Here is a 57,671-nt window from a genome sequence, read left to right as displayed (position 1 = left end):
TCTTTTTCTTTCCTTATTTACCAAAAGGAAAGCAGCCCATTTTAAAATACGGCTGCTTGCAATGTACATTATTCTTTTGCTTTTTTCTCTTTCTCTGCTCTTACAAATTCATGGAACATTTTCATTAAAGCACGCTTTTCAATTCTTGATACGTAGCTTCTAGAAATACCAAGTGCCTTTGCAATCTCTCGTTGCGTTTTCTCCTTATCAAGCCCCAGTCCAAAACGCTTCACGATTACTTCTTTCTCTCGTTCGTCTAAAATATCGATATACTCTTTAATCTTTTCTAACTCCATACTAAGCTGGATCATATCAATTACATCTTCAGACTCTGATTTTAATATATCAATAAGCGATATCTCATTCCCCTCTTTATCTTGCCCGATCGGATCATGAAGTGAAACGTCCTTTTTCGTTTTCTTTAGTACACGTAAATGCATCAAAATTTCATTTTCAATACAGCGTGCTGCATACGTTGCAAGTTTCGTTCCTTTTCCTGCCGAATAACTCTCGATCGCTTTAATGAGCCCAATTGTACCAATTGAAATTAAATCCTCTGCATCTTCCCCTGTATTTTCAAATTTTTTAACGATATGAGCTACAAGCCGTAAATTATGTTCAATTAACAGATTCCTCGCTTGAGCATCACCTTGCTCCATTAACTCTAAGTACTTTCTCTCATCGTCTGATGATAACGGCTGCGGAAACGCATTGTTCTTCACATAAGAAACAAAAACAAACACTTCTCGAACCATATATCCAATTGCGGCGAATAGACTCAAACCTTTCACCTCCGCCAAAATAGTGGTCTTTACTAAGTGTATGTGGGCATGAGGTTGTTTGTGTCTGTACGATATAAATATGGAATCCTTAGCTTTTTGTCGAACGAAATAAGCCTTTCATGCCTTGCATATTTTTCTAATTAATTACAATGTGTAAGGTTCCAAAATTTTGAAATAGGTGTTTTCATGCGACATGCTACATCACAAATCAGAAACCTTGTAATACTCACATCATCATTTTTCTTACTTTCAGCTTGCGGACAACAAACGTCTCTCACAAAAACTGAAGCTACTAAACAAGATACTGCCGTATCAAAAGACAGTACAAAAACGGAAGACAGTGCAAAAGCTGAGAACAACGTAAAAGCTGAAAACAACGTAAAAGCTGAAAACAACACAACAACTAAAAACAATACAAAAACTAAGAACAACACAAAGTCTGAAAATAATACAAAACCTGAAGCAGAATCTAAAAACACACAAAAAGAGCAACAACCAGCTAACCAACCAAATAAACAAACTGATACTATTACATTCACAAGTGAAGATGCTATAAAAGTTCTAGAAAAAAGAATGGGAGCTCGCTCAAATGAAATTCGTTACAGCTCCAGCGAAGACAAACTAATTGGCACAATAAATGGTATTAAGCTATACGACGTATTATACGGACGCGAATCTGCTGAGAACTCTCGTGCGCTAAATTTTGCAGTGAGATCTGATGGAAACCTATATGATTGGTCAAAAGCTCAAGATGGTATTCTTCAACCACTTAACAGCAATTAATAAAATGATTCTAAAAACATAGTAAAAGCCACTCGACACGTATCGATTGGCTTTTACTAATATGTACTCCAAATTTTCTCCCCAGTATGTGCATCAATATAACGAATTTCTCGACTACGGTCGAAGGATTCTTTATAATTTTTGTCTGTCGTTTGTTTATACAGTAGTTCGTAGTTCGTCTCCTCTACGTCATTTTCTAAAAACCATTCTAAATTAACTCGCATGGCCCCTCTGTATATTTCTAACGCTTTTTCCTTTGTTACTTTTGGTGTTGTTTCATATGTAAGTAATTCTTTTATAATGCTGCTAGACTCTCCCGAGTAATGCATCACAGCTCCATTTTCTGCATTGATATTGACCCTAAATTGGTTATACTCTGCTAGAATACCATTCACATATACGGAAAAAGTAAACCTTTCAATCCCATCTTCTGTTTCTTCACGTTCTTCCCAAAGACGTAAATATTGTGTGACATCTGGAATAACTTGTTCCAAAAATTGAAGTGCTTTTTGTAAACATTCCTCTCTAGGCAATATTTGCTTTACTTCTTTATCGTCTGTCAGTTTTATAAAACCAGTTAATTCATTGGTAGATTTATCAATCATAATGCAAACAAAATTATTATATTTTAACATCGGTAAATGCTTCTTAAAAAATTCATTCATTAAATATGGATTTTTTTCTTCTTTTTGTTTCTGTAATTCCTCTTTCGGAACAAATTTCATCCTTATTTCATCAGTATCTTCCTTCTCAGCTACTTTTGTAAAACTTTCTTTATCCCAGTCAAGCAAATCGAATATAACATCTCGCCGGCAATCTTTTTTCGTTATTTCAACAGCTACAGTTGCAGGCAATTTATAATGATCTGGTCCAAACAAGTCTTTACCTGTACTTGCATCAATAAACGCATGGCTAGGTTCTGGTTCATATACAAGATGATATCCTTTTACTTCTCCTCCATTTTCATCCTCACATGAAGAATGAGTTAAATCTACAAATACAAGTCTCATATCTTGTCTAGCTTTCAAACTTTCTAAAACGACGTTCTCCTCAACAATGTCACTTGGCCATAACGGTTTTTTCTCTATAGCTTTTTGTCCATTATAATGAAAATGCATCACCTCACCTAAAGGATGCACTAGCACAACACACCCCGTATTCGGCAATGGATAGCCATTCACTTCTTGCATATAATTTACTTCTTTCCAACCGCGCCTGTCCCCCTTAACAATTACATATGTATAAAATTCAGAGCCTTCTTTTGTATATTTTTTTAAGAATGTATTTGCAATCTCTCTTGCTTTATTGTCCTCTATCGTTTCCTCACCGCTCGAAAAAGCTTTTTCATCCTCTATCCTAAAGTCAATTAAATTACCAGTATGTCTACTCAACGTAATCTGTATTGTTTTCTCCTCATCCGCTTTATGCTCCCACCATAATAGATGATATGGGTCATCCACACCTTCTTGATCATCTACAACAAGCCTATAATCATCTGGAATGTCAATAATATGAGCCACTTGCTCTTTTCTTTCTTTATCTTTTTGATTCATCATACCGCTCCCTTCATTACAATTTAAGGTAATTATAACAAAAAAAGACTAGAGATATCTCTAGTCTTCTACTTCGTTTCACGATGTAACGTTACTCGCTTTAATCGTGGACAATATTTTTTTAGTTCGATGCGCTCTGGATTGTTTCGTTTATTTTTTTTAGAAATATAATTACGATCACCGCACTCTGTACAAGCTAATGTAATATTTACACGCATATGTAATTCTCCTTTCTTTTAAAGATCGCAAACTAAAACGTAATGATTACGATTTAAATATTATATAACTTCATTCTATTTGTCAATTGCAAAATAAAAAGGTTCTAAATAGAACCCTTTTATGTCTAGTACTTTATACTTTTTATTAAAATGTCTCATATGTAACAAACTCACTAATCGGTTTTCGATATCCTCGTGGGCGAGTTTTAGTAGTATCACTTTTTCCTATCGTAATCATTAAAACAGGTACTACATGCTCTGGCATATTCAATTCACTTTGTACTGCTTTTTCATCAAAACCAATCATTGGACACGTATCATATCCATAATATTTAGCTGCGTACATAAAAGTCATCGCACTTAACGAAGCATTTCTAATCGCTTCCTCTTCCATGAAGCGTTCTCCTTTTCCTTCATATAACCCTTTCGTTTGCCTAATTGTATCTTCATACTCACATTCATCAATCATCTTTAAAACCTTCATACCGAAATAAATATTTTCGACATTTTGGTATGCTCTCTTGTCACCACAAACAAGTATTACCGCAGATGCACTCGATACTTTATATTGCCTAAAAGCTAACTCTTTTAATCTTTCTTTGCGCTCTTGATCACGAATTACAACATAATGTGTATGTTGCAAATTGTAACAAGATGGAGAAAGCTTTGTTAGCTCAAATATTTTTTTAAAATCCTCATCTGGGATTTCTATTCCTTGTACAAATTTCATTGCAGAACGTCTGGCAATTGCTAATTCTTCAAAATTCACCGTATAGCCCCCTAATAACCATAAATTCAAATATACATTAATTTATACAATCGAATAAATCAAATGAAAACACTTTAAATTATGGATAATAATGATGATTTACAAAAAAAAGACAAAAAGCTGAAACAATTAGTTCATACGAAATTCACACGAATCTATTACTATAGGAATTGTACATAGTGAATTTATTAACAATCACGTTTATTCATATAGAATTTTTATTCGAAAGGAGTTGAAAGTATGAAAACTAAATATCGCTTTATGATCTCATCATTTGCTGCTTGCGCTTATATGCTTTGGTATTTAGTATAATAACAACCTCACTTGTAAATAGGAAAAGGTGTGTATATAAATGGAATATAATCAATCAACAGTTAACTACTGGAAAGCTTTTGTACTACCATATACATTTGCTTTAGAAGAGTTAAAAACTAAATTTGAAATTATGAACCGGGAAGCCCAATTTTTAGAGGATTACAACCCGTTTGAACATATAAAAACAAGATTAAAACAACCTGAAAGTATTATTAAAAAGCTTGAACGTAAAAATTTATTACCGACAGTTGAAAATGCCCAAACGCATTTACAAGACATCATCGGCATTCGTATTACATGTTGCTTCGTAGAAGATATCTATCATTTGAAAGAAGTCATTCAAAAGCGTGAAGATATGGAAATCATAGAGGTAAAAGATTATATCGCTAATCCAAAGGGAAACGGCTATAAAAGTTTACACATGATTATTAAATATCCTTTATCACTGAATTCTGGTACAAAAGAAGTCTTTGCAGAAATTCAGTTACGTACGCTGGCTATGGACTTTTGGGCAAGTTTAGAACATAAACTTTATTATAAATATGAAGGGAAAATACCTGAGTATTTAAAAGATGAACTACATGATGCAGCAATGAAAGCTGAAGATCTTGATAATAAAATGGCAACCATTCGCCAAGATATTGATGATATCGAAGCATGCTCAAATCAGATTATGTTACCACTATAAAAAAAGGTTCTCGCCAATGAGAACCTTTTTTGTGCTATTTACGGAAAGTTTCACTTTATTTCTTCTCTATCGTGCGAACCTCTTCAATTTTCCATCCATCCTCTTCTTTTCCAAGTGCATACTGTACTTTCTTCTGAAGAATGACCTCTCCATCTGTTTCCTTTTCTTTTGTTTCAACAACAACATACCCTGCTTTACTAGCTTTTATGTCTATATGTTCCAATTCAATTTTCTTATTTACCTTTCGAAAAGCTGTTTCTTTTTGCGTTTTTAAGTCTTCAGCACTGGGCATCTTCGTTGAAAATAACTCCATATGTTCAACAAGATTTTTTTCATTTGTCGTCCGTACAAATTTCTCCATAACATCTTGAATCGATTTCTCTTCTTCTTTCGTTATTTGTACCTTTTCCTCAGCTTTTGTAGTAGTAGGTTTTTGTTCTATCTGATTCTCTTTGGATTGACATCCAACTAGCAATAATACACCTATTAGAAGGGCTCCTATCCCTCTGAAAATAGCTCTCATCTTTCCATCTCCTAAAAAGAAAAGTGAGGCATTTCGCCTCACTTTCATTTATAATTAGCGTCTTCCTTTATTCGGATCGCCACCGCCAACAATATCAAAGACACGTTTAGCGATATTTGTATTCTCTTGAACACCAGAGAACAAGTATTTACCAGGGCCAAATGCATATACGTTTACATCTTCTCCTGTATGTCCACCTGTTGTCCATCCTGTAACCGAACGCTTATTGAAAATATCTTCAATCGCATTATCAATCTTTGTTACATCTTTTGAAGGAGCAATATCATTTACCGCTTTAATTTCTTCAGGTGTTAATTGTAAATCAATATATTTTTTCAATGTTTCTTCTACATTTGCACCTTTTGCAATCTCATTTGCCATGAAGTCTGGTGTGCGTTTTGCAGCTTTAATTGGATCTACTTTAAAGTTATACTCACCATTTGCACCTAAAGATAATCCACCAGTAGCGTGGTCTGCCGTTGCAACAACTAACGTATTTTTATCTTTTTTCGCAAACTCAATCGCTGCTTTAAATGCTTTTTCAAAGTCTTCCATTTCACTCATTGCGCCAACGATATCATTATCGTGTCCAGCCCAGTCAATTTGACTTCCTTCAACCATTAAGAAGAAACCATTTTTATTTTTGTTCAAACGCTCAATTGCTGCATTTGTCATTTCTTCTAATGAAGGTGTCTTCTCATTGCGGTCAATCATTTTATCTAAACCGCCTGGTGCAAATAAACCAAGGATTTGATCATTTTTATCATTTAACAATTGATCTCGATCTGTTACGTAGCTATAACCAGATTTCTTAAACTCTTCTGTAAGATTGCGATCTTTTCTAACAAAGTTTTTTACGCCGCCGCCAAGCATAACATCTACTTTATGCTTCCCTTTAATTTTCTCATCAAAATAATCATTTGCAATTGCGTCCATATTTTTACGACTAATGTCATGCGCACCGAAAGCAGCTGGTGTTGCATGTGTAATTTCAGAAGTAGCAACTAATCCTGTCGATTTCCCTTTTTCTTTCGCTTGTTCAAGAACAGTTTTCACTTCTGCTTTATCGTTATCAACTGCAATTGCCGCATTATATGTTTTAATTCCTGCTGACATAGCTGTTGCTGCAGATGCAGAGTCTGTGATATTTTCATGTTCATCTTCCGGATATGTTTTTTGTGTTCCTACAAGATGTTTATCAAACTCTGTAGATTCCATCTCAAAAGTTTTTGGATTATCTTTCATATAACGGTGAGCCGTCATATATGAAGGGCCCATACCATCCCCAATTAATACAATGACATTTTTAATCTTTGCATTGCTTCCGCTCTCATCTGCACTCACTTCACTAGAACGTGTAAAATTCCATGTTGCCACCGAAGTAACTGCTAACGACGCTACAACTGCAAATGGCCATGCTTTTTTCACAAACTTTTTCACTGTCTTGTCCCCCTAATTAGGTTATTCATTTCCCACTATCAAATTTAATAGAAGACTGTTAAGAGAAAATTAGTTATATGTAAATTTTTTGTTAACTTATGTAAATATCAGTTATAATTTGTATAACTTTGTCTTTTCATATCAACCATCTTCTCCTTTACAATCAAAATATAAACAAGTTGGATTTCATTTAACGTAAATCTCTTATTTAACATTTTCAATCTACTTTTATGAAAATTAATAGAAATGTGGTGAACATGTATGAAAATAATAAAGCTAGATGAAACTTTTATTTTTGATTTACTCGACCTTTGCAAATCTATTGGATGGTTACAAAATAAAGCATTTATGAAAAAACAATTCGAAATGTACCTTTCTCTCGGTACACTTGTCGGTTATATGCATGAAAATAAACTGATTGCAGCTGGAGGCGTATTTCCTTTTAAAGATAGGTTTTCTACTATCGGTATGTTAATCGTCCATCCTCATTTTCAAGGCCGAGGCATCGGGCGTATTTTGCTTAATCACTGCTTAGAACACACTACTCATACAAAACAACCAATTGCACTTATTGCAACAAAAGCTGGCGAGCCTCTTTATACATCATGCGGATTTCAAACAATAACGACGATTCATCGTTTTGAAAAACAAACTACTAAGACACATATCACTCATACAAAACAAATAAAAGAAAAAGACCTTATATCGCTTATTTCCCTCGATCAAATTACAACTGGTGCCGATCGTTCTTTACTTTATTCATTACTATTACCAAGAACGAGCCACTCTTTTAAAATTGAGAGACATAACTGTATAGAAGCTTTTTCCTTATGCATACAAAAAGATAGTATATTATGTATCAATCCACTTATCGCCAAACGAGAAGAAGATGCTATTCAATTACTACAAAACATATGTGAATGTTGGAATGGTACAGTAAGAATTGATGTCCCACATTCACAATTTTCATTTCGCAAATTTCTTCAAATAGAAAATTTCCAAGAAACGCTCCTTTCACCTCTTATGATAAAAAATGGTAGCGAACTTCCTGGAAATCGTAATATGCTATTTGCTATGATAGATACAGCGTTATGTTAGAAAGGGGACACCTAATTGAAGCGATTTAGCTATTTTATGGTAGGTTGTCTTACTCTTACACTATTAGTAGGATGTAGTGCAGCAGAAAAGCCAGTAGAACAAGTAAAACTAGTTAAAAATACACTTACAGCAAAACTAGCTACCGAGGAAAAAATGGTAGAAATAGATGGTCAAACCATTTACTTCAAAAAGATTGGTAATGAAAAACCACCTTTACTTATGATCCATGGATTTGGAGGATCGTCAGATGGTTTTCAAAAGATTTACTCAGACTTAGCAAAAGATCATACAATTATTTCTGTAGATGCTTTAGGATTCGGGCGCTCATCTAAGCCGATGGATTTTTATTATTCTTTCCCAACTCATGCAAATTTGTATTATAAATTAATGAAAAAACTAGGTTACGATTCGTTTGCAATATTGGGCCACTCAATGGGCGGAGAAATTTCTCTTAATTTAACATATTTATATCCTGAATCCGTTACCCACCTTATTTTAACTGATGCTACAGGCGGCCCTCATACACTCGTTAATAAACAAGGGTCACCAAGACCACAGTTGTCGACTGATTTAAATACCGTTTCTGCCATTGCAGATTATGATGAGAGCAAAGTGAAATTTAAACGTAATGATGAAGAACATTACAATAAAATGAAATTATGGCCTAGACGTCTTCAAATCAACGCAAATGAAATAAAACAACCGACCTTAATTATATGGGGAAGAAATGATAGTAGCGTTTCGTGGAAAGAAGGAGAAACGTATCATCAATTCTTAAAAAATAGTACTTTCCATATTATCGAGAAAGGCTATCACGCCCCATTTCGTCAGGAACCACAGGAGTTTGTAGGGTATGTGAAAGATTTCTTTGGCAAAAACCCTATAATAACTGAAAAATAAACGGGTATCTCATTTTGAGATACCCGTTTTCATATATTAAGCAGCTTGCTTTTGGCGTTTTTGAGTTTTTGATCCTAATACTTTCGGGATAACGAAGCCATCCATTCCAAATTTCCCAGCGTTCATACCGGACACAAGAACAAACATAGATAAGATAACCATTTCAGGGTTCACACCAATTGACCCACTAAACATATAGGAAAAGTTCATTACAAGGCCAAAAAAGACCGCTGTTTTTGTTAAACAGCCTACAATTAAACCAATCCCGACTAAAATTTCTCCCCATGTTACAAGTGTATTAAATAGATCAACGTTTGGAATTGCAAAATCTTGTAAAAATGATGCCCACCAAGATTGAACAGCCGGTTGTGCACCTTTAGATTTTTCAATTGCACCTTGTAAATAACCAGTTGCATCGAATCCTTTTCCTTGTAGTTTACCGATTCCAGCCATTAACCATGTGTAACCAAGATATACTCGAATTACTGCTAATACAAAAGAAACTGCTTTGTTTTCTCTTAAAAATTGAATAACCATATCTTCCTCCTAAAGTTGTAATTAAGTTAGTTACAGATAATATAATAACATTAGTTACTTATTTTTCAAACGTTAATTATGAATAATCCGTGACATGTGTATGAAACATTAAAAACTAATGTTTATATAGTAACTTTTATTACCTGTAAAAACTTGAACATATCATACCACAGATGATAATCATTTTCATTGAAAAAATTGCAAAAAAAATGTGAGTTAAATGTGAAACACGTTTATTCGAATATAGAATAAACGTGTTTCACACTAATTATAGAATCGAAATGTATGTGTCTCCTCATCAATTAAACTCGCTTCTTGAAACGCTTCTTCTAACGTTTTCCCATGGTTAATAACCCCATAAAATAAGCGTATAGTAAACATAAGTGCTGCATTTCCATCTACATAATCAATCGATCCAATATATGATTTCGCACCACTATGTAAAAAAGATTTTGCTAGATTTTGATCCCCTAACGTGCACCCGCTATTTACAATATGTGTATTATGCAATTTTGCATATTCATAAATTTCTTCTGTACCAAAATATCCTCTCGGTTCATCTTGTTCATATACTTCTTCGCCTAACTCTTCCATGACAAACTTCCCTTCTTCACCATGAAAGCAAAAAATAATATAATTCATATCGTTAAATAAGTTCTTTCCAGAAAGAACTTCCACGAAATCTTTCGGTCTACCAATCCAATATGTCACAACCCTTGCACCAAAATATTCAAGAGATGCTCGGATTGATTGCGCCTCTAAATCCGAATTAAAACCAACTACTAATGCAATATTCAACATACACCCCCCACCCTATAATCAGCCCTTATCAATCAGAATTTTATGGGATAAATCCATTTCATATATGCCCGTTTCTTTCAAAAAATCTGATCTAGTTAAAACGACTTTCTGTAAATATTGCCTATATGCTGTAATTGTTCCATCGTGAGATACAATGCAAATTCTTTCAGCGCCTAGCTCAAAACACCAAAGAAGAAATTCATCTACGATTTGCTGAAAACGATTCTCTGAAATAATATTTATCCCTTCCGTCCATAGCTGTTTATTTGTACTTTTCTCTATCGAAAAATGTGGAAATAAATTTGTTATTACCCCCTGATCTACTATATGGTCACATGGTAATGTTTTTGCTCCTTCTCGATAAGGAAAAATACGTGGGGATGCATATGGATGAACGATTTTTTGACAAGCTACTTTCTCACTCCATATCGCCGCCGTTTGTAAAGTTCTAAGTGTAGGGCTAGCGATTAATATATCCGTTTCCTGTAATGGTACATTGTATTGAATCAATCCAGCCTGATCCCTTCCCTCATCCGTTAATGATGGATTCAGCATTTGTAAACTTGCCGGCAAATCTTTTGTATGTTCTCCTTCACCGTGCCGAACAAAGACGAGTTTCATACCCATCCTCCTCTCACTATGAAATCCCCTTACATATTTCTTCCCTATTTGATCCTTTATTCCTGCTATATACAAAACTCATATGTAAAAAAGATTTGACACAACAAATTGGAAAACATTACAATTGTATATGTAAAATACTTTTTACAAGAGAGAGGAGAAGCATACATATGAAATGGATAACCATCTTAATTGGCATGATCATATGGGGATATATAAACGGATTTTTTAGCAGTGATAAAACTGCTAATCCTTGGATTACAGATGATGAGCGTGAAACAAAAATTAAACAGAAAGCAATTATTGCAAGCTGGTCCGGTGTTTTTATGTTTTGTACCATTAACCTCTTAAACAAATGGTTAGGTGTAGAAACAAACAATACATCACCTTACTTACCATCTTCTATCGCAACTATTTTAAAAGAAAATATAGAGTTACAAATTTTATTTATGCTATTTATTACGTATGGCATCTTTTACATATACTACCGAAGAAAATTAAGCGCTTAACTTTTTATCTCATGATTGTCCTCCTAAATGGTTATAGTAATTAGGACGAAATGAAAGGAGCGATAGAAAAATGAGTAACTCGAATGATTTTTTAGATACGCTGCATGAAAAACAAGCAAAAGATGAACAAAATAGAAAACGTCAGGGGAATGGAAACCCAGCGAAAAAGAAGCCAAATAAAACACATAAATAACAATAAAAAACCTGCCTAAAATTATCTTTTAGGCAGGTTTTTTATTCTTCTTTCACCGAGATAACATGTTCCCAATTCCATTTCTCGTAATACCACTCTGGTACATCTATATTTTCAATCCACTTCATTTCATACTTTCCATCTTTATGAGCAAGCCATACATCCGCTTTCTTACGGTCTGAACGTATCCATATTAATTGATTACTCTTATTCATGAAGAGCGGATGATAATCTCCTTGCCTATTAGGTGGATTTGTGATTCGATGTTGTTCGTCGCTTGTACTATCGATCTCATATAAAGATGGTAGTGGTCTTTTTTCTGGTGGAGTTTCTATCCCCACCTCTTTTGCTCGTGAAACGATAATTTCGTTATCGTTCTTCCATGTAAAATCCCAATCGACATATCCTTGCGGTGTAAATGTGTTCTGCTGAAGTGCTGGCAATTCTTTTACTTTTAAATGTTTATTCTCTAACGCAACTCTCCCGCTTCCTTCAATATAGGCCAATATGTTCTTGGCTGGCGCCCATTTGAACCATTGTGTGTTTAATAACATTTGATCTACCTTTTCAAAACGACTACCATCTGCACGAACTAAGCAAAGCGTATTGCTATCAGCTGACCATGAAGCTGTCGGTACTGCTAAAAATGAAATCCACTTTTGATCTGGCGACCACTGAAAGCCACTTGCAACTAATGCTAGGAAATCATCATGTTCATTTGGTAATGCATACAAATGCTTCATTTTGTGAGGATTCATATGTGCATCTTTTTGCACTTCATATAGCTGAGCCCCTGTCCATCCTGTTGGAAGTATATGCGCTTCAGATGATACAAGGAACTTCTTTCCATCAGGATACCATGCATAGTCACCTACACCTGCCGATACATTTTCAAAATCTGTATTCTTTTTTTTGACGTCAAACGTATTTAATGTATTCGCAAATACAAATGCAATTATATTCTCTTTCGGTGACCATTGATAATTCGATACTTCCGATTGAAACGATGCAACTTTTTTTCCATCTTTCAGCCGATACAGTTCAAAACGATTTTGTTTCTTTCCTTTAGCATAGGCAAGCCATTCTCCATCATAAGACCATTTCGGTCCTGTTATGTACTCACCTTTTGTTATTTGTTTTTCTTTTCCATCAATTTTAATCCAAAGATCATGATGACGAATAAAAGCTATTTTCGCTTCATTATTTTCTGCGCTACTATTAATGGTTGAACATAAAAATACGACTAACATTGTACCAACGCTTACTATGAACCGTTTCATAACACCCCTCCATTTCCCTCATAGCATTCCTCAATTTCCACCTACAATATGTAAAAAATACCTATTCGACATAATCAGAAAAAATTTCCCAAGAAATTTTAAATTCATAGAGGATTGGTATGAATTATGTCGAAAATATAGTTTAGTTAACATCCGATTATGTAATTCGAGATAAATTTGTAAGATAATTTTTCGGAATATTAGCACTTTTTATCAGGGGGAGTTTCAATGAAAAAAACTACATCTACACTATTAAGTATGGCGCTCGTCTTTTCCAGTTTCGGAGCTTTAAGCGCACATGCTGAATCGCTGCAAAAGGAGAAACAATTTAGTCCACAGTTAAAAGCGAACATTGAACAATGGGGAGAAAACAAAATCGCACAAAATGTTGAAACAAAAACATCAAAAGAAATTTCTGTCATTGTAGAATTGCAACATGCTCCACTCGCTTCACAAAGTAACATTCAGCATGCTCCAGATTTACAAAATAATAATGCACAGTCTTATCATGCCGAGCTTAAAAAAGCACAAGAAGATACGACTAAGAAAATAAAAGAAAAAGCACCTAGTGCAAAAATTAAAGAGGTTTATAATACGTTATTTTCTGGATTCTCTATTTCAGTTCCTGGAGATCAAATTACCGCTCTCGCTTCTTTACCTGAAGTAAAAGCAGTCTATCCGAACTTAACATATAAACTACATGAAACATCAAAAAGCACTACTAATGAAGACACACCAAATATCGGCGGACCGACAATTGGTGCTCCTGAAGCATGGAATTTAAAAGACCCATCTGGCAAACCGCTTGATGGAAAAGGGATGAAAGTAGCAATTATCGACTCTGGTGTAGACTATACACATCCCGACTTAAAAGCAAATTATATCGGTGGATATGACACAGTTGATGAAGATAACGATCCAATGGATGGTAACGTACATGGTACTCATGTAGCTGGAATTATTGCTGGTAACGGAAAAATTAAAGGCGTTGCTCCAAATGCTTCTATTCTAGCCTATCGTGTAATGAATGATGGTGGAACTGGTACAACAGAAGATATTATTCAAGGGATTGAGCGCGCTATTCAAGATGGTGCTGATGTGTTAAATCTATCACTCGGTCAAGATTTAAATGTCCCTGATCAACCTGTAACAATGACGTTAGAACGTGCAGCAAAACTTGGTGTTACTGCAGTCGTTTCAAATGGAAATGATGGACCAAAGCCTTGGTCTGTTGATGCACCTGGAAATGCAAGCAGCGTTATATCAGTTGGAGCATCTACTGTTTCTATCCCGTTTCCAACGTTCCAAATAGCTGGTTCTAATAAATCTTACCAAGGGTTACCGTTATCAAAAGCAGATTTCCAAGTAGGAAACGATGCTCAGCTTGTCTATGTTGGCTACGGTAATTCAAGCGATTACGCTAAACAAGATGTGAAAGGTAAATTCGCTCTTGTTTTACAAGGCACTTCGAGCACGCTAGTAAAAGCAGAACAAGCGAAACAAGCTGGCGCTCTCGGCGTACTACTAATTTCTAACGAAAAAGAAATTAATATTATGCCCGAATACTTTGGACGTGAAGATGTAGCTCTTCCGGTTATGCAACTATCAAATACAAACGGTGAAGAATTGAAGAGTTTAATTACAAAACGAAAGAAAAATATAAAGATTGGACAACCAAACAAAACCGAACTTATTGGTAACTTCAGTTCCAGAGGACCATCACAAGGTAGTTGGCTCATAAAACCTGATGTTGTTGCACCTGGAGTACAAATTACTAGTACTGTACCAAGAGGCGGCTATGAATCTCATAATGGAACAAGTATGGCTGCTCCACAAGTAGCGGGAGCCGTTGCCTTACTGCGTCAGATGCATCCTGATTGGACGACAGAACAATTGAAATCTGCTCTTGCCAACACCGCAAAAACATTAAAGGATGTCAATGAAAATACATATCCTGTTATGGCACAGGGATCTGGTTTAATTAACATTCCGAAAGCAGCTCAAACAGATGCGTTAGTGAAACCAAACAACGTAAGTTTCGGTCTTATTAAACCGAGTAGCGGCAAAGTAAAACTAACACAAAATATTACGTTACAAAATCTTTCTAGCAAAAAGAAAAACTTTTCAACTCGTGTTGAATTATTAGATACAAAAACAAAAATCCAGACTTCTTTCCCTTCTTCAATTAGTTTAAAAGCAAATAGTAACATTGAAAAACCTTTTACTATTACTGTAGATAGTTCCTTACCACAAGGAGTATATACAGGAAATCTGTATGTAAAAGAACAAGGGAAAACGGAAGAAATGCGTATTCCATTTACATTTAGCATCGATCCAAAAGAATACAAGCGTATTGACGGCCTTGAAATCGTTAATTCTACTTTCAGTCCAAATAATGACAAAATACTAGATGACAACCTAATCAATTACTATTTAGTTACACCAGTTGAGAACATAGCGTTTCATGCTAATTTAATTACGAAGGACCGTGTGACATATCAAGGCATGGTATATCAAGGTAAAAACGAAACACCTGGCTATAAATCTTTCAAATGGAATGGTACAAGAGCAGACGGATCCCAGTTGCCTGATGGCTTATACCAAATCGAAGCTGTTGCTTCTAACTCTGGTGGAGAAACAAAGCAAACAGGAGCTGTATTTATCGATCGAACAGCACCTAAGTTAACTCATGAGATTGATAAAGAAAATCTTATTATTAGAGGAAACGTTGATGATATTCTACTAGATTGGATGACAGAATCTGGTTGGATTGCACCTGGTATTCCAGTGAAAATACAATATGAGATTAACGGAAATGGTGTATGGGAGAGTGCATTCTTAAATACGTGGGAGAAAAACTACGAAATTTATTTCGATCATAATCAATTACAACAAGGAAAAAATACAATTCATATCGTTGCAACAGATGCAGCTGGAAATACATCTAATTTAAATGTTGATTTAGATGTGAAATAAAAAATTATTGTTGACAATTTTTTTAATATAGTTTTATAATACAAAACATAGTTTAGTTGAACGAATTATATATCGGCTTTGAAGGAATACCAGTAGCGACTTATATCCCTGTCTCAGAGAACTGATGGTTGGTGCAAATCAGTACATATACAAGCGTGAATTACAATTCTGGAGCTTCTTTCCCGTAATGCATTTTATGCATGAAGAGAAAGACGGATTTTTCCGTTATCTTAAAGTGAGTGGTAAACAATTACTTGTTTACAAATAGGGTGGTACCGCGATTTTTATCGTCCCTATCGGATTTTCCGATAGGGACTTTTTTGCGTCCATCCTTTTACACAATTTCATAATATACGCGTTGAAAGAATCGCAGTAGTATCTTATATCCCTGTTACAGAGAGCTAATGGTCGGTGGAAATTAGCACATATATAAGTATGAATTACAATTCTGGAGCTTCTTTTTCGTAGTGCTTATGGCATGAAGGAAAAGGCGGAGTTTTTCCGTTATCATTAATTGAGATGTAAGTATATTTTCACTTACAAATAGGGTGGTACCGCGATTCTTTCGCCCCTATCGGATTTTCCGATAGGGGCTTTTTCTATTTCTCACAGAAACAAATGTTAAATAATTCCGAATCTTATGATAAAATTTTATAAGCGCTTACAATTTTGAAAGGGGGTGATACAAGTTATACGAAACCGATACTTAATTTTATTTAAAAAAAGGAGGATGTCTAAATGACAAAGAAAACAGAAATTCCATCGCATTTAAAACCATTCGTATCCACACAGCATTATGATCAATACACACCGGTGAATCACGCTGTGTGGCGTTACATTATGAGACAAAATCATAGTTTCTTAAAAGACGTTGCTCATCCAGCCTATGTGAACGGATTACAATCATCTGGTATTAATATAGATGCAATTCCAAAGGTAGAAGAAATGAATGAGTGTTTAGCACCAAGCGGCTGGGGTGCTGTAACGATTGACGGACTTATTCCTGGCGTAGCCTTCTTCGATTTTCAAGGACACGGATTATTACCAATCGCAACAGATATTCGTAAAGTAGAAAATATCGAGTATACACCTGCTCCAGATATTGTACACGAAGCAGCAGGACACGCACCTATTTTACTTGACCCTACATATGCAAAATATGTGAAACGATTTGGACAAATTGGTGCAAAAGCTTTCTCTACAAAAGAAGAACATGATGCATTCGAAGCTGTTCGTACATTAACAATTGTAAAAGAAAGCCCTACTTCTACTCCTGCTGAAGTTACAGCTGCTGAAAATAATGTACTTGAAAAACAAAAGTTAGTTTCTGGCTTATCAGAAGCAGAACAAATTTCACGTCTTTTCTGGTGGACCGTAGAATATGGATTAATCGGAAGTATAGATGCTCCAAAAATATATGGTGCTGGTCTCCTTTCTTCTGTTGGCGAAAGCAAACATTGCTTAACAGACGCTGTAGAAAAGGTTCCATTCTCTATAAAGGCATGTACAAGTACAACTTATGACGTAACAAAAATGCAACCACAACTATTTGTTTGCGAATCATTTGAAGAATTAACAGAAGCACTTGAGAAATTCTCTGAAACGATGGCCTTTAAAACAGGTGGTAAAGAAGGATTAGAAAAAGCAATTCGCTCTGAAAATCATGCAACTGCTGAATTAAATAGCGGATTACAAATTACAGGCACATTTACCGAGACAATTGAAAACGATGCAGGTGAATTGATTTACATGCGAACGAGTTCGCCAACAGCATTAGCAATTCACAATAAACAACTAGCGAATCATTCTACGTCTGTACACAGTGACGGGTTCGGAACACCAATTGGATTACTCACTGAAAATATTGCACTAGAAAATTGTACAGATGAACAATTACAATCATTAGGAATTACAATCGGAAATAAAGCAGCATTTACTTTTGCAAGTGGTATTCATGTAAAAGGAACAGTAACAGATATTGTAAAAAACGATAAAAAAATTGCGCTTATTTCCTTTGTCAATTGCACAGTTACTTATAACGACCGCGTTTTATTTGATGCTTCATGGGGCGCATTTGATATGGCTGTTGGTTCGACAATTACTTCGGTATTCCCAGGTGCCGCAGATGCTGCAGCATTTTTCCCAATGGATGAAGAAATCCAAGAAATTCCTGCTCCACTTGTACTGAATGAACTTGAACGTATGTATCAAACAGTTCGCGATATCCGAAATGAAGGTATTTTACACGACGCACATATCGAGCAATTAGTAGCAATTCAAGAGGTATTAAATAAATTCTATACGAAAGAATGGTTACTTCGCCTTGAAATATTAGAATTGCTTTTAGAGCATAACAAAGGGCACGAAACATCAGCAGCATTATTACAACAACTTTCTACTTTCACAACGGATGAAGCTGTAACACGTCTTATTAACAATGGTCTTACGCTACTTCCAGTAAAGGATGTGAAAAATGATGCTACGATTAACTGAAGAGGAAGTTCAAGAGGAGTTATTGAGGTTAGATAAATGGGTAGTAAAAGATGAAAAATGGATTGAAAGAAAATATATGTTTTCCGACTATTTAAAAGGAGTCGAATTTGTCTCTGAAGCCGCCAAACTATCAGAAGAACATAATCACCACCCATTTATCCTTATCCAGTATAAAGCAGTCATTATTACTTTGTCATCTTGGAATGCAAAAGGTTTAACGAAACTCGATTTTGAGCTTGCGAAGCAATTTGATGAACTATTTGTCCAAAATGAAAAAGCCATTATAAGAAAGTAAAAAAAGAGAAGCCTTTTTTAGGCTTCTCCTTTTATTTTGAAATGGATACAATGTCCAAATGGATCCTCTACTTGTAATATTCCATCTTTGTACGTAGCAATCTTGCCAATATTTTTTAAGCTTTCACATACTTGCTCTTTTTGTTTTTCATTTGCTAATACAATTGTGAAATATTTCAAGCCAACAGAATTTGGCATTTGCGGTAGTATTCCTTCCCCTTGCCACGTATTTAAACCGATATGGTGATGGTAGCCACCTGCCGATACAAAGAGCGCCCCATTACGGGCTGGGATCGTTACTTCAAAGCCAAGACCATCCACATAGAAACGTTTCGCTTCTTCCAAATCAGCTACATGGAAATGAATGTGCCCCATCACAGTACCAGCTGGAAACCCACTCCATGTACTTCCTTGCTGCAATAATTCTTCACCAGCTAACGGGTTACTAACAAATGGTAGCTCTCCATTCTCATCACGCCAAACTTCTTTTTGACGATCATGATAAATTTCAATCCCGTTTCCATCTGGATCAGCTAAATAAAGGGCCTCACTAAAGTAATGGTCAGCTCCGCCGTGCAGTGGATATACCATTTCTACAAGATGACGAAGGATATTCGCTAAATCCTGTCTACTCGGTAATAAAATTGCGTAATGATATAAACCCGTTCTCCCTCTTTGCTTTGGTAAGGCTTCCTTCTTTTCTTCAATGATAAGGAGTGGTTCGTTATTTTCATTCCCAAATGTAACGACCATTTCATCTTCTTTTAGTACTTTCATACTTAGTATTTCTGTATAAAACTCTAGTGATTTCTTTATATTTGATACATATAAATGAACAACATCAAGTGTTGTATCGGGATGAAGTTGAAAACTCATCTTGTTAGCCTCCCATGTAAATTAGTTCTTCTTTGACATTTTCTCTTTTAAGAAATTATCTACAAAACCATCCGCTTTCGCAACAAATAAGTACGCACCCATCGCTAACAATGCAAGCTCTAATTCGAAGCCAGGATTTTTTCCATCTCCTAACAAACCAGCTGACCATTTTACTTTTACAATTGCTCCAACCATAACTAGTGCAAATAATAATCCAATATATCTTACACCTAAACCTAGAATTAATAATAGACCACCAACTAATTCAACTGTTGCTACACCGTATGCAAGTCCTCCTGGTAAACCAATGCTTGTGAACCACCCTGCAATATTGTCAATCCCCGATTGGAATTTTGTTAAACCGTGCATAAAGAACGTTACCCCTAACACGATACGAATAATTAAGTTACCAATATGTTGATTCATTTCTTTCTCTCCTTTATAGTTTTCTTATACAAAACTTTTATTTACATTACAAAACATACACTAATTTTTTTTATTCGTCAATTCATTTTCACTGGGAAAATATATATTTTTTTTGCTATGATACAAATAGTTGTTTACAAAAAGGAGCTTGATTTTATGAATATTGGTTCTGCAATACGTGAAATTCGTCAGCGTAGAGGCATAACAATCGCGCAAATTTGTGAGGGAACAGGTCTTTCTAAAGGGTTTATGAGTCAGGTTGAAAATAATAAAACATCACCATCTATCTCAACTTTAGAAACGATCTCCAATTTTTTAAACGTTCCTCTTCCCTATTTATTGTTAGAACAAAAAGATCGATTGAAAGTTGTCAAAAAGGTAGAGCGTAAATATAGTGTATACGGAAAAGATGAACAAAGAATTGAACATGTTGCAGAGCAAGGTGGCCTTCGCCTAAATCTCGTAGAAATTCCTGCTGGGTTTCCGAAAGAAAACACACCAAATGCCCATGAAGGGGAAGAATGTCACCTTGTATTACGCGGAAAGCTAGAAGTTCAACATGGAGAAGATGTTGCAATTGTAGAAGAAGGGGATTCTTTCTCTTGGAATGCATGTGTTCCTCATATCGTTCGTAATATAGGAGAAGAAACTGCATTATTACTCATCTCTAGTTATGCAGAAAATCGAAAACGTGTTTATTAAATAAAAAAGAAGCCTGTAAATCAGGCTTCTTTTTTATCCCCTTATAACTCCATAGCTTGTCCCAACTAGTACAGTCTTTTCATGCTGATTGCGATAAACTGACTCGATTGAAACCTTTTTGTATCCTTCCATCTGTTCAATATTTGTTAAAGTTAATTCACAAGTGATCGTATCTCCAGTAAAAACTGGTCTAATAAACTCACTTACTAATTCTCTTGCTATGTAATGTAATTCTTCGCCTACTTTCGTTCCAATACTAGCAGTCAATAAACCATGAACCATTAAACGTCCATTTTCATCATATTCCATATGATGCCTACCTTTATCTCCTGTAATATTTGCAAATTCAAAAACCTCTTCCTCAGTAAATCTTCTCTCATATTTAAATACATCCCCAACTTTTATACTCATTTTTATCCCCCTAAAAATAAACAGAATTTTCTTTCATTTTATCATAAAATGAGTCTCAATTCATTTTCTATTATAAAAAGAATGAAAAATACTTATAGCTGTACTATTTCTTTGCTTTTCGCTCCTTTACCGATGCCCATCTCTTTTTGCGGCTTGGTATCCATAGTACGCACATGTTCCATTTCTCGATAACTCTCTCACCTCAAAACCACAACTTCTATAAAAATCAAAATTACTCGCAGAAGTATGCGCAAACCAGTCACCATGTGGCAATTTTTGCAAACAAAGAGCGACAAGTTTCTTACCTAATCCCTTCCCTCTATATTCACATTTCACAACTAAATTTACTATGTTCGCGATCATGATTCCATCAGAAATGACTCTAACCATCGCAATCATCTCTTCTTCATCCCAAATTGTGAATGCCCATGTTGAATTTTCAAATGCTATCGTGAATTTTTCAATTTGCCAAGAAGGGATATTATCATTGCTCCAACCGGCATCTTCGAATAAAGTCTTAATTGCATATGCAGGTACACCATTCGTTCCCTCACGAATAATAAGTCCATTATGATAAATGTACATGTAATCCCCCCTTTATTTTTATATACCATTCTTCAAAAGATGCAATTCACCTTTTTTCATCCAACGCGCTTAATGGAATAAACGAGAACATCCATCCCATGAAATGAAGTTGTTTTCTCATAACTAAGTCCCGTTTTTCTAGCAACAAAGATGGAGGCGGGGTGATCCGGATTAATAAGAGAAATTAATTTATTCATTCGTAACGCTTGGAAGCCATAATCTCGAAATGCTGCCGCTGCTTCTTTCGCATACCCTTTTCCCCAATACTGAGGTAATAACCAATAACCAATTTCAATTTCCTCTTTTCCATCTATTTGCTGCTTCACTAATCCTGCATGACCAATTCGTGTTCCCGTTTCCTTTTCAATTAATACAAATAAACCGAGACCATTTTTATAGCTAGGAATCACCCACTCCTCCAAACTTTTTTTACACTGCATATATGTTTTTAACGTCCCATTTCCAATATAGCGCATTACCTTCTCATTTCCCCATAGTGAAGCGTAGAACTGTAAATCATCCATTATATATTTGCGAATTTGTAAACGATCTGTATGAAACATTTCTGCACTCCTTCCCACGAATTTGTACTTAATTACACGCTCATGTTTTGTATGCATACTAAATGTTACTATCTATTATAAATGAACTAACATTAAAATACAGAATATTCAATCTCAAAATAATTAAAAAAAGACAGTAGACAAATATTGTCTACTGCATCCATATCATAACTAGCATAAAGAAAACTACAATTGAGGGGGGGTAGGATTTTCAAATACACTAGATACTTATCCCGTTCTAACGGGCGGTAAACTTTCCAATTATATGAAAGTGAAAAGTTTACCGCACATAAGAACTTTGGCGGTCATTAAGAAAGCACCGTTAAGTAGTCAAATACACGCTGTGCTTTTTCTCCACCCATTCGTGCATGTTGAAGAAGAGAAATACCATGTGGACCAGATGCACGTAATGCTTCTGGCTGTGCTACTAAAATAGCTTGTACAACTTCTAATTCCCCAAGCATGGCGGCCGCGAAAATATCCATTCGAGCACCCTTTTCTAGTAAATAGAGAGCAATATCTTTACGACCTACATGCGCCGCTGCTCCTAACGCACTTTCCCAATCTGATCCGCCCCAATTGTAAGAGGCATGAAGCAAGCTTGGCGATTCCGCCAACAATTCTTGTATTTTTTCTAAATCTCCGTGAGCTGCCATAACAAATTCCCTTACTAACTCAGTGGTAATACATTCGTCTGTTCGCATCTTGCTCCTCCTTTTTTAGAAATTCGTTTCGGTGTAAAAAATGGCTTATCGCTTCCTTGAAAAATATCTACATCTATGCCAAATACATGTTGAAACATTTCATGACATAACACTTCTTCTGGCATACCGTCATACTGAAGCTTCCCTCGCTTTAATACAAGTAAACGATCACTATATTGAGCCGCTTGGTTAATATCATGTAAAACCATTATAATTGTCATGCCAAATTCCTCGTTTAATCGTTTCACAAGTTCCATTACTTCCAACTGATGAACGATATCTAAAAAAGTTGTTGGCTCATCCAATAATAAGACATTCGTACGTTGTGCTAGCGTCATTGCAATCCAAGCACGTTGTCTTTCTCCTCCTGATAAAGATTGTAAAAGACGATATTCATACCCTTCAAGATTTGTAACAGACAATGCCCAATCAACAATTTCTTCATCTTCTTTATTTAAACGACCTCTCCATGATTTATGAGGGCCTCTTCCAAATTCGATTAATTCTTTCACTGTTAAATCTAATTGATGATCATGCATTTGTGGTAACATCGCTAATTGCTTCGCTACATCAGCACTTTTCATCGTATGAATACTTTTTCCATCTAAAACGATATCCCCTTCGCTTTGTTTAAGTAGTCTTGCCATTAAACGAAGCAAAGTAGATTTCCCCGATCCATTCGGTCCAATTAAACTAACGACCTCTCCAGCTTTAATATGTACATTCATATTTTGCATTTGAAATCTTTCAGAATGTGCGTAAAACACTTTATTAACGGAAATCACTTCGTTTTCCTCCTCTATGAATTAAATATAAGAAGAACGGACCGCCTAAGAAGGATAATAAAATACCAACAGGCAATTCAATTGGATCAAACCAACTTCGAGCTATCGCATCCGCGAAAACAAGTAATATTCCTCCGCCAAGGCATGATAATGGCAGTAAATATTTATAGTCATTTCCAACTAATAAACGTAACATATGTGGTACGACAAGGCCGACAAATCCAATAAGACCAGAAACACTAACCGCAATTCCAGCTAATAACGTACTTACTACTATTAAATAAAACCGGCTTCTCTCCACGTTATGACCTAATAATTTCGCCATTTCATCTCCAAGCATTAATACTCGAATATGCTTGATACCAAAAAAGGCCAATATAATAGCGAATATTGCATAATATATAATCATGTTTAAATGTGCCCAACTTACCCCACCAATGCCACCCGCTAACCAAGGTAACACGGATTGTACTTTGTCACTATGTAATAACATTAACGCTGACGTTGCTGCACCAATTAATGCATTAATTGACACACCTACTAAGACAATTCTTGAAGGTGGTGCCCCCTTTTGCCATGATAAAGCATAAATGACCATCGCCGTTATGAAAGCTCCTAAAAACGCCCCGAGCGGTAAAAAAGCCATATGCTGAGGGAATAAAATCATAATCACAATTGCTACAAGGCCTGCTCCAGATGAAACTCCAATAATACCGGGGTCTGCAAGAGGGTTTCTCATAACTCCTTGTAATAATGCACCAGATGCAGCTAAACATGTCCCTACTATAAATCCAACGAGCACTCTTGGTATACGAAGGTCCCATACAATTCGATGAACTGTTGAACCTTCATCTTGTATCCCTGTTAGAATATCTCGTAAAGAAAAGGATAAGCTTCCTGCGAAAAGGCCGTAAAAAAGACCTAAAATCGTTAATATAACTAAACTAACTGCTATGATCCATCTTTTTTTCGCAAAAGGATGTTCCTTTTCCCTTACTACTTCACTACTTTCCATACTTATCATTTCCTTACATCTTGTATACTTTTATACATAAAGTCCATCGCTTCTGTAACTTTTGTTCCGGGATTTGATCCAAATAAGTCAGGTGGCAAAATAACTACACGATTTTGTTTTACTGCATCTAAGTTTTTCCACGCTTCATTTTTCATCATTTCGCCTTCAAATGCTTTTTTAACGCTTTTTGGATCTCCATGTGTAATTAAATAAATCACATCTGGATTCGACTCAATAATACGTTCTACGCTTAGCTGCGCATATTGCGGATATTCCTTCATTTCTGGAAAATCAGCAGCAATATTTTTCCCGCCTGTTTTTTCTAAAATATCACCTGATAAAGAGGTTGGTAATGCTGCTAAATAAGTACCTGGTGCTCCATATACTAGCAGTGCTTTCACATCGCTCTTTTTCTCATATTTCTTCATTTGATCATTCACTTTTTGGTTAAGTTCTTTTGCTTTATCTTCTTTCTTCATTATCGTTCCATATAGTTCAATATTCTTTTGAATATCTTGTACCGAATTCGCAGAAGAAATCATTACTTTCGTTCCTTGCCCTTCAACCGTTGGAACATTCTTTTGGAACCCATTATTAGCAATAAGTACATCGGGCTTTAAGCTAGCAATTTGCTCAAAATTCGGCTGATGTGCATTCCCGATTACTTGTACTTTCTTTATATCCTCTGGAAGAGTTATTTTTGCATCTGGACGACCCACTATTTTTCCGCCTAGAGCATGAATAATATTCATGTCTCCCATACTTAATGTTGCAAAACTCTCTGGCACTTTATCCAATGTTACCTTTCTTCCTGAAAGGTCGGTAACTTCTATTTTCTCTTTTCCTTTTTCTGTTTTTGTTGCCGATGCTTTTTCGTCTCCTTTTGCACTGCAACCTATTAATAAGAAAAAAATAGATAAAATCGCTGTGAATAGCGTAATAGATTTTTTCATTCTTCCACCTCTAACTGATAATGATAATCATTAACTACTACTCTACTTTAATTGATAAGGATTATCATTGTCAATATAAAACGCATACATTTTCTAGAAAAAACAAAAAGCGTTACAAAAAAGATTCCTTCTTTTTGTAACGCACTATTTATCAATATTATTCACATTCGTTTCCCTCTAACTCGTCTCGTATCACTTTCACACGCTGAAAGAAAAAGAAAGATAAACTTAAAAATATAACGATGCTCCCCATCATAACAAAAGATTGTATCGTTTCTTTTGCTCCAGTCGGAATCAATAAGCCAACCATTAACAATGTACTTACAGCGAGAAGAATTTGTCCGAACCGAGTATAATCTTCTATCTTTTCTTGTAATTCTTTCATTATATTCTCACTCCTCCATTTCACTGTATCATATTCTATTACACTTAAAGACAAGTAAATACAGCCATTCTGGGAGATGTTTTCCAAAAGAAAAAGAGCCGCTTTATTGCGACTCTTTTATAACCATTACTCACCTTTATATGCTTTCATATAAATTTCTTTCAACTCTGAAATGAGAGGTAATTTTGGATTAGCTGTTGTACATTGATCTTCAAAAGCTCTTTCTGCCAATACTCCAACAACCTCTTCAAATTGGTCTTTAGCAACTCCTTGTCCTGCAATACTCATATTTATATTTAAACTTTTTCCGAGATCAATAATTGCTTTGACGAGTGATTCCACACCTTCTGCCGCCGAACTTGCTGGAAGCCCGAGCATTCTCGCAATATGTGCATAGCGTTCATCAGCTACAAAATGCTCATATTTTGGGAACAATGCGTGTTTTCTTGGCTTAATAGCATTATAGCGAACTACGTGCGGCATAAGAATGGCATTTGCACGCCCATGCGGAATATGGAATTCCGGTCCAATTTTATGTGCTAAACTGTGATTAATACCTAGAAAAGCATTTGCAAATGCCATTCCTGCGATTGCAGAAGCATTATGCATCTTTTCTCGTGCTTCTTCATCATTTCCATCTTTAAATGCTCTTGGTAAATATTTAAATACGAGATCAATGGCCTTTAATGCTAATCCATCTGTATAATCATTTGCTAAAACAGACACATATGCCTCGATTGCATGCGTTAATACGTCCATCCCAGTGTCTGCTGTTACATGTGGTGGTACTGTCATTACAAATTGCGGATCAACAATTGCTACATCTGGCGTTAATTCATAATCCGCGAGTGGATACTTTATATTATTTTTCTTATCTGTAATAACCGCAAATGGTGTCACTTCTGATCCTGTTCCAGATGTTGTTGGAATGGCAACAAACTGCGCTTTACTTCCTAACTCCGGATATTTACATGTACGTTTTCTTATATCTAAAAACTTCTGTTTAATGCCATAGAATGTTGTTTCTGGGTGCTCATAGAATAACCACATCCCTTTTGCTGCATCCATCGCAGAACCACCACCAAGTGCGATAATTACATCCGGCTGAAAACTTCTCATCATTTCCGCACCTTTAAACACAGTTTCATCTGATGGATCTGGCTCAACCTCAAAGAAAACCTCAACTTTCACATCATTTGTATGTTTACGTAAATAATGTGCGACCGTATCTACATATCCGTGCTCAACCATTCCTGGATCCGTTACAATAAATGCACGTGAAATGTTAGGCATATTTGCTAAATATGCTGTCGCATGTTTTTCAAAATAAATTTTTGGTGGTAATTTGAACCACTGCATATTCTTTTTTCTATTTGCCAACCTTTTTATATTTAATAAATGCGTCGCTGTTACGTTTTGAGAAACCGAGTTTTTCCCGTAAGAACCGCAACCAAGCGTAAGTGATGGAATAAATCCATTATATATATCACCGATTCCACCTTGTGATGAAGGGGCATTTACAATAAGGCGGCAAGCTTTCATACGTAATCCAAATTGCTTTTGCACTTCTTTATTTACAGAATGGATAACCGCTGAATGTCCTAAACCACCGAGGTTTAACATTTCTTCACAATATGTAAATCCTTCTTCTAATGAATTTGCTTTTACACAAGCTAATACTGGACTTAACTTCTCACGAGATAGTGGATATGCGGCTCCGATGCCTTGTATTTCAGCTACAAGCATTTTTGTATTTTTAGGTACAGTAATTCCAACTAATTCGGCAATATACTGTGCGGATTTCCCTACAATATCACTATTTACTGCACATGTATTTTCATTAATAACAAGCTTTTCTAATTTACTTCTCTCTTCCTCGGTTACAAAGTAACAATCATTTGCAATCATCTCTGTTTTCACATTATCATAAATTTCCTTGTCTACAATAATTGCTTGTTCTGATGCACAAATCATACCGTTATCAAATGTTTTGGATAAAATTAAATCATTAACTGCTCGTTTTATATGCGCTGATTTCTCTATATAACATGGTACATTACCAGGACCTACACCTAGCGCTGGTTTTCCAGTAGAATAAGCTGATTTCACCATACCAGCCCCTCCAGTCGCCAAAACAAGCGCAACACCTTCATGGTTCATTAATTGTTTCGTTGCTTCGACAGAAGGTTTTTCAATCCACTGAATACAATGTTTTGGTGCCCCCGCCTTCACCGCTGCATCGTATACTGTTTTCGCCGCTGCAATAGAACAGTTTTGTGCGGAAGGATGAAATGCGAAAATAATTGGATTTCTCGTTTTTATCGCGATTAATGCTTTAAACATTGTTGTCGATGTTGGATTCGTTACTGGGGTTACCCCAGCTACTACACCGACGGGCTCCGCAATTTCTATTATTTCTTCATGAGGATCTTCGTGAATAATCCCTACTGTTTTATCTTTCTTTATGCTATGCCAAATATATTCGGTAGCAAAAATATTTTTAATGCATTTATCTTCGTATACACCACGACCTGTTTCTTCAATAGCCAACTTCGCAAGTGGCATATGTTGATCAACACCTGCTAATGCCATTTCATGAACAATGTTGTCAATTTGCTCTTGTGTAAAACTTTCTAATGCTTGTAAAGCCTTCCGACCGTTATTCACTAACGTATCAATCATCTCTATTACTTCCTGCATTTCATTTACAACTTTCTCTTTGACTACCATGTAAATTCCTCCTATTCTGCTATCTTGGACTAAATAAGACCCTATAGGCCATAATCAGTCCCGATTAGCGCAAAAAAAATAGAATTGCTTTCCTACATGAACCTCATTGTTTGTGAAATGTTTCACAAGTTTGTTCGTGAGTAACACTTCATGAATTCAATATACATGAAATCATTTCATTTGTGTATGTCCATTTTGTGAAATGTTTCACAAAATGGATGTAATAAAAATGCACTGCCTATATTAGCAGTGCATTTTTACTATGCTAACGCTTGTGCTAAATCTTCAATTAAATCTTCTCCGTCTTCAATACCGACAGAAATTCGAATTAATGTATCTGTAATTCCTAATTCTTTGCGACGATCTGCTGGGATTGATGCATGTGTCATTTGAGATGGGATAGAAATTAAACTTTCTACTGCTCCTAAACTTTCAGCCAGTGTAAAGTATTGTAATTTCTCAAGTACTCTATTTAATGTTTCTTCGCTATCTACATCAAATGAGATAATAGCACCAAATCCATTTGCTTGTTCTGTTGCTAATTCATGATTTTGATGTGACTCAAGACCTGGATAATATACTTTATTTACTTTTGGATGATTATTTAAAAACTCAGCAATTGCGCGTGAATTCGTTTCATGCTCTTCCATTCGAATTCCTAATGTTTTTAAACCACGAAGTAGTAAGAAGCTATCTTGTGGGCCAAGAATGCCTCCTGTTGAGTTTTGTACAAAGTGAAGGTCTTCTGCTAATTGCGGGCTATTTACAACTACTAAACCTGCAACTACGTCACTATGACCTCCTAAATATTTCGTTGCACTATGAAGCACAATATCTGCTCCTAAAGAAATCGGCGACTGCCAATATGGCGTCATGAATGTGTTATCAATAATTGTTAATAAATCTTTCTCTTTAGCAAGAGTAGATATTTTTTTAATATCAGTAATTTTTAGTAATGGATTCGTTGGTGTTTCTACATAAATCGCTTTCGTATTTGGACGAATCGCTTCTTCAACTTCCTCTAAGTTTGTTGTATCTACAAATGTATGCTCAATACCGAAGCGGTTTAATACTTTCGTAATCACGCGGTACGTTCCACCATACACATCATCTGTTAAAATAACGTGGTCACCTTTTGAGAATAGCATAATTGTAGCTGTAATGGCAGCCATTCCTGAACCAAATGCAAAACCAGCATGACCGTTTTCTAATACAGCGATCATTTCTTCTAAAGCTGCACGTGTTGGGTTGCCTGTACGTGAATATTCATATCCTTGATGCTTACCAACTGCCTCTTGTTTGTACGTACTCGTTTGATAAATCGGTACATTTACAGATCCAGTTGAAGGTTCTCCTATGCGAATACCATGAATTAACTTTGTCTTTGCTCTCATTTTTTATTCCCATCCTTTGTATATGTCTTTACTTAAATAGCGCTCACTACTATCAGGAAAAATCGTTACAATATTTGTACCTGGCGCCGCTTTCTCTGCTTCAAGTAAGCTTGCATGAAATGCTGCTCCTGAAGAGCTTCCAACGAGAAGACCTTCTTTCTGCGCTAATTCTTTCACTCGTAAAAATGCATTTCGATCAGAAATTGTATGAATTTCATCAAAATAAGATGTTTTCAAAAATGGCGGGATGAATTCAAGGCCAATCCCTTCTGTTTCATGTGAGCCAGCTTTACCACCATTTAAAATAGATCCTTCTGGTTCCACAATAACCGTTTTTATATCTACATTTTTTTCTTTCAAATAAGATGCAGTCCCCATGAATGTACCACCAGTTCCTGCTCCTGCAACAAATATGTTAATCTCTCCATTAAGTGCCGACCAAAGTTCAGGACCTAGTGTTTTGAAATAAGCACGAGGGTTTGCTTCATTCGCAAACTGACTTGGAGAGTATGAATTCGGTATGTCATTTACTAACTCTTTCGCTTTTGCTATTGCGCCTGTCATTCCTTGCTCAGTCGGTGTATGCACGACCGTTGCACCTAGTGCTTTCATTAATTCTTGTTTTTCAATACTAAATTTCTCTGGTACACAAACAATAACGCGCAAATCATGTTGTAACGCTGCAAGTGCCAGTCCAATACCAGTATTTCCAGCAGTCGGTTCAATAATTGTTCCGCCCTGGGTAACAAGCCCTTTTTCGAGCGCATCTTCGATTAATTCTCTTCCTAAACGATCCTTAACGCTTCCACCTGGGTTATAAAATTCAAGCTTCGCAAATAAACGGACCCCTTCTGGAAGTGAAAAACGAGTAATCTCTACAATTGGTGTATGACCAATTAACTCATGAACTCCACGATATACATTCATCGTGTTCTCCCCCTTATTTGCCAATAAAGAAAAGGCAACTGTATGTATTTTCTTTATATGAGACAGTTGCCTTTTTGTTACATTACTTTAACTCTTCTAATACTTTTACGATAAAGTTTGTAGAATGAAGAGCTGCTTGATCTAAAAATTGATCAAATGAAACATTTGATTCTTTACCAGCAATATCAGAAAGTGCACGGATGATAACAAACGGAACTTCATATTGGTGGCATACTTGTGCAACAGCTGCTGCTTCCATTTCTACTGCATAAAGATTTTCGAATTTATCACGAATGGCTGCAACGCGGTTCGGATCACTCATAAATGAATCGCCTGTTGCAATCATACCTTTTACAACTTGAATATTTTCTTCTGCCTGCATACATTTCTCAGCTAATGCAACTAATGCTTCATCAGCCTTGAATCCAGGCGGCATTCCTGGTACTTGACCATATTCATAGTTAAATGCTGTTACATCTACGTCATGGTGACGAACTTCTGTTGAAATAACGACATCTCCAACATTTAGAGAATGATGGAATCCACCAGCTGAACCAGTATTGATTACTTTTTCAGGCTTATATCTTTCTAATAAAATTGTCGTTGACATCGCTGCATTTACTTTACCAATACCAGACTTTAACAAGATTACTTCATGTCCTGCTAATTGTCCTTTCGTAAATTCACAACCCGCAACCGTTTCTGTTTCTGCTTGTTCTAATTTGTCACGTAAAATACGTACTTCTTCTTCCATTGCTCCAATTACAGCAATTCTCAATCTAATCCCTCTTTCTATTGCTTAGTTGCCTCCATTACCCACACGAAATGATTTAATCTCGTAAACGTTACATGGAAGCCATTGTTTTCAAAAATAGTCTGCATAACTGGAATACGTGTATAGTATTCCGTTTGCAAATCGTTTGCTAACTGATGAAAACCTCTTTGTTTTGCTGCTTCAACAGTTTTATCATATGCATCTTGATCTGCAAATATCGTATCAGCAAACACTATTTTACCACCTTTGTTTAGCAATTGACTATACTTCGCAATCGCTACATTTTTTTCATCATCTGTTAAATGATGAAATGCATAGGTGCTTACTATGGTATCAATTGAATTTGGGACTTCAAACGAGAGAAAATCACCTTCTGTAATGGAAAACTCTTTTGGTAATTTCTCTTTTGCAATCATGCGCATTTCACGTGACGGTTCTATACCGTAAACTGTGCGGCCAGCAAGTAATAATTTATTTGTTAAATTACCTGTGCCAACACCAAATTCTAATACATTACCAAATGACTTGTTAACTACATCCTCTAGAATGTCCTCATAATGGGCGAAAACTTCTTTATATTGTATATCTTCGCCTTGTACAAATGAGTCATACGTATGAGCCCACTCATCAAATAAACCATTAAATTCTGTACCCATAAAATTCCCCTTTTTCTTATCGGTTTTATCAGTATGATATTCCCTCTTTCTAAAAATGTCAATTGAAATGTACATGGTATTTCCTTCTTTTCTTTGTTACACTATAGTTGATTACATAGGAGAGGGGCCGTCTTCATGTCATTTACCTTTGAAATGTTAGAAGATAAAGTAGAATTTTTTGAAGCGGGAGACTTAGCTTCTTTAGAACGAAAAATTAGTGAACAAATCGATAATAATAAAGCACTTATGCTTGAAGTTCATCACATCTCACATCAAATGATTATGGATCCTGAAAGCAAAAGACCATATTATAGCGCGGTTGTTCATTTTAAATTAAAGAAATTACGCTAATTAAAAAAGAGAAGCTCCTAAGGAGCTTCTCTTTTTTAATTTAGAGTTTGAACAAGTACTGGTTTCCAGCCCTCATTGTCTACCCAATCAATATTTACGTAATATCTTTTCCCACTTTGCTTATCTTGAACATCACCATAAGCTTTGCTCTTTCCAGTCTTATCTCGCCCAACCCAATGAAGCACTAACTGGTTTTCCGGAACTTCAACAGCAGTAGAAATCGCTTTTATCATCTCATTCCAATTTGCTGTTCCTTTTTGAAACTTCCCATCTGGTGTTGCACCTTGCTCTGTACCTACTGGCTTCCAAGAAGATTTCGTATAAGCGTCAGTTGCCTTTGGCTGTGTTTTTTCAGCTGGTACTTTCTCATTAGCTTTCGCTTCTTCTTCAGCTTTTTTCTGTTCTTCTTCAGCCTTTAGCTTCTCTTCCTCTTCTTTCTTAGCCTCTGCCTTCTCTTGTTCATTCTTCTTCGTCTCTTCTTTTCCTTTAGCTTTCTCAGACTTATTCTCTTTCGTTGTTTGCTGAGCTACCTTTTTATCGCTAGAAGACGCTTGCTCTTTCGTGTCAGGAACGAACAATTGATATGCTACAATAGCTACTAATATTAATACAATTGCGATTGCAATATTTAAAACACCGTTTTGACGACGTTTTTGTTGTTTCTGTTGGAATCTAGATCCTCCTGCCATTCTTCAAACCTCCATGCAGTTTTTCATACTTGCTATTGTAACATTAAATCTAGAAAGGTTGAACATTTACAATAATATTTTCACGAAATGAAAACATTTCACTATGAATTGCAAGATTACTTTTCATTCTCTAATCGATAGATTGATTCTACGATAGATTTGAAAATAGGTGTAACTTTATTTACATCGCTATTCGTTTCTATATCCACGACAACTAAAGCATATCTTGGATTTTCATATGGAAAATAACCTGCAAACCATCGATTCTCTTTCGTCTCTTTTCCTGTTTGTGCTGTCCCAGACTTTCCAGCAACACTTAATGGTAACGACCTGAATGCTGCTCCTGTGCCTTTCTCCGTTGTTACAACGCTCCTTAATAACTGTTGTAATTTTTTCACTGTTTCATACGAAAGCTGTTTTCCACCTAATGTATGGCCTTCAAATGTATAAAAGTCCGTTCCACTTTTATACATTATTTTTTCAACAGCTTTCACTTCCATCTTTTCCCCACCTCTAGCAATTGTCGCCATCATATTCGCAATTGCTAGAGGTGACATACGTACATCTTTCTGTCCAATTGCTGTTTGTGCTACCGCCTTTTTACTATTCTTATTTCCTTCATTCTCCCAAATCGCAACACTTTTCTCCTCTGGCATTTGCTCAAAATGAGTTGTATGAAATACAGAACCTTTCCATCCAACCTTATCAGCGGCTCCTAAAGCTGCTACGTAAGTTTCTAACACCATCTTATCCTTTTGTATTAACTCGTTGCCTAACTCTGCAAATGTCCTGTTACAGCTTCTAGCAAAGCTCTCTTTAAAACTAAGTGTACCCATCATAACTTGTGGGTGGTCTTCACCATATAAATCTTTATTACAATTAAATGTACGATTAAAAACATTTTTATTTTGATCAATCACTGCCGCTGCAACTATTGTTTTAAAAACAGAACCAGGAAAATGTGGTGTTAACATTTGATTTTCAAGTGTATTTTTATATAAAGCCTTATCTTTCACCTGTACAGATGGTTTGCTGACCATCGCTAAAATTTCATTTTTCTTTACATCAAGTAACACTAGTCCCCCCTTCTTTATTTCACTTGCTTCAACTACTTCTTCCGCTTTTATCTGTAACTCGTTATGTAAAGTAGTTTGAATCGTCACGGGATAAAACGGATTTCCAGGCGATGTATATTTCGCTTGTTTTCCAAAAATCGGTTCTCCTTGCCGATCCACTTGATACAATACTTTTGCCTCTCCATCAGTCAAAAGAAATTCATCAAATGATTGCTGCAATCCTGAAATGCCAATCGGCGTTTGTTTTGAAATTTTTCTTACTTCTCCGTATCGTTTTTGAAATTCTCGTTCATTCTCACCCACATCGCCAATTAAATGATTCCTCACACTAGCCTGCCGTAAACGAACTTCAGCTGCTACAATGCCTAATACATTTAATTGATTCACCTTCTCCATCTGCTCTCGCGCCAAGCGAAATGGTCCATTTCCTCTTTGCATGATAAATGCACTTTTCTTATCTTTCATTTGACTTTCAATCTCTTGTCTCGACATACCAATGATATGCGCAATTTTCTCCAACATGTCATTTTTTATTTGTAGAAATGGAAAAACAATTAAAACAGGATACTTTTTCTCACCTATTTCCTTACCATTACGATCTATAAAATGACCTCGTCCATCATCTACCGTAATGGATTGCGTCCGTTGTGTAACACTTTTTTCGATTAAATTAATCTTACGATCCGTAAATGATTCCGTATCGATAATTTGTATTTGAATTAAACGACAAAGTAATATAAACATGACACATATAAAACAAATTAAAACAATTGTGATTCTCCGTTTTATTTTCATAAAAAAACACCTCGTCTATTATAGTTTGGACGGAGTGTTTCATCTTTTATACAAATAAAAAAATCACTCGCTTTTACACGAGTGATTTTTAATTATTTTACAGAGATAATCTCTACTTGCATTTCTCCACCTGGCGTTTGGATTGCTACCTTCTCACCAATTTGCTTACCTAATAAGCTTTTTGCGATTGGAGAATCGTTAGAAATTCTTCCTTCAAATGGGTCTGCTTCTGCGCTACCTACGATTGTGTAAGCTTCTTCATCTCCATTTGGCAATTCTTTAAATGTTACTGTTTTACCTAATGTAACAACTGTAGACTCTTCACCGTTATCTGTGATGATAACTGCATTACGAATCATGTTTTCTAATTGTGTAATACGTCCTTCTACGAACGCCTGCTCATCTTTTGCCGCATCATACTCAGAGTTCTCAGAAAGATCTCCGAAGCTACGAGCGATTTTAATGCGCTCTACAACTTCTTTACGTTTTACCGTTTTTAAATCCTCAAGTTCGTTCTCTAACTTTTGCTTACCCTCTTGCGTCATAGGGTATGTTTTTTCTGTTGCCATATTTTCCACTCCTTTTATATACCAATCCCCCGAAAAAAAAGAGGAGTTCCATATGAAAACTCCCCCGCTTATATGTATAGCGGAGGTTTCTAGTACCCCTGTACTAGCGGAGTTGTCACATACAACCCCGTATTCCCAATTCTTCTTTATATAAAGAAGATATGTATGGAAAGTTGATATAAATATGCCCTCACCTATATATAGATGAGGTTGCATGTTTCATTGTATTCGATAGGAAGGGAAAAAATCCCTTCCTATCGTATATCTTTTACTATGCTATTACAAATTTACTTTTTGTTCAAGAATTGTTGCAATTTTTGTAACCATAATATCAATTGCAACATGGTTTTGTCCACCTTCAGGGATAATAATATCCGCAAATTTCTTAGAAGGCTCAATAAATTGATTGTGCATTGGACGTACAACATTTACGTATTGATCAATAACTGAATCCATCGTACGACCGCGTTCTTTAATATCACGCTGCATGCGGCGCAGAATACGAAGGTCAGCATCTGTATCAACGAATAACTTAATGTCCATTAACTCACAAAGACGTGGGTCTTCTAAAATAAGAATTCCTTCTAAAATGATTACATCTTTCGGCTCAACTGGAATAATTTCTTCTGAACGCGTATGCAATGTATAGTCATATACAGGCTTATCAATTTGCTCATATGCAAGCAACTGCTGCAAATGTTCAATTAACAGATCATTATCAAACGCAAGCGGATGATCATAATTTGTTTTTAAACGCTCTTCCATTGGTAAATGGCTTTGATCTTTGTAATAATAATCTTGCTCTAAGATTAAAATAGAATGACCTTTAAAATGGTCAAAAATCGCTTTCGTTACACTCGTTTTACCTGATCCCGAACCACCAGCAATTCCAATTACAACAGGCTTATTCGTCCCCATTCGACTATCACTCTTTCTTATTGAAGTATGCTTTTGCGCATCATATTATTCACATACACTGGTTGATCCACTTTGAATTTCACGATTTGCAACGGATGTCTCGCTGCATCTAATTCGTTTCCATCCTCATCCCAAATTTTCTCCACCGTTTGCGTAAAGTTTTCTATTTCTGGTCCAAAGAACTCCACTTCATGTCCTGGTTTGAAATGATTACGTTGCTCAATCGTTACGATGCCCGTTTCTTCATTATAATCTAACACTAAACCAGCGAAATCATACGTTGTTTTCTTACTATGATTTCCAAACATTTGCTCTTGATGTCCTGGAACCCCTTCAAAGAATGCAGGAGCTGTATCACGATTTGCACATTTATCAAGCTCATCTAACCATTCTTGCTTAAACTCAAAGTTATCGGGATCCGCACAATATGCATCAATTACTTTACGGTATACTGTCGCTACCGTCGCTACGTAATGGATTGATTTCATACGTCCTTCAACTTTTAAGCTATCAATTCCAATTTCAATCATTTTCGGAATTGATAAAATTAAATTTAAGTCTTTTGGACTCATTGCAAAGTGAGCATCTTCTTCTTGGAATAGAGGAAGCTCTTTCGCATCTTTATGTTGTGATACTGTTTGAACTAAATCATAGTCCCAGCGACAAGATTGACAACAACCACCACGGTTAGAGTCACGCGCTGTCATATGGTTACTTAACGTACATCTTCCTGAATATGCGATACACATTGCACCATGGACGAATGCTTCAATTTCAATATCCACTTTTTCTTTAATTTCTTTCATTTCTTCATAGCTTGCTTCACGAGCTAATACAAGACGATGTAAACCTTCTTCTTTCCAATACTGTGCTGCTTTCCAGTTGGATAGTGATTGCTGTGTGCTTAAATGCACCTCAACAGAAGGCGCTACACGTTTACACGTCTCAATAATAAGCGGATCAGCAACGATAATTCCCGTTACACCAGCTTTTTCGATCCCTTTTAAATATTCCTCTAGCCCGTCCATATTTTCATTATGCGCAAAGATATTTGTTGTTACATATATTTTTGCTCCATATTTCTTTGCAAATTCCACACCTTCTGCCATTTCTTCCAGTGTAAAGTTACCTGCATTCGAACGAAGACCAAATTCTTGTCCACCTAAATATACAGCATCTGCCCCGTAATGGATAGCTACTTTTAATTTTTCTAAGTTACCCGCAGGGATTAACAGTTCAGGTTTCTTCACAATAACGCGTTTGCCATCGATCACTCGTGAAATTTCTTGTACAGTCATTTCCTACACCCTCCTCGTTTAGTAAACCGTCTCTTTAAAGAAGAATCCTGTATCTAACGGACGATTTACTGGTTGCATTTCTTCTATCTCTTTATATAAATCGTCTTTCACGTCATAATACGCATCACGATCTTCTACACATAAATCAATTGCTTTACGATATTTCTTCGTTACCTCAATAATGTATGCAGAGCTTTTTAGTACACCATCAATTTTTAAGCTATCGATTTCAGCATCAATTAGCTCTTCTAACTCATCGATGAAACAAATATCATTTGGACTCATAATGTGAGTACCATTTTCATCTTCATAAATTGGGTATTTATTGTTACGCTCTGGGTCATATAAGAACATATTCTCTTCATATTTTTTCTTTTCAATGTCAAGATTACGTCCTTGATACTCAAAGTAGTTTCCTACTAATGAACGCTTCGATTGGAACATACAAGTCATACCGTGAATTTGCACTTCAAGTTCCACTTCAGCATTTTCTTTTAATTCAACAATTTCATCTAAGCTAAGCTCACGAGCTAATACAGCACGTTTTGCTCCTCTTTGTCCCCAATAGTTACAAGTAAACCAGTTTGTTGCTGTTGTTTCTGTATTCCAGTGCAATTGCATATTTGGCGCTACTTCGCGAACCGCCATTAATACTGCTGGATCTCCGAAAACAATTGCATCTACATGTACTTCATTTAAAAATGCAACATAATCTGTTAATTCTTCTACTTTATCGTTGTGGAACATAGCGTTCATTGCTACATATACTTTTACACCATTTTCATGTGCAATCTTCACAGCTTGTTTCACATCTTCACGTGAAAATTCCCCTGCTAAACGTAAACCAAACTTTTGCTCACCGATCATTACCGCATCTGCTCCTGCTTTCGCAAGAGGTTCGATATCCGCCACTGCTTTTGGCGTTACTAACAATTCAGGTTTCTTCATACCTTGGTCACCCTCTCTTTTTACTAACAGCTACTCCATCACCAATTGGGAAAATCGTTGTATCATATCCTTCATGGTTCATAAGCCATTCATTGTACGTCTTAATACGACGGATTAAACCACGTGTACGTCTGTTTTCAATTTTCTCTTTTGTCGTTACAAGACCATGGTACATAACATTATCTGAAATAATTACGCCTCCAGGATTTAATAACGGTTCATATAAGTCAAAAAAGCGACGATATTGTCCTTTTGCTGCGTCAATAAAAATAACGTCAAATGTTCCATGTTCTTCTACTTGTTCGCCTGTTTCTAACGCATCACCGTAAATAACGGAAATACGCTCTTTAACTGGTGAACGTTCTATATATTCAAGTGCTTTTTCATATCGATCGCGATTGCGCTCAACTGTCACAATGCGAGAATCTGGAATAGCTTGCATCATACGAATACTAGAATAGCCAATTGCTGTACCTAGCTCTAAAATGCTCTTCGGTCCAATTAAACGTAAAAATTGCAACATAAATTCCATTCCAAGTCGATCCATAATCGGCACATGATTTTCTTTCGCATAATCTTCCATTTCAAGAATTAATTTATCTTTCGGATCAATAAATGATAATAGGTACTCGTTAACTGCATCCTCCATAATGGTCCTCCTTATTTACATGGAGAAGTGCCTCTATGACGTCTTTTCACACATAGAATGCAATAAAAATACAAGCCAGCTTTACCCTTAGCTTGTACGTCCCGTTTTGATATTAAAAACGATTCTTCTGCCAGTTTTTAACCCGATATATTTTACCACAAAAAAGAGGGATGTGCGACCTTTTTCGCTATCCCTCCCCATTTCACTGTTTTTTCGTAATATATTTTTGCTTTAGTGCATTATGCTCTTCCAATGTTTTCGCATAGTACACTTCACCAGTTGGTGCAGCTAAGAAATAATAATAATCTGTTTGTGCAGGCTCTAACGCTGCTTCCACTGAATGTTTACCAGAGTTGGCAATCGGGCCAACCGGCAATCCTTTCACAACATACGTATTGTACGGTGAGTTTATCTTTAAATCTTCATATAATACACGTTGTTTATGCTTTCCAAGTGCGTATAATACCGTTGGATCAGTTTGCAGAGGCATACCTTTTGCTAAACGATTATAAAAGACACTAGAGATCTTTTGACGATCTGTAAAGCCTGTTGCCTCTTCTTCAATAAGTGAAGACAATGTTAAAAGCTGATGAACATCCCAATTCTTCGCTTTCATTTTCGCCTCGTTTTGAACAATGATAGCATTCGTTTTTTCAAGCATTGGAATGACAATTTCTTCTAACTTCGTATCTTTTTTATAGAAAGAGTACGTCGCAGGATATAAATACCCTTCTAATGGATATTTAATATTGCTATCAAAGATTTTATCCGTTAACAATTTCGGATACTTTTGCTGCATTTTTTGAATAAATGCTTTATCGTTTAATTGACGTACGACATCATCTTTATTCCACTTTAATTCGTTTGCAACCGTTTCTGCAATTTCAGTTACTTGTGCACCTTCTTTTATCGTCACTTTATAAAGAGCTGGACGATGTACATTACCAGATGACATTTGCTCAATAACATCTTTCGCACTCATTGAAGGATTTAATAAATATGTACCCGCTTGTAAATTTTTAGATTTAGCCTTTGTATAAAAACTAAAAACTGTACCGTTTTTCACAGCACCTTTTTCTTCTAAAATCTCACCAATTTTACTAGTAGATGATCCCTTTGGAATTTCTACTTCAATCTCTTTTTTATTCCCGTTATCAACTGGTCCTAATGCGGATGAAATATACGCATAGACTGAACCACAAACTAAAAGCAGTGCAATAATCGAGAATAAAAAAATGCGTCTACGCTTCTTTTTCACTTGATTCTCTACCAAAACTCTTCCTCCTTATTCAATTGTAGGCCATATGTACATCTTTCTATACAACACGATGAAAAATCACAATAAATTTACCTATCATTTTTGACAGATACTTTATTTTCTACAATCCGTCTCATTATACTACAAAGGATTACGCAGTTTCGACAAAAAATCTTTCATTTTACATATAAAAAAAAGATGGACGATATATCGTCCACCTTTTCAGTACTTATTATTCAGCTTCTTGCTCATCAGCTAGAGTGTTGAACATTTCTTGTACCATTTCCCACTCTTCTTCAGATTCGATTGGAAGTAAAGTTCCGCCCTCTTCTTCATTTTGCTCATAAGCCATTGCATCGTAAATTTGGTCTCCATCTTCGTCTACTTCACCGATTGGAGAGAAGACTACGTATGATTTTTTGCCAAATTTTTCAGCGTCAAAAGTGAAAATAATTTCACATAAATGTTCGTTACCTTTTTCGTCTACAATTGTAATTTGATTTTCTTCCATTTTGGTCACCTCTTATTTACTATCTAAAAATCCTTGTAAGATTACGACTGCAGCCATCTTATCAATTACTTGCTTTCGCTTCTTACGGCTTACATCGGCTGAAATGAGTAAACGTTCCGCTGCCATCGTTGACAAACGCTCGTCCCACATTACAACGTCTAATTGTAACAGCTCTCGTAGGTTTTCTGCAAATTGTTGGCACGCTTCACCACGTGGGCCAATTGTACCATTCATATTTTTAGGTAAACCTACTACTATTTTGTCCACATTGTACTGCTTTACTAACTCAGAAATACGATCAAAACCAAAGTGACCTCGTTCTTCGTTAATCTTAATTGTTTCTAATCCTTGTGCTGTCCAGCCCATTTCGTCGCTAATTGCAACTCCGACTGTTTTTGTACCTACATCTAAACCTAATATCCGCATAAACTACTCCTCACGATGATGTTTCAAGTAAGACTTCACAAGCTCTTCAATTAACTCATCACGTTCAAGCTTGCGAATGATGCTACGTGCATCTTTATGGCGAGGTATGTATGCTGGGTCTCCACTTAATAAATAACCGACGATTTGGTTAATCGGATTATAGCCTTTTTCTTGAAGTGCATCATACACAGTTAAAAGTACATCATTTACATGGACACTCTGTTTTTCATCTTGAATGCTAAACTTCATTGTTTTATCAAAACCGTCCATTTCAAGCACCTCACTTATATAGTAAGTATAGGGAGAAGAACTTCTCCTCCCTACCATTGTACACTACTATCTCTTTATTTTGAAACAGATTTAACGTACTCTTGTACAAACGCTAAAGCTTCCTCAACTTGCGCTGGGTTTTTACCGCCCGCTTGTGCCATATCAGGACGGCCGCCACCGCCACCGCCACAACGAGAAGCTACTTCTTTCACAAGTTTACCAGCATGGTATCCTTGGCTAATTAAATCTTTCGTTACGCCAGCTAAGATGTTTACTTTGTCATCATTTACAGACGCTAATACGACAACCGCAGATTCTAATTTATTTTTCAGATCATCCATCATCGTACGTAAGTTGTTCATATCTGCAACATTTACTTTCGCCGCTAATACGTTCACACCATCAACTGTCATTACTGAATCAGTTAAGTTTCCAGCTTCAATATTGCTTAATTTTGCTGCAAGAGATTCGTTTTCTTTTTGAAGTTGTTTTACTTCAGCAAATAAACCATCTACTCTTGTTAAAATATCTTTTGGATTTGTTTTCATTTTTCCAGCTGCTTCTTTTAATAAACCTACTTGATCGTTCATTAATTCATAAGCAGACTTACCAGTTACTGCTTCAATACGACGAGTTCCTGCACCGATACCAGACTCAGCAACGATTTTGAAAATACCGATAGAAGCTGTGTTATCAACGTGACAACCACCGCAAAGCTCTAAGCTATAATCGCCAACTTGTACAACGCGTACAACATCACCGTATTTTTCACCGAATAATGCCATTGCGCCCATTTCTTTCGCTTCTTCGATTGCTTTTTGAGAAATCTCAACATCAATACTTTCCCAAATTTTCTCGTTTACGATACGCTCAATTTTTTCTAATTCGTCAGCTTGTACTTGACCGAAGTGAGAGAAGTCAAAGCGTAAACGTTCAGAAGTTACAAGAGAACCCGCTTGGTTAACGTGCGTTCCAAGTACATCTTTTAATGCTTGGTGTAGTAAGTGAGTTGCTGTATGGTTCTTCACAACGCTACTACGGTTTTTCGTATCGATAATAGCTTTTACAGCCGCATCTTTCGTTAATGTACCTTCTTCAACAACAACTTTGTGCAAGTTTTGGCCGTTTGGTGCTTTTTGTACATCTTTTACAAGAACTTTCACACCATCAGCAAGAAGGTAACCACGGTCTGCAATTTGTCCACCGCTCTCAGCATAGAATGGTGTTACATCAAGCATTAATTGTCCTTCTTCACCTGTTTGTAAGCTGTCTGTGTATTCGCCATTTTTCACAAGTGCAACAACGTTACTTTCTGTTGCAACTGTACCGTAACCAACGAATTCGCTCGCTACTTTCACTTCTCCAAGGACACCGCCTTGAACTTGCATAGAATCAACATCTTGACGAGCAGCACGTGCGCGCTCACGTTGTTTTTCCATTTCATTTTCAAAGCCTTCATGATCAACTGTCATACCAGCTTCTTCTGCATATTCTTCTGTTAATTCAATTGGGAAACCGTATGTGTCATATAGACGGAACGCATCTACTCCAGAAATAACAGTTGTTTTTTCTTCTTTAGCTTTTGCGATAACTTCAGCTAAAATTGCTTCACCATCATGAAGTGTTTCGTGGAAACGCTCTTCTTCATTTTTCACAACTTTTGCGATGAAATCTTTCTTTTCAAGTACTTCTGGATAGAAGTCTTTCATTACTTCTCCAACAACCGGTACTAATTCAAACATGAATGGACGGTTGATGTTTAATTTCTTCGAATAACGAACCGCACGGCGTAATAAACGACGTAATACATAGCCACGGCCTTCGTTAGATGGAAGAGCACCGTCACCAACAGCGAATGTTACTGTACGGATATGGTCAGCAATTACTTTAAACGCCATATCTTTTTCTAAGTCACCATTACGATATTTCTCACCAGAGATTGTTTCTGTTGCACCAATCATCGGCATGAACAAGTCTGTGTCAAAGTTTGTAGGCACATCTTGAACGATAGATGTCATACGCTCTAGACCCATCCCTGTATCGATGTTTTTCTTAGGAAGTGGTGTATATGAACCGTCTGGATTATGGTTAAATTGAGAGAATACAAGGTTCCATACTTCTAAGTAACGCTCGTTTTCTCCACCTGGATATAATTCTGGGTCACTAAAGTCATTACCATAAGCTTCTCCGCGGTCATAGAAAATCTCTGTATTCGGTCCACTTGGTCCTTCACCGATATCCCAGAAGTTTTCTTCTAAGCGGATAATACGCTCTTTTGGAACACCCATTTTCTCATTCCAAATTGTGAATGCTTCTTCATCTTCTGGATGAATTGTAACGGATAGTAATTCTTTATCGAATCCGATCCATTTGTCGCTCGTTAAGAACTCCCAAGCCCAAGTAATTGCTTCTTCTTTAAAGTAATCACCGATTGAGAAGTTTCCTAACATTTCAAAGAATGTATGGTGACGAGCTGTTTTCCCTACGTTTTCAATATCGTTTGTACGAATTGATTTTTGAGCATTTGTAATACGTGGATTTTGCGGGATTACACGTCCATCAAAATATTTTTTTAATGTTGCTACACCACTGTTAATCCATAAAAGAGATGGATCCTCATGTGGAACTAGTGATGCACTAGGTTCTACTGCATGTCCTTTTTCTTGGAAAAAGTCTAAAAACATTTGACGAATTTGTGCGCCTGTTAGTTGTTTCATTGTATTTTCCTCCTTAAATATAAAAAACTCCCGCCCCTATAAAAGGGACGAGAGTTAACTCGCGATACCACCCTAATTATGAATTGATTACTATAACAATCAATTCATCACCTCATGGTGCCGTAACGTGGCAAGACGGCAGTGATTAGCTGCTCTCAGGATTAGCTTTCTGTTACCCTTCATTTAAAGCTTCTTTCAGCCATATGGAAGCTTCTCTCTATAAATGGACTGTAACGTACTTGTTCCGTCATTGATTTAATGTATTATATGACTAAATATAATAGAATTCTCTTAAGTTTGTCAATGTAGATAATCATTTATATTATATCAATTACTTATTAATCATAGCTATTCTACTATTCATTTTTAACAGCCTTTTCATATATTATGCATACATTAACAAATTGCACTACCTCTATTGACTTTTCTGAATATTTTATTTTTTATAATTAAATCATTAATAATAAAGGAGCGATTATAATGACAACCTTATTGCATAAAGCTAAAAATATGTTAACGACTGACGAAACGATATTGTTTTACGTAGCCTGTTCACTAGACTTATTTATTTATCGTTCCGTCGCAAGGCCAGGATTGCTAATTTTAACAAACAAAAGGCTATTCTTTTTTGGACCAGATGTAAGTAAGAATCCAATATTTGAAGAGTACTCTTTCGCAAAAATTTCTAATCTAAAAGAACAAAAGCGCCTTTTCAACAATCAAATTGTATTTACGTATGATAACGAATGGAAAAAAATAAAACATATTCAAACAAATGATGTAAGCTCTCTCGTTCAAAAAATAAACGAGCAACTCTCTAAATAATGATAAGCCCTCTACTTTTATAAGTAGAGGGCCTTCCTATTACACATCTTCTTTCTTCCAAAGAGGCCTTACATGAACAATCACCGTACGAATGACCGCTAAAACAGGAACTGATATTAATAACCCTACAATTCCTGCCACTTCTCCCCCAACTAGTAGTGCAAGCATAATAATGACAGGATGCATGCGAAGCGACTTACCAACAATGTAAGGGGATAAAATGTTACTTTCTACGAATTGCAAAATAGCAATCGTAATCCCCGCTTTAACGAGTAAACTTGTTGATACCGTTGCCGCAATCATCAATGTCGGGATCGCCCCTAAAATAGGGCCAAAATACGGTATTATATCCGTCACCCCAATAATAATCCCGAGTAATAATGGATATTTCATACCGATAAACCAAAAGGAAAGAGCAGATACGCCCCCTAATACTAAACAAACAAATAACTGTCCTCGAATATAACTTCCTAGTGATTTATCAATTTCTTTCGCAAGCATTTGCCCCGTACCTCGCCATTTACTTGGGACTAGTTTCCAAAAGATATGATAAAACTCACCATAATCTTTTAATATGTAAAATACAATGAACGGTATTAAGAAAATAATGAGCAATGAATCGAGTACACCACGAGCTGTACTCATCACTTTATTTAAAAGTGCTTGTATCTTCGTCTCTACTCCAACAAAAATTTGTTTCACCTTTTCATGAATAAATGACGGGAAGTTCGCTGTTTGTTCTGTAACACCATCCATCCAAGAATCATACATTTTTGTAAACTGCGGGAATTGTTCATTGATTTCTTGTAATTGCTTAATCACAACCGGCGTTCCTTTATAAATTCCATAACCAATTCCGCCAAAGAAAAGGATGTAAATGAGCAAAATAGCGAGTGTGCGCGGCATTCCTTCCTTATGAATTTTTTCAATTAAAGGATGCAATAAATACGCAATAAAACATGCAATAAGAAACGGTGTAATGGCCACTTTAAACACAAAAATAATAGGTGCCCATAGCGGCTTAATTTTTAAAAAGACGAGCAAACAAAGAAAGACAAGTAACAATAATCCTAAACGATATATCCAAATGATTTTAAGATTCTTCACATGAAAAACCTCCTCCACCTTTATTTTGAAAATAAATAGGGTAGGTTATGTGCAAAAGTTTTAAAATCTTTTCGTGCAGACCATACTGTTTTGTAAAGACATACATATACATAACGTAACAAGGACAACCACCCCTGAGAATGCAGCATGAAACAATATAATCAGGAGGGCTCATAATGGTTTTATTTATGCTCATATTATCTGCACTTTTCATGATTCTTGAATGGATTTGTATCGGGTTTGGTATTTGGAAAGGCTTCTTTGTTCGTTCCTCACGACAAGAAAAAGCGAAGCAATTATTTCATTACGGCATGCTTGGCGTTGGATGTTACGGCCTATCTTATCTCTTCTCTGAAATTGGACTTTTATATTTGCATACAAGTGCATAAAAAAACTCCCTTATCATGAAGGGAGTTTTTTACGCTTATAAATAAGATTTAATCATCTTACGTGCTTTTTTCATATTGCGTTTTGAAAATACATCTTGTTTGCGAGCATATTGATATGCTGCCGCTCCAACACCTAATGCGATTAATGAATTGCGTAGATTCAAAGTAAATCCCCCTTTTCGTTATCCGATCGTTCTTTCATTCTCATCAAATAAATCATCAAGAGAGCTTAGTGAACCATCTTCTTCTACTTGATGCGTATGGATTTTCCCCTTTGAAACCGATAATTCGATATAACAATTCCAGCAATAAAATTGGTTGACACCTATTTTTCCAATGTCTTTCCCTTTGCAATTTGGACAAATAAACATATAGCGTTCATCTCCTTACAGTCTCCCGGATTCTATTCGCCATTATGTCCAAACTGCATTCATTTATACATTGCTGGAGCCTTTCAACGTTATACGTTTGAAAGTTTCACTATATAATTTCACCTTGTTACATGAAATCATACGGTGAAATGTTTTCCACGTCCATTTCTTCGCCATTAACCGTTACCATCTGTACTTCTCCTTGTGATTCCTGCAATCTACTAGCTAAAGTCGTTTGACGCATTGCATCATCAAGGCGATTTACACCAGACTGAAAAGCAGCTTCCTCCCCGCAAATAATAAGGAACTTCTTACTTCTTGTAATACCAGTATAAATTAAATTACGACGTAACATACGATTATAACTTTTCACTATCGGCATAATCACAATCGGAAACTCACTACCTTGCGATTTATGAATGGAACAGCAATAGGCATGTGTAATTTGATTTAAATCTGGTTTTGTATATGTTACCTCAATTCCATCAAATGAAACGATAATCATATCTTGTTGCTCAACGTTTTCTTTCGCATAAAACACCGAAACAATTTCGCCGATATCACCATTAAACACTTGGCTCTCCGGCTGATTAACGAGTTGCAAAACTTTATCGCCTCTTCGGTATACAACATCACCGTAAGCAATTTCTTTACTCTTTTCTCTTTTCGGATTAAACACTTCTTGCAACGCTTCGTTTAGTACATTAATACCAGCCGGTCCACGATACATCGGGGCCAATACTTGTACATCTCTTGCGCTAAACCCTTTTGTCTTAGCGTTTTCGCAAACCTTCTTAACAACCTCAACAATTTGGGCTCCTGTGCAGCCGATAAATGAACGATCTTTTTGATTTTGCGCTAAATCTGGCGGAAGCGTGCCGTTTTTTATCGCATGGGCAAGTTGAATTACTGATGAACCTTCCGCTTGACGATAAATTTCAGTAAGCTTCACTGTTGGAACTGCACCTGCATTCAATAAATCTTTCAATACTTGTCCAGGTCCTACAGATGGCAATTGATCTTCATCGCCTACAACGATAACTTGAATGTTAGTCGGTAATGATTTAAATAGCTGATTTGCAAGCCAAATATCAACCATTGAAAATTCATCAATAATGAGTAATTTCCCTTGTACCGGATCTGTTTCATTACGCTGGAAAGACCCTTCTGGCGTCCAGCCAAGTAAACGGTGAATTGTACAAGCTGGAAGCCCTGTTGATTCACTCATTCGCTTCGCTGCCCTTCCTGTTGGAGCCGTTAATAATATCGGAAATGGATTATCATCACTGTATTCATTCGGATTTAACGATAGCCCGTGAAGTGACGCATACATTTCAACAATTCCTTTAATAACTGTTGTTTTCCCTGTTCCTGGTCCACCTGTCAATAACATCATCGGTTTATGAAGTGCCGTTTGAATTGCTTCTTGCTGAAACGGTGCATATTGTACGTTCAGTTGTTCTTCAATTTCACCTAATGTTTTTAACACTTCTGCCTCTGGAAATGAAGGTGTTTCTTCTTGATTCATAAGCCTGCGAATGGACTTTACAACACCTTTTTCAGAGTAGAATAACGTTGCTAAATACACTCGCTCTTCTTCTATGATGACTTTCCCTTCACTTTGCATCGTTTCAATACAGCCTACAATATCTTCCTCAGTCACTCTTCCTTCTTGATTGTTTAAAAGTGACATCGTTTCTCTTACAAGTTGGTCTTTCCTCATATAAACGTGACCAAGTTGTAATGAGACATTCTCTAACGTGTAAAAACATCCTGCGCGTACACGGTCGTCGTGATTACCCGATATCCCTAACGCACGCCCTATATCATCCGCTCTTCCAAAACCAATCCCGTCCACTTCTTCGATAAGTTGGTACGGGTTATTACGAATCACTTCTAATGTCATCTCTTTATATTGCTGGTAAATCTTAATAGAAAGTTTCGTTCCAAAACCGTAGCCATTTAAAAAGCTCATTACTTTCTCTAATCCTTGATGTTCAACAATTGTCTCATATATCTCCTGAGCCTTTTGTTTATTAACAACACCATTTAATGCCTCAGGGTCATCCATAATTTTAGAAATAGCATGTTCTCCGAGATGATCTACAATTTTTTCAGCTGTACGCTTTCCTATCCCTTTAAATAAATCACTCGCTAAATATTGCACCATACCGGCTTTCGTTTGCGGCAATTCTTTCTTAAACGTTTCGACCATATATTGTTTTCCATACTTCGGATGGTCTTTAAAATGACCTGTCAACGTAAACATTTCATCTTCATGCATGCGGGGAAAATGACCGTTTATCATTACTTTCTTTTCGTCGTACGTTTCATTCGTTTCAATGACTTTCATACTGACAACGGAATAGAGGTTTTCTTCGTTGTGGAAAATGGTATGAAGAACTTGCGCTTTTATAAACTTTTTCTCTTCCTCAAACAAATCCATTGCATGTTGATTTCCCATCTTTCCTCTCCTTTCCGGTTTCGTTTCACTTTAATGAGCAGTACATCCCCCACCTATTTAGATGAGGGATAACTACTCATTAACTATATTTTCATCTTATTCAGCTTCTTGCTCTAATAAACGAACACCATTACCAGCTAAAAAGTGATCTGGCTGAATTTCCGTTGCTTTCTTAAATAAAGCGAGAGCTTTCTCGTTATTATCTTCAAATACGTATGCAACACCTAAATTATAATACGCATCTGCATGCTCTTCATCCATTTCTAATACCTTTTCAAAGTAAGGCTTCGCCTCTTGAATATGTTCTAGTCGCGCAAAGCAAAGTCCACACTGGAACACAGCTTCTACATCGTTTTCATCTAATTCTGTTGCTCTTTGTAAGAACGGCAGTGCAAGACGATCATTTCCAAGTTGCACATGTGTAATACCTAGCATAAATGTTACATCAGCTGATTGTAATCCAGCTTGCATCGCTTGTTCAAATACAGCTTTAGCCTCTGCAAATTGCTCTTGACCGTAATATACATTTCCTAATCCATAATACGCAGCCGCTGATTTATCATCTAACTCTAATGCACGTTTATAAAATAAAATTGCTCTCTCACTGTCACCTAGTACATCTAATAAGTTCGCAAAATTAATGTATCCAAGCGCATCTTTCGGATTTTCTTCGATTGCTTCTGTGAAATTTTTAGCAGCTTCTTCCCAGTTTCCTTCTTGCATATATTGAATACCTGTTTCAAGTTTGTTTGACATGTCCTTCACCTCTACAACAAATTATAACAAAGAATGTATTTTCCAAGCGAACGAAAATTCGCCTTATGTAAAAGAAACCTCTAACCGCGAATCGGCAGAGGCTTCTCGTTTTATCCTAAATAATCCAATTTCTTACCGCTACGGTACACTTCATCAATTGTAGCACCGCCTAAGCACTCATCTCCATCATAGAAAACAACTGCTTGTCCTGGTGTAATTGCACGAATTGGCTCGTCACAAAGAATACGAACTGTATTTTCATCAACGATTTGAACCGTTACTTTATTGTCTTCTTGACGATAACGGAATTTCGCTGTGCACTTAAATTCTTTTTCTTTCGCTTTATTACTTACCCAGCCAACATTCGTAGCAATAACTTCATCGCCATATAGAAGTTCGTTATGGAATCCTTGATCAACATATAAAATGTTTTCTTTCAAGTTTTTCCCAACAGCAAACCACGGATCACCGTTACCACCAATACCAAGGCCATGACGTTGTCCAATTGTGTAGTACATTAAACCGTCATGCTTTCCTTTCACTTCGCCAGATAATGTTTGCATCACACCTGGTTGTGCTGGTAAATAGTTACTTAAGAAATCTTTAAAGTTACGTTCACCAATGAAGCAAATACCAGTACTATCTTTCTTCGCCGCTGTCGCTAAACCAGCTTCTTTCGCCATTTCACGAATTTGTGGTTTCTTCAGTTCACCCAGCGGGAACATTGTTTTTGATAATTGCTCTTGGCTTAATTGATTTAAGAAATACGTTTGGTCTTTATTGTCATCAACGCCGCGAAGCATTTTATATTCGCCGTCCATATAAGCAACGCGTGCATAATGACCTGTCGCTACATAATCTGCACCAAGCGCAATGGCATGCTCTAAAAATGCTTTAAATTTAATTTCTTTGTTACACATTACATCTGGGTTTGGTGTACGACCAGCTCGGTACTCATCTAAGAAATACGTAAATACTTTATCCCAGTATTGTTTTTCAAAGTTTACTGCATAATACGGAATACCAATTTGGTTACACACTTCAATTACGTCATTGTAATCTTCTGTTGCTGTGCAGACACCATTCTCATCTGTATCATCCCAGTTTTTCATAAAAATTCCGATTACATCATAACCTTGCTCTTTTAATAAAAGAGCCGCTACAGATGAATCGACGCCACCGGACATCCCGATGACAACGCGTGTTTCGTGAGGTAGTTTGTTCATCATGTCACCTCCCATGCTAATTTTGTGTTAATCGCTTCACGATTTTCACTGTTTCGTACGCCGCTTTCTCAACTTGCTCTTTCGTATTTCCAAGTCCGAAACTAAAGCGTACGGATGAACGTATTTGATCGGAGTCTTTTCCGAACATCGCCACTAATACATGTGATGGATCAATTGAACCAGCTGTACAAGCCGAACCACTTGATACTGCAATGCCAGCTAAGTCTAAGTTCACAAGAAACGGTTCAATGTTCATTCCTGTAAAACTAATATTAAGCACATGTGGTAAGCGATATTCTAAGTTTCCGTTTACCTCGAAAGTAATGTCTTCATTTTTGAAGACAGATACCATTATATCTTTAAACTCTTCATATTGGGCATTTTTTTGCTCACGAGTTTTTTCAGCTAGCATAATTGCATGTTGCAACCCAACGATACTCGGCACATTTTCAGTACCAGCACGGCGTTTTCTTTCTTGCTCCCCGCCTATTAATAACGGTTCAAATTTCACATTTGCACCAGCGTATAAGAACCCGACACCTTTTGGCCCGTTAATTTTATGAGCTGAAATTGATAATAAATCAATACCAAACTCTTTCACATTAATTTCTACTAAACCGTAAGCTTGTACCGCATCTGTATGGAAATAAGCTCGATGCTCTTTTAGCAGCTTACCTATTTCCGCAATTGGTTGCATCGTCCCAACTTCATTATTCCCAAACATAATAGATACAAGAATTGTCTCTTCTGTTAATGCCTTTTGTATGTCAGAAACTTGAACGCGTCCTGTTTCATCAACAGGTAAATATGTCACTTCAAATCCTTCACGCTCTAACAATTCACACGTATGCAAAATTGCATGATGTTCAATTTGTGTCGTTATAATGTGGTTACCTTTATGACGGTTCGCACGCGCTACACCGATAAGCGCTAAATTATCAGCTTCCGTACCACCACTCGTAAATATAATTTCATTCGGATTCGCATGAATGCTACGTGCACACGCGCGTCTCGCCTCATCTACTGCATGGCGCGTTTGACGTCCATAAAAGTGAATACTAGACGGGTTTCCGAATGTTTCTGTCATATATGGAATCATCTTTTCGACCACTTCTGGGTGAGTCGGAGATGTCGCAGCATGATCTAAGTAAATGCGTTCCATTAAATCTCCTTCTTTCCAAATCGTTTCACAAGGAATTAAATGTAAAACATATAGCCCCCGTGATTTTCTTCCTCATAACGTACTAAATCTTCTAACGTTGTACTATCTAACACTTCTTGCACCGCATCACGAACACGCATCCATAATTGGCGTTGTGCTGGTTCTTCTTCTTCTATCATTTCTACAACACTAATCGGACCCTCTAATACACGGATTACATCCCCAGCTGTAATATTAGCCGGCTGATCTGATAGTACATATCCGCCATATGCCCCGCGTGTACTCTTTACTAGACGCGCGTTACGAAGTGGTGAAATTAATTGCTCTAAGTAATGTTCCGATAAGTCATGTGCCTGCGCAATTGATTTTAATGAAATCGGACCTTCACCAAACTTTTTTGCAAGATCGATCATAATTGTTAAGCCGTAGCGGCCTTTCGTTGAAATCTTCATCTATTTTGCACCTCTTTTCAAATTTTCACTTCTATTGGTTATATCTTATTTATAAAAGAACACAATTTAAAATCCTATGAAATTATAGCATAATATAGTATTATAAGAAATTTCAACTTGTGTATCAAAATGATAACATAAAATCACATTGAAAAACTCGGAAATTATTACAATTGAAAGAAAAATGAAAATATTCATATTCATTTTTCCCACAAAACGGCATCCTATTTCAAATTCCACTAAAAAAAATGATACGATAGAAAGAGATTATACATTAAGGGAGACGGTAAAAATGAAACAACCACTCGCACATCGAATGCGCCCTACAAATATTCAAGAAATTATCGGACAACAACATTTAGTTGGTGAAGGGAAAATTTTATGGCGAATGGTCCAAGCAAATCATTTTCAATCTATGATTTTATATGGACCTCCAGGCACTGGAAAAACATCTATCGCGAGCGCAATTGCAGGAAGTACCGGAACCCCTTTTCGCCTATTAAACGCTGTTACTCACAATAAAAAAGATATGGAAGTTGTCGTACAAGAGGCAAAAATGCATCGACACCTCGTTTTAATTTTAGATGAAGTACACCGTCTAGATAAAGCAAAACAGGATTTTCTATTACCTCATTTAGAAAGTGGACTCCTTACCTTAATTGGTGCGACGACGAGTAATCCGTTCCATGCTATTAATTCTGCTATTCGAAGTCGGTGTCAAATCTTCGAATTACATGCATTAACAGAAGACGACCTTTTAATTGGCTTAAAACGAGCACTTGAAGATAAAGAAAAAGGTCTTGGGGAATATGATGTAACTGTTACGCCTGAAGCACTACATCACTTCGCAAATGCATCAGGCGGAGATATGCGTTCCGCTTATAATGCACTTGAACTAGCTGTTTTATCTAGCTTTACAACTGATGACAAAGCTGCGGAAATTACGCTAGAAATCGCCGAAGAATGCTTACAAAAAAAGAGCTTCGTTCATGACAAGGGCGGAGATGCTCATTATGACGTATTATCGGCATTTCAAAAATCGGTGCGCGGAAGTGATGTAAATGCAGCACTTCACTATTTAGCACGTCTTATTGAAGCTGGTGATTTACAAAGCATTGGTAGACGTCTTCTTATTATGGCATATGAAGATATTGGACTTGCCAGCCCGCAAGCTGGACCGCGTACACTGGCAGCTATAGAATCAGCTGAACGAGTTGGGTTCCCAGAGGCACGCATACCACTTGCAAATGCCGTTATCGAGCTTTGCCTATCACCAAAATCAAACTCAGCTTATAAAGCACTTGATGCTGCATTACACGATTTACGCAACGGGCAAACAGGCGACATCCCAAGTCATTTAAAAGATAGTCATTACAAAGGTGCCGAATCACTTGGAAGGGGCATTGGATACTTATATCCACACGACCATCCAAATGGCTGGGTAAAGCAACAATACTTACCTGATAAAATAAAAAACAAACAATATTATAAACCGAAAACGACAGGGAAATTTGAGCAAGCACTTTCTACTGTATATGAAAGATTACAAAGTTCGAATAAAACGAAAAATAAAGGGTAACATAAGCGAAAACGTCACCATTATGGAGGCTTCGCTTATGAAAACACGTCAAGATGCATGGACAAAAGAAGACGATCTCCTTTTAGCAGAAACTGTTTTACGACATATTCGCAGCGGCAGTACACAAATAAAAGCATTCGATGAAGTCGGCGATACATTGAATCGCACTTCAGCAGCTTGTGGATTTAGATGGAATGCTGAAGTAAGGCCGAATTACGAAGATGCGGTTCAACTTGCAAAAAAACAACGTAAAGAATTAAAACGCTCTGAAGCTAAAATAGAAAAAGAGCATTTCACGCAAACGAAACAACTCGTAATTGATGCCGAGTTTTCGGAAGATATTATGCCAAACAAGCAGGATCTTACAATGCAAAGTGTCATTTCATTTTTGCAAAACTTAGAGCACAATAACCCTTCACTCGCAAAGTTACAAACTGAAAATGACGTATTACAAGCTCAGCTCACGTCCCTGCAAAAAACGAATGATGAACTGGAAGCAAAACTAGCTGTACTCACAAAAAAACAACAAGCAATCGAAGAAGATTACGCTATGCTCGTTAGAATTATGGACCGCGCTCGAAAACTCGTTTCAGTTGAAGAACAAGAAGAACAGGTTGCTCCAATTTTTAGAACAGATCAAAATGGAAATTTAGATATTATATATTCTGCAGAGAATTAAAAACAGGGATGTCACTTTTTTTACTAAGTGACATCCCTGTTTTTTCTGTGAATGATGTATTGGTAAACAGAATTATATCAACGATTTTTTAATTATATCGACTATTCGACAAGGGATATCGATTTACCAACAAACGTTAACAAAATAAGTCGATTTGTTATAAAAATAAGCACCTAGGATTAATTGGATATATTTTACTTAAATGTTAATATAAATATATACGATCGAAGGGAGATGATTGCTATTTCATTCATAGTCTTCAAAATAACACTTGGCATTCTCGTCCTAATATTAGGTCTTTTTACCATTCATAGTTTAAAAAAGACCTCAGCTTATAAGTCGGATAAATACGATTATTATTTATTAGGATTACTTACATTTGAATTATTAGTATCGCAAATCTCAGCAATTCTTTAAAACATAATAGAAAAAGCATATATCCTAGACGGATATATGCTTTCTTTTTATTCTTGCCCTACACGCTTCACTTCTACGTTCTTAATACGTTCACGTACAACGTGACTTGCCATAATTAGGCCTGCCACAGATGGTACAAATGCATTTGATGAAGGCGGTAATTTCGCTTTACGAATTTTTGCATTTTCGTCTGGTACGATTTCTTTACGTACTTCTTCGCGAATTACGATTGGGTTTTCGTCAGAGAAGACAACTTTTACACCTTTTTTAATACCCTCTTTACGAAGCTTCGTACGAATGACTTTCGCAATTGGATCTGTATGTGTTTTCGAGATGTCTGCAATACGGAAACGAGTTGGGTCCATTTTATTTGCTGCACCCATACTTGAGATAATTTTAATTTTACGACGTAAACATTGTTTAATTAAATGAATTTTGAACGTAATCGTATCAGATGCATCTACTACAAAATCCAAGCCATGTTTAAAGAACTCTTCATATGTTTCATCGGTATAAAACATTTCTAGTCCAATTACTTCACACTCTGGATTAATGTCTGCAATACGCTCTTTCATTAATTCTACTTTTGAACGTCCTACAGTAGATACTAAAGCATGAATTTGACGGTTTACGTTTGTAATATCTACAACATCTTTATCAACTAATACGAGACGCCCAACTCCAGAACGTGCTAATGCTTCAGCTGCAAAAGAACCTACGCCGCCAATCCCTAAAATACCGACTGTACTATTTTTTAATATTTCAAGTCCTTCTTTACCGAAGGCTAATTCATTACGTGAAAATTGATGTAACATTCAGCTCTACACTCCTATTACAAAAATGGTCTACCATGTATTCTAGCGTTTTTCCGACTATTTGTATAGAAAAAGTTATAGAATTCCTAAAAATACATATTTCGAGAATGAAAACATAGACCAGAATTTTATTTCTTCCTAAATACATGTTTAAAAAAGAGGATTCAGAGAACCGAGCAGATCGAGGCGCTGAAGCCAGGAGGAGCGCAGTGTAGCTTTAACTACTCGAGCACCGGACTGGCGAGGCAACGATGAGATGCGACAGTTATCTGAACCGGACTTTTTAAACTTCCT

Annotated in this window: 61 protein-coding genes and 3 other annotated features; of the genes, 15 read left to right on the top strand and 46 right to left on the bottom strand. The window is 36.3% G+C overall.

Going from position 1 to position 57,671, the window contains the following annotated elements:
• Positions 1 to 68: 68 nt before the first annotated feature.
• A complete protein-coding gene (sigK, locus tag AC2CGR_RS16335; protein WP_000051382.1) occupies positions 69 to 782 on the bottom strand; it encodes an RNA polymerase sporulation sigma factor SigK in 714 nt (237 codons plus the stop codon).
• 186 nt (positions 783 to 968) lie between these two features.
• Between sigK and AC2CGR_RS16330 the strand changes: the two genes are divergently transcribed.
• The gene (locus tag AC2CGR_RS16330) at positions 969 to 1,565 is read left to right on the top strand and encodes a hypothetical protein (RefSeq protein WP_484481003.1); all 597 of its coding nucleotides are present in this window, start codon (positions 969 to 971) and stop codon (positions 1,563 to 1,565) included.
• Positions 1,566 to 1,621: 56 nt separating this feature from the next.
• Here the strand turns inward: AC2CGR_RS16330 and AC2CGR_RS16325 are convergent, their stop codons facing one another.
• The 3 genes from AC2CGR_RS16325 to AC2CGR_RS16315 form a co-directional block, all read right to left on the bottom strand.
• Positions 1,622 to 3,118, bottom strand: a complete 1,497-nt coding sequence (locus AC2CGR_RS16325; RefSeq protein ID WP_087965923.1) for a YcdB/YcdC domain-containing protein — start codon at positions 3,116 to 3,118, stop codon at positions 1,622 to 1,624.
• Positions 3,119 to 3,186: 68 nt separating this feature from the next.
• The gene (gene rpmG / locus AC2CGR_RS16320) at positions 3,187 to 3,336 is read right to left on the bottom strand and encodes a 50S ribosomal protein L33 (protein ID WP_001265617.1); all 150 of its coding nucleotides are present in this window, start codon (positions 3,334 to 3,336) and stop codon (positions 3,187 to 3,189) included.
• A 145-nt stretch (positions 3,337 to 3,481) separates the two neighbouring features.
• A complete protein-coding gene (locus AC2CGR_RS16315; protein WP_001008510.1) occupies positions 3,482 to 4,105 on the bottom strand; it encodes a nitroreductase family protein in 624 nt (207 codons plus the stop codon).
• A gap of 352 nt (positions 4,106 to 4,457) precedes the next feature.
• Here AC2CGR_RS16315 and AC2CGR_RS16310 point away from each other — a divergent pair, with 352 nt between their 5' ends.
• Entirely contained in the window at positions 4,458 to 5,108 is a 651-nt protein-coding gene (locus tag AC2CGR_RS16310; protein ID WP_000456215.1) for a GTP pyrophosphokinase, read from the top strand.
• A 55-nt stretch (positions 5,109 to 5,163) separates the two neighbouring features.
• Here AC2CGR_RS16310 and AC2CGR_RS16305 read toward each other — a convergent pair whose 3' ends face one another.
• Both AC2CGR_RS16305 and AC2CGR_RS16300 read right to left on the bottom strand, forming a co-directional pair.
• On the bottom strand, positions 5,164 to 5,631 hold the full coding sequence (locus AC2CGR_RS16305; RefSeq protein ID WP_087965921.1) for a hypothetical protein: 468 nt from the start codon (positions 5,629 to 5,631) through the stop codon (positions 5,164 to 5,166).
• Between the two features lie 54 nt (positions 5,632 to 5,685).
• Positions 5,686 to 7,071: an alkaline phosphatase gene (locus tag AC2CGR_RS16300; protein WP_000714933.1), complete on the bottom strand. Its 1,386-nt coding sequence runs from the start codon at positions 7,069 to 7,071 to the stop codon at positions 5,686 to 5,688.
• 261 nt (positions 7,072 to 7,332) lie between these two features.
• On the opposite strand from AC2CGR_RS16300, the gene AC2CGR_RS16295 reads away from it, so the two are divergent.
• Both AC2CGR_RS16295 and AC2CGR_RS16290 read left to right on the top strand, forming a co-directional pair.
• Positions 7,333 to 8,169, top strand: coding sequence for a GNAT family N-acetyltransferase (locus tag AC2CGR_RS16295; RefSeq protein ID WP_131100757.1), 837 nt, complete (start codon positions 7,333 to 7,335; stop codon positions 8,167 to 8,169).
• Positions 8,170 to 8,184: 15 nt separating this feature from the next.
• Positions 8,185 to 9,069: an alpha/beta fold hydrolase gene (locus tag AC2CGR_RS16290; RefSeq protein ID WP_087965917.1), complete on the top strand. Its 885-nt coding sequence runs from the start codon at positions 8,185 to 8,187 to the stop codon at positions 9,067 to 9,069.
• A 36-nt stretch (positions 9,070 to 9,105) separates the two neighbouring features.
• Here AC2CGR_RS16290 and AC2CGR_RS16285 read toward each other — a convergent pair whose 3' ends face one another.
• The 3 genes from AC2CGR_RS16285 to AC2CGR_RS16275 form a co-directional block, all read right to left on the bottom strand.
• Positions 9,106 to 9,606 carry a DoxX family protein gene (locus AC2CGR_RS16285; protein WP_000236601.1) on the bottom strand — a complete coding sequence of 167 codons (501 nt, stop codon included), beginning with the start codon at positions 9,604 to 9,606 and terminating at the stop codon, positions 9,106 to 9,108.
• Between the two features lie 264 nt (positions 9,607 to 9,870).
• Positions 9,871 to 10,407 carry a hypothetical protein gene (locus AC2CGR_RS16280; protein WP_029439970.1) on the bottom strand — a complete coding sequence of 179 codons (537 nt, stop codon included), beginning with the start codon at positions 10,405 to 10,407 and terminating at the stop codon, positions 9,871 to 9,873.
• 18 nt (positions 10,408 to 10,425) lie between these two features.
• The gene (locus AC2CGR_RS16275) at positions 10,426 to 11,028 is read right to left on the bottom strand and encodes a histidine phosphatase family protein (protein WP_087965916.1); all 603 of its coding nucleotides are present in this window, start codon (positions 11,026 to 11,028) and stop codon (positions 10,426 to 10,428) included.
• 170 nt (positions 11,029 to 11,198) lie between these two features.
• Between AC2CGR_RS16275 and AC2CGR_RS16270 the strand changes: the two genes are divergently transcribed.
• The gene (locus AC2CGR_RS16270) at positions 11,199 to 11,537 is read left to right on the top strand and encodes a hypothetical protein (RefSeq protein ID WP_000871278.1); all 339 of its coding nucleotides are present in this window, start codon (positions 11,199 to 11,201) and stop codon (positions 11,535 to 11,537) included.
• 70 nt (positions 11,538 to 11,607) lie between these two features.
• A complete protein-coding gene (locus AC2CGR_RS16265; protein ID WP_000071861.1) occupies positions 11,608 to 11,730 on the top strand; it encodes a DUF4023 domain-containing protein in 123 nt (40 codons plus the stop codon).
• Positions 11,731 to 11,771: 41 nt separating this feature from the next.
• Here the strand turns inward: AC2CGR_RS16265 and AC2CGR_RS16260 are convergent, their stop codons facing one another.
• Positions 11,772 to 13,010: a TolB family protein gene (locus AC2CGR_RS16260; RefSeq protein WP_484481002.1), complete on the bottom strand. Its 1,239-nt coding sequence runs from the start codon at positions 13,008 to 13,010 to the stop codon at positions 11,772 to 11,774.
• Between the two features lie 228 nt (positions 13,011 to 13,238).
• On the opposite strand from AC2CGR_RS16260, the gene AC2CGR_RS16255 reads away from it, so the two are divergent.
• From AC2CGR_RS16255 to AC2CGR_RS16245, 3 genes are all read left to right on the top strand, one after another.
• Positions 13,239 to 15,986: a S8 family peptidase gene (locus AC2CGR_RS16255; protein WP_270184778.1), complete on the top strand. Its 2,748-nt coding sequence runs from the start codon at positions 13,239 to 13,241 to the stop codon at positions 15,984 to 15,986.
• Between the two features lie 69 nt (positions 15,987 to 16,055).
• Positions 16,056 to 16,284, top strand: a binding site (T-box leader).
• A gap of 51 nt (positions 16,285 to 16,335) precedes the next feature.
• Positions 16,336 to 16,562, top strand: a binding site (T-box leader).
• 162 nt (positions 16,563 to 16,724) lie between these two features.
• Positions 16,725 to 18,479, top strand: coding sequence for an aromatic amino acid hydroxylase (locus AC2CGR_RS16250; protein WP_087965809.1), 1,755 nt, complete (start codon positions 16,725 to 16,727; stop codon positions 18,477 to 18,479).
• Entirely contained in the window at positions 18,460 to 18,774 is a 315-nt protein-coding gene (locus AC2CGR_RS16245; protein ID WP_000979545.1) for a 4a-hydroxytetrahydrobiopterin dehydratase, read from the top strand. Before AC2CGR_RS16250 ends, AC2CGR_RS16245 begins: the two co-directional genes overlap by 20 nt.
• A gap of 17 nt (positions 18,775 to 18,791) precedes the next feature.
• Here the strand turns inward: AC2CGR_RS16245 and AC2CGR_RS16240 are convergent, their stop codons facing one another.
• Both AC2CGR_RS16240 and AC2CGR_RS16235 read right to left on the bottom strand, forming a co-directional pair.
• A complete protein-coding gene (locus tag AC2CGR_RS16240; protein WP_087965811.1) occupies positions 18,792 to 19,649 on the bottom strand; it encodes a VOC family protein in 858 nt (285 codons plus the stop codon).
• Between the two features lie 21 nt (positions 19,650 to 19,670).
• Positions 19,671 to 20,075: a DoxX family protein gene (locus AC2CGR_RS16235; protein WP_001071557.1), complete on the bottom strand. Its 405-nt coding sequence runs from the start codon at positions 20,073 to 20,075 to the stop codon at positions 19,671 to 19,673.
• A 156-nt stretch (positions 20,076 to 20,231) separates the two neighbouring features.
• Between AC2CGR_RS16235 and AC2CGR_RS16230 the strand changes: the two genes are divergently transcribed.
• On the top strand, positions 20,232 to 20,777 hold the full coding sequence (locus tag AC2CGR_RS16230) for a helix-turn-helix domain-containing protein (protein ID WP_087965813.1): 546 nt from the start codon (positions 20,232 to 20,234) through the stop codon (positions 20,775 to 20,777).
• A 33-nt stretch (positions 20,778 to 20,810) separates the two neighbouring features.
• Here the strand turns inward: AC2CGR_RS16230 and AC2CGR_RS16225 are convergent, their stop codons facing one another.
• From AC2CGR_RS16225 to AC2CGR_RS16165, 13 genes are all read right to left on the bottom strand, one after another.
• On the bottom strand, positions 20,811 to 21,188 hold the full coding sequence (locus AC2CGR_RS16225; protein WP_000025009.1) for a hotdog family protein: 378 nt from the start codon (positions 21,186 to 21,188) through the stop codon (positions 20,811 to 20,813).
• 126 nt (positions 21,189 to 21,314) lie between these two features.
• Positions 21,315 to 21,773, bottom strand: a complete 459-nt coding sequence (locus AC2CGR_RS16220) for a GNAT family N-acetyltransferase (protein WP_087965815.1) — start codon at positions 21,771 to 21,773, stop codon at positions 21,315 to 21,317.
• A 56-nt stretch (positions 21,774 to 21,829) separates the two neighbouring features.
• Positions 21,830 to 22,393, bottom strand: a complete 564-nt coding sequence (locus AC2CGR_RS16215; protein ID WP_131100763.1) for a GNAT family N-acetyltransferase — start codon at positions 22,391 to 22,393, stop codon at positions 21,830 to 21,832.
• Between the two features lie 251 nt (positions 22,394 to 22,644).
• Positions 22,645 to 23,040, bottom strand: a complete 396-nt coding sequence (locus AC2CGR_RS16210) for an ankyrin repeat domain-containing protein (protein WP_087965819.1) — start codon at positions 23,038 to 23,040, stop codon at positions 22,645 to 22,647.
• A complete protein-coding gene (locus AC2CGR_RS16205) occupies positions 23,007 to 23,825 on the bottom strand; it encodes an ABC transporter ATP-binding protein (protein WP_087965821.1) in 819 nt (272 codons plus the stop codon). Before AC2CGR_RS16205 ends, AC2CGR_RS16210 begins: the two co-directional genes overlap by 34 nt.
• The gene (locus tag AC2CGR_RS16200; RefSeq protein WP_061659334.1) at positions 23,812 to 24,840 is read right to left on the bottom strand and encodes a FecCD family ABC transporter permease; all 1,029 of its coding nucleotides are present in this window, start codon (positions 24,838 to 24,840) and stop codon (positions 23,812 to 23,814) included. The genes AC2CGR_RS16205 and AC2CGR_RS16200 overlap by 14 nt, the downstream gene beginning before the upstream one ends.
• 5 nt (positions 24,841 to 24,845) lie before the next feature.
• Positions 24,846 to 25,793, bottom strand: coding sequence for an ABC transporter substrate-binding protein (locus AC2CGR_RS16195; RefSeq protein WP_087965823.1), 948 nt, complete (start codon positions 25,791 to 25,793; stop codon positions 24,846 to 24,848).
• A 157-nt stretch (positions 25,794 to 25,950) separates the two neighbouring features.
• Positions 25,951 to 26,178 carry a YrhC family protein gene (locus AC2CGR_RS16190; RefSeq protein WP_087965825.1) on the bottom strand — a complete coding sequence of 76 codons (228 nt, stop codon included), beginning with the start codon at positions 26,176 to 26,178 and terminating at the stop codon, positions 25,951 to 25,953.
• A 126-nt stretch (positions 26,179 to 26,304) separates the two neighbouring features.
• Positions 26,305 to 28,908: a bifunctional acetaldehyde-CoA/alcohol dehydrogenase gene (gene adhE, locus AC2CGR_RS16185; protein ID WP_087965827.1), complete on the bottom strand. Its 2,604-nt coding sequence runs from the start codon at positions 28,906 to 28,908 to the stop codon at positions 26,305 to 26,307.
• A gap of 260 nt (positions 28,909 to 29,168) precedes the next feature.
• Complete coding sequence (locus tag AC2CGR_RS16180) at positions 29,169 to 30,302, bottom strand: bifunctional cystathionine gamma-lyase/homocysteine desulfhydrase (RefSeq protein ID WP_071726595.1); 1,134 nt, start codon at positions 30,300 to 30,302, stop codon at positions 29,169 to 29,171.
• A 3-nt stretch (positions 30,303 to 30,305) separates the two neighbouring features.
• Positions 30,306 to 31,229, bottom strand: a complete 924-nt coding sequence (locus AC2CGR_RS16175) for an O-acetylserine dependent cystathionine beta-synthase (RefSeq protein ID WP_029439984.1) — start codon at positions 31,227 to 31,229, stop codon at positions 30,306 to 30,308.
• 82 nt (positions 31,230 to 31,311) lie between these two features.
• On the bottom strand, positions 31,312 to 32,007 hold the full coding sequence (mtnN, locus tag AC2CGR_RS16170; protein WP_001217039.1) for a 5'-methylthioadenosine/S-adenosylhomocysteine nucleosidase: 696 nt from the start codon (positions 32,005 to 32,007) through the stop codon (positions 31,312 to 31,314).
• A 14-nt stretch (positions 32,008 to 32,021) separates the two neighbouring features.
• On the bottom strand, positions 32,022 to 32,660 hold the full coding sequence (locus AC2CGR_RS16165) for a class I SAM-dependent methyltransferase (RefSeq protein WP_000536319.1): 639 nt from the start codon (positions 32,658 to 32,660) through the stop codon (positions 32,022 to 32,024).
• 135 nt (positions 32,661 to 32,795) lie between these two features.
• Between AC2CGR_RS16165 and AC2CGR_RS16160 the strand changes: the two genes are divergently transcribed.
• Positions 32,796 to 33,011, top strand: a complete 216-nt coding sequence (locus AC2CGR_RS16160) for a YrzA family protein (RefSeq protein WP_000010980.1) — start codon at positions 32,796 to 32,798, stop codon at positions 33,009 to 33,011.
• Between the two features lie 35 nt (positions 33,012 to 33,046).
• Here the strand turns inward: AC2CGR_RS16160 and AC2CGR_RS16155 are convergent, their stop codons facing one another.
• The 12 genes from AC2CGR_RS16155 to alaS all read right to left on the bottom strand — a co-directional run bounded on the left by AC2CGR_RS16155 (position 33,047) and on the right by alaS (position 45,135).
• The gene (locus tag AC2CGR_RS16155; protein WP_087965831.1) at positions 33,047 to 33,700 is read right to left on the bottom strand and encodes a YrrS family protein; all 654 of its coding nucleotides are present in this window, start codon (positions 33,698 to 33,700) and stop codon (positions 33,047 to 33,049) included.
• 116 nt (positions 33,701 to 33,816) lie between these two features.
• Entirely contained in the window at positions 33,817 to 35,571 is a 1,755-nt protein-coding gene (locus AC2CGR_RS16150; RefSeq protein WP_087965833.1) for a peptidoglycan D,D-transpeptidase FtsI family protein, read from the bottom strand.
• A 92-nt stretch (positions 35,572 to 35,663) separates the two neighbouring features.
• Positions 35,664 to 36,140, bottom strand: a complete 477-nt coding sequence (gene greA, locus AC2CGR_RS16145; protein WP_000179966.1) for a transcription elongation factor GreA — start codon at positions 36,138 to 36,140, stop codon at positions 35,664 to 35,666.
• 279 nt (positions 36,141 to 36,419) lie between these two features.
• Positions 36,420 to 37,058, bottom strand: a complete 639-nt coding sequence (gene udk, locus AC2CGR_RS16140) for a uridine kinase (protein WP_000537078.1) — start codon at positions 37,056 to 37,058, stop codon at positions 36,420 to 36,422.
• A gap of 17 nt (positions 37,059 to 37,075) precedes the next feature.
• Positions 37,076 to 38,356, bottom strand: coding sequence for a peptidase U32 family protein (locus AC2CGR_RS16135; protein ID WP_000217969.1), 1,281 nt, complete (start codon positions 38,354 to 38,356; stop codon positions 37,076 to 37,078).
• An 18-nt stretch (positions 38,357 to 38,374) separates the two neighbouring features.
• The gene (locus AC2CGR_RS16130; RefSeq protein ID WP_087965837.1) at positions 38,375 to 39,304 is read right to left on the bottom strand and encodes a peptidase U32 family protein; all 930 of its coding nucleotides are present in this window, start codon (positions 39,302 to 39,304) and stop codon (positions 38,375 to 38,377) included.
• Positions 39,305 to 39,311: 7 nt separating this feature from the next.
• Positions 39,312 to 39,953 carry an O-methyltransferase gene (locus AC2CGR_RS16125; protein WP_087965839.1) on the bottom strand — a complete coding sequence of 214 codons (642 nt, stop codon included), beginning with the start codon at positions 39,951 to 39,953 and terminating at the stop codon, positions 39,312 to 39,314.
• Positions 39,954 to 40,155: 202 nt separating this feature from the next.
• On the bottom strand, positions 40,156 to 41,226 hold the full coding sequence (mltG, locus tag AC2CGR_RS16120; protein ID WP_087965841.1) for an endolytic transglycosylase MltG: 1,071 nt from the start codon (positions 41,224 to 41,226) through the stop codon (positions 40,156 to 40,158).
• A gap of 217 nt (positions 41,227 to 41,443) precedes the next feature.
• Positions 41,444 to 41,722 (bottom strand): DUF1292 domain-containing protein, encoded by a 279-nt coding sequence (locus tag AC2CGR_RS16115; RefSeq protein WP_000392247.1) that lies wholly within the window; start codon positions 41,720 to 41,722, stop codon positions 41,444 to 41,446.
• Positions 41,723 to 41,734: 12 nt separating this feature from the next.
• The gene (gene ruvX, locus AC2CGR_RS16110; RefSeq protein ID WP_001221193.1) at positions 41,735 to 42,148 is read right to left on the bottom strand and encodes a Holliday junction resolvase RuvX; all 414 of its coding nucleotides are present in this window, start codon (positions 42,146 to 42,148) and stop codon (positions 41,735 to 41,737) included.
• A gap of 3 nt (positions 42,149 to 42,151) precedes the next feature.
• Complete coding sequence (locus AC2CGR_RS16105; RefSeq protein WP_000348590.1) at positions 42,152 to 42,418, bottom strand: IreB family regulatory phosphoprotein; 267 nt, start codon at positions 42,416 to 42,418, stop codon at positions 42,152 to 42,154.
• 74 nt (positions 42,419 to 42,492) lie between these two features.
• Entirely contained in the window at positions 42,493 to 45,135 is a 2,643-nt protein-coding gene (alaS, locus tag AC2CGR_RS16100) for an alanine--tRNA ligase (protein ID WP_000811834.1), read from the bottom strand.
• 40 nt (positions 45,136 to 45,175) lie between these two features.
• Positions 45,176 to 45,395, bottom strand: a binding site (T-box leader).
• A 220-nt stretch (positions 45,396 to 45,615) separates the two neighbouring features.
• Here alaS and AC2CGR_RS16095 point away from each other — a divergent pair.
• Positions 45,616 to 45,960 (top strand): PH domain-containing protein, encoded by a 345-nt coding sequence (locus tag AC2CGR_RS16095; protein WP_087965843.1) that lies wholly within the window; start codon positions 45,616 to 45,618, stop codon positions 45,958 to 45,960.
• A 39-nt stretch (positions 45,961 to 45,999) separates the two neighbouring features.
• On the opposite strand, the gene AC2CGR_RS16090 is transcribed toward AC2CGR_RS16095, so the two are convergent.
• A complete protein-coding gene (locus tag AC2CGR_RS16090) occupies positions 46,000 to 47,067 on the bottom strand; it encodes an AI-2E family transporter (RefSeq protein WP_087965845.1) in 1,068 nt (355 codons plus the stop codon).
• A gap of 176 nt (positions 47,068 to 47,243) precedes the next feature.
• Here AC2CGR_RS16090 and AC2CGR_RS16085 point away from each other — a divergent pair, with 176 nt between their 5' ends.
• Positions 47,244 to 47,456 carry a hypothetical protein gene (locus AC2CGR_RS16085; RefSeq protein ID WP_087965847.1) on the top strand — a complete coding sequence of 71 codons (213 nt, stop codon included), beginning with the start codon at positions 47,244 to 47,246 and terminating at the stop codon, positions 47,454 to 47,456.
• A gap of 35 nt (positions 47,457 to 47,491) precedes the next feature.
• Here AC2CGR_RS16085 and AC2CGR_RS16080 read toward each other — a convergent pair whose 3' ends face one another.
• The 7 genes from AC2CGR_RS16080 to cymR all read right to left on the bottom strand — a co-directional run bounded on the left by AC2CGR_RS16080 (position 47,492) and on the right by cymR (position 53,887).
• On the bottom strand, positions 47,492 to 47,620 hold the full coding sequence (locus tag AC2CGR_RS16080; protein WP_001053553.1) for a YrzQ family protein: 129 nt from the start codon (positions 47,618 to 47,620) through the stop codon (positions 47,492 to 47,494).
• 18 nt (positions 47,621 to 47,638) lie between these two features.
• Positions 47,639 to 47,827 carry a hypothetical protein gene (locus AC2CGR_RS16075; protein ID WP_000469281.1) on the bottom strand — a complete coding sequence of 63 codons (189 nt, stop codon included), beginning with the start codon at positions 47,825 to 47,827 and terminating at the stop codon, positions 47,639 to 47,641.
• Positions 47,828 to 47,954: 127 nt separating this feature from the next.
• Positions 47,955 to 50,291: an SF1B family DNA helicase RecD2 gene (gene recD2 / locus AC2CGR_RS16070; protein WP_087965849.1), complete on the bottom strand. Its 2,337-nt coding sequence runs from the start codon at positions 50,289 to 50,291 to the stop codon at positions 47,955 to 47,957.
• A 96-nt stretch (positions 50,292 to 50,387) separates the two neighbouring features.
• Complete coding sequence (locus tag AC2CGR_RS16065) at positions 50,388 to 51,047, bottom strand: tetratricopeptide repeat protein (RefSeq protein WP_000066393.1); 660 nt, start codon at positions 51,045 to 51,047, stop codon at positions 50,388 to 50,390.
• Between the two features lie 110 nt (positions 51,048 to 51,157).
• Complete coding sequence (mnmA, locus tag AC2CGR_RS16060) at positions 51,158 to 52,273, bottom strand: tRNA 2-thiouridine(34) synthase MnmA (protein WP_001038008.1); 1,116 nt, start codon at positions 52,271 to 52,273, stop codon at positions 51,158 to 51,160.
• 16 nt (positions 52,274 to 52,289) lie between these two features.
• On the bottom strand, positions 52,290 to 53,435 hold the full coding sequence (locus tag AC2CGR_RS16055; protein ID WP_484481001.1) for a cysteine desulfurase family protein: 1,146 nt from the start codon (positions 53,433 to 53,435) through the stop codon (positions 52,290 to 52,292).
• 35 nt (positions 53,436 to 53,470) lie between these two features.
• Complete coding sequence (cymR, locus tag AC2CGR_RS16050; RefSeq protein ID WP_000704116.1) at positions 53,471 to 53,887, bottom strand: cysteine metabolism transcriptional regulator CymR; 417 nt, start codon at positions 53,885 to 53,887, stop codon at positions 53,471 to 53,473.
• 292 nt (positions 53,888 to 54,179) lie between these two features.
• On the opposite strand from cymR, the gene AC2CGR_RS16045 reads away from it, so the two are divergent.
• Both AC2CGR_RS16045 and AC2CGR_RS16040 read left to right on the top strand, forming a co-directional pair.
• Positions 54,180 to 55,466 carry a replication-associated recombination protein A gene (locus AC2CGR_RS16045; RefSeq protein WP_000812937.1) on the top strand — a complete coding sequence of 429 codons (1,287 nt, stop codon included), beginning with the start codon at positions 54,180 to 54,182 and terminating at the stop codon, positions 55,464 to 55,466.
• Positions 55,467 to 55,503: 37 nt separating this feature from the next.
• Complete coding sequence (locus AC2CGR_RS16040) at positions 55,504 to 56,145, top strand: RsfA family transcriptional regulator (protein WP_087965855.1); 642 nt, start codon at positions 55,504 to 55,506, stop codon at positions 56,143 to 56,145.
• Positions 56,146 to 56,609: 464 nt separating this feature from the next.
• Here AC2CGR_RS16040 and AC2CGR_RS16035 read toward each other — a convergent pair whose 3' ends face one another.
• The gene (locus tag AC2CGR_RS16035) at positions 56,610 to 57,377 is read right to left on the bottom strand and encodes a tRNA threonylcarbamoyladenosine dehydratase (RefSeq protein WP_000903177.1); all 768 of its coding nucleotides are present in this window, start codon (positions 57,375 to 57,377) and stop codon (positions 56,610 to 56,612) included.
• Positions 57,378 to 57,671 lie beyond the last annotated feature (294 nt).

Source organism: Bacillus sp. LSHTCR4 (assembly GCF_057197025.1).
This window is presented reverse-complemented; position numbering and strand designations above follow the sequence as displayed.

Excerpts from the sequence above, each read along its gene's own strand:
- AC2CGR_RS16105 (WP_000348590.1), bottom strand. The coding sequence starts at position 42,418 with ATGGACGGTTTTGATAAAACAATGAAGTTTAGCATTCAAGATGAAAAA.
- AC2CGR_RS16155 (WP_087965831.1), bottom strand. The coding sequence starts at position 33,700 with ATGGCAGGAGGATCTAGATTCCAACAGAAACAACAAAAACGTCGTCAA.
- AC2CGR_RS16130 (WP_087965837.1), bottom strand. The coding sequence starts at position 39,304 with ATGAAGAAACCTGAATTGTTAGTAACGCCAAAAGCAGTGGCGGATATC.
- AC2CGR_RS16190 (WP_087965825.1), bottom strand. The coding sequence starts at position 26,178 with ATGAAAGAATTACAAGAAAAGATAGAAGATTATACTCGGTTCGGACAA.
- rpmG (WP_001265617.1), bottom strand. The coding sequence starts at position 3,336 with ATGCGTGTAAATATTACATTAGCTTGTACAGAGTGCGGTGATCGTAAT.
- AC2CGR_RS16135 (WP_000217969.1), bottom strand. The coding sequence starts at position 38,356 with ATGACTGTACAAGAAATTTCACGAGTGATCGATGGCAAACGCGTTATT.
- recD2 (WP_087965849.1), bottom strand. The coding sequence starts at position 50,291 with ATGGGAAATCAACATGCAATGGATTTGTTTGAGGAAGAGAAAAAGTTT.
- AC2CGR_RS16265 (WP_000071861.1), top strand. The coding sequence starts at position 11,608 with ATGAGTAACTCGAATGATTTTTTAGATACGCTGCATGAAAAACAAGCA.
- AC2CGR_RS16305 (WP_087965921.1), bottom strand. The coding sequence starts at position 5,631 with ATGAGAGCTATTTTCAGAGGGATAGGAGCCCTTCTAATAGGTGTATTA.
- AC2CGR_RS16075 (WP_000469281.1), bottom strand. The coding sequence starts at position 47,827 with ATGTTTATTTGTCCAAATTGCAAAGGGAAAGACATTGGAAAAATAGGT.
- AC2CGR_RS16040 (WP_087965855.1), top strand. The coding sequence starts at position 55,504 with ATGAAAACACGTCAAGATGCATGGACAAAAGAAGACGATCTCCTTTTA.
- AC2CGR_RS16180 (WP_071726595.1), bottom strand. The coding sequence starts at position 30,302 with ATGAGAGCAAAGACAAAGTTAATTCATGGTATTCGCATAGGAGAACCT.
- greA (WP_000179966.1), bottom strand. The coding sequence starts at position 36,140 with ATGGCAACAGAAAAAACATACCCTATGACGCAAGAGGGTAAGCAAAAG.
- AC2CGR_RS16065 (WP_000066393.1), bottom strand. The coding sequence starts at position 51,047 with ATGTCAAACAAACTTGAAACAGGTATTCAATATATGCAAGAAGGAAAC.
- AC2CGR_RS16245 (WP_000979545.1), top strand. The coding sequence starts at position 18,460 with ATGATGCTACGATTAACTGAAGAGGAAGTTCAAGAGGAGTTATTGAGG.
- AC2CGR_RS16175 (WP_029439984.1), bottom strand. The coding sequence starts at position 31,229 with ATGAATGTATATCGTGGAGTTCATGAGTTAATTGGTCATACACCAATT.
- AC2CGR_RS16230 (WP_087965813.1), top strand. The coding sequence starts at position 20,232 with ATGAATATTGGTTCTGCAATACGTGAAATTCGTCAGCGTAGAGGCATA.
- AC2CGR_RS16225 (WP_000025009.1), bottom strand. The coding sequence starts at position 21,188 with ATGAGTATAAAAGTTGGGGATGTATTTAAATATGAGAGAAGATTTACT.
- ruvX (WP_001221193.1), bottom strand. The coding sequence starts at position 42,148 with ATGCGGATATTAGGTTTAGATGTAGGTACAAAAACAGTCGGAGTTGCA.
- AC2CGR_RS16150 (WP_087965833.1), bottom strand. The coding sequence starts at position 35,571 with ATGAAAATAAAACGGAGAATCACAATTGTTTTAATTTGTTTTATATGT.
- AC2CGR_RS16125 (WP_087965839.1), bottom strand. The coding sequence starts at position 39,953 with ATGGAGGATGCAGTTAACGAGTACCTATTATCATTTATTGATCCGAAA.
- AC2CGR_RS16215 (WP_131100763.1), bottom strand. The coding sequence starts at position 22,393 with ATGCATACAAAACATGAGCGTGTAATTAAGTACAAATTCGTGGGAAGG.
- AC2CGR_RS16270 (WP_000871278.1), top strand. The coding sequence starts at position 11,199 with ATGAAATGGATAACCATCTTAATTGGCATGATCATATGGGGATATATA.
- cymR (WP_000704116.1), bottom strand. The coding sequence starts at position 53,887 with ATGAAGATTTCAACGAAAGGCCGCTACGGCTTAACAATTATGATCGAT.
- AC2CGR_RS16330 (WP_484481003.1), top strand. The coding sequence starts at position 969 with ATGCGACATGCTACATCACAAATCAGAAACCTTGTAATACTCACATCA.
- AC2CGR_RS16240 (WP_087965811.1), bottom strand. The coding sequence starts at position 19,649 with ATGAGTTTTCAACTTCATCCCGATACAACACTTGATGTTGTTCATTTA.
- AC2CGR_RS16325 (WP_087965923.1), bottom strand. The coding sequence starts at position 3,118 with ATGAATCAAAAAGATAAAGAAAGAAAAGAGCAAGTGGCTCATATTATT.
- AC2CGR_RS16055 (WP_484481001.1), bottom strand. The coding sequence starts at position 53,435 with ATGGAACGCATTTACTTAGATCATGCTGCGACATCTCCGACTCACCCA.
- AC2CGR_RS16310 (WP_000456215.1), top strand. The coding sequence starts at position 4,458 with ATGGAATATAATCAATCAACAGTTAACTACTGGAAAGCTTTTGTACTA.
- AC2CGR_RS16275 (WP_087965916.1), bottom strand. The coding sequence starts at position 11,028 with ATGAAACTCGTCTTTGTTCGGCACGGTGAAGGAGAACATACAAAAGAT.
- AC2CGR_RS16095 (WP_087965843.1), top strand. The coding sequence starts at position 45,616 with ATGACAACCTTATTGCATAAAGCTAAAAATATGTTAACGACTGACGAA.
- AC2CGR_RS16045 (WP_000812937.1), top strand. The coding sequence starts at position 54,180 with ATGAAACAACCACTCGCACATCGAATGCGCCCTACAAATATTCAAGAA.
- AC2CGR_RS16295 (WP_131100757.1), top strand. The coding sequence starts at position 7,333 with ATGAAAATAATAAAGCTAGATGAAACTTTTATTTTTGATTTACTCGAC.
- AC2CGR_RS16280 (WP_029439970.1), bottom strand. The coding sequence starts at position 10,407 with ATGTTGAATATTGCATTAGTAGTTGGTTTTAATTCGGATTTAGAGGCG.
- AC2CGR_RS16035 (WP_000903177.1), bottom strand. The coding sequence starts at position 57,377 with ATGTTACATCAATTTTCACGTAATGAATTAGCCTTCGGTAAAGAAGGA.
- AC2CGR_RS16235 (WP_001071557.1), bottom strand. The coding sequence starts at position 20,075 with ATGAATCAACATATTGGTAACTTAATTATTCGTATCGTGTTAGGGGTA.
- alaS (WP_000811834.1), bottom strand. The coding sequence starts at position 45,135 with ATGAAACAACTAACAGGCGCACAAATTCGTCAAATGTTTTTAGACTTT.
- AC2CGR_RS16115 (WP_000392247.1), bottom strand. The coding sequence starts at position 41,722 with ATGGAAGAAAATCAAATTACAATTGTAGACGAAAAAGGTAACGAACAT.
- AC2CGR_RS16285 (WP_000236601.1), bottom strand. The coding sequence starts at position 9,606 with ATGGTTATTCAATTTTTAAGAGAAAACAAAGCAGTTTCTTTTGTATTA.
- AC2CGR_RS16195 (WP_087965823.1), bottom strand. The coding sequence starts at position 25,793 with ATGAAAAAATCTATTACGCTATTCACAGCGATTTTATCTATTTTTTTC.
- AC2CGR_RS16260 (WP_484481002.1), bottom strand. The coding sequence starts at position 13,010 with ATGAAACGGTTCATAGTAAGCGTTGGTACAATGTTAGTCGTATTTTTA.
- AC2CGR_RS16255 (WP_270184778.1), top strand. The coding sequence starts at position 13,239 with ATGAAAAAAACTACATCTACACTATTAAGTATGGCGCTCGTCTTTTCC.
- adhE (WP_087965827.1), bottom strand. The coding sequence starts at position 28,908 with ATGGTAGTCAAAGAGAAAGTTGTAAATGAAATGCAGGAAGTAATAGAG.
- AC2CGR_RS16200 (WP_061659334.1), bottom strand. The coding sequence starts at position 24,840 with ATGGAAAGTAGTGAAGTAGTAAGGGAAAAGGAACATCCTTTTGCGAAA.
- AC2CGR_RS16165 (WP_000536319.1), bottom strand. The coding sequence starts at position 32,660 with ATGGGTACAGAATTTAATGGTTTATTTGATGAGTGGGCTCATACGTAT.
- AC2CGR_RS16220 (WP_087965815.1), bottom strand. The coding sequence starts at position 21,773 with ATGTACATTTATCATAATGGACTTATTATTCGTGAGGGAACGAATGGT.
- AC2CGR_RS16085 (WP_087965847.1), top strand. The coding sequence starts at position 47,244 with ATGGTTTTATTTATGCTCATATTATCTGCACTTTTCATGATTCTTGAA.
- mnmA (WP_001038008.1), bottom strand. The coding sequence starts at position 52,273 with ATGAACAAACTACCTCACGAAACACGCGTTGTCATCGGGATGTCCGGT.
- udk (WP_000537078.1), bottom strand. The coding sequence starts at position 37,058 with ATGGGGACGAATAAGCCTGTTGTAATTGGAATTGCTGGTGGTTCGGGA.
- AC2CGR_RS16210 (WP_087965819.1), bottom strand. The coding sequence starts at position 23,040 with ATGCGAACAGACGAATGTATTACCACTGAGTTAGTAAGGGAATTTGTT.
- AC2CGR_RS16250 (WP_087965809.1), top strand. The coding sequence starts at position 16,725 with ATGACAAAGAAAACAGAAATTCCATCGCATTTAAAACCATTCGTATCC.
- AC2CGR_RS16160 (WP_000010980.1), top strand. The coding sequence starts at position 32,796 with ATGTCATTTACCTTTGAAATGTTAGAAGATAAAGTAGAATTTTTTGAA.